Source organism: Methanofollis liminatans DSM 4140 (assembly GCF_000275865.1).
Lineage (GTDB): Archaea > Halobacteriota > Methanomicrobia > Methanomicrobiales > Methanofollaceae > Methanofollis > Methanofollis liminatans.
Genome location: NZ_CM001555.1, coordinates 1,395,730 through 1,452,998 on the forward strand (window position 1 = coordinate 1,395,730; position 57,269 = coordinate 1,452,998).

Genomic DNA, 57,269 nt, shown 5'->3' on the forward strand with positions numbered 1-57,269 from the left:
CCCCGGTACCGGCGTACCCTGATATCCCGTACGCTCACACAACGCCCACCCCGCGCCAGGGGTTCTTACCCCCGGACCCCCGCGCGAGGATTGCCCCTGACATGAGGGAACGGAAGGGGCGGAGCATCTGTCGATGAAAAATAATGGATGGACGTGCGGCGTGGTTTGCCCGTCCCTGCCCCTATCTCAGTTTTGCGGGGCAACAGGCCCCCCGGGAGAGGCTGCTCGATTTTCCAGAACCCGCACGTTCTCGATGTGAAGAGACGATAGAACGAATAGCAAAGGTCGCCTCTGCCCGGGGGTTGCACCCCCGGACCCCCGCACACGATTGCCCTGGACATGAGGGAGCGGGAGAGCGGAGCATCTCTCGATGAAAAATGATGGGTGGTCAGATGGCGGGGGCTGACCGTCCCCACCCCTATCGCATCCGCGCGCGGACCGGGGGCAGCAGGCCCCCTGGCAGGGGCAGAACCAGATTTCCCGTACACGCACACAACGCCTGCCCCGCGCCAGGGGTTCTTACCCCCGGACCCCCGCGCGAGGATTGCCCCGAATGTGCGGGGTAAGGACCAGGCAGCGCATCCGTCGATGAAAAATAATGGATGGACGTGCCGGCGCGGTTTGCCCGTCCCCGCCCCAATCGCAGGTCTATGGGGCCAGCAGGCCCCCGGCAGAGATAGACCTCCTGAGGACTCTATAGATCCATTTACTCCTGTTTTATCGCCGAAATATACGCGATCCCGATCTTTGCCCTGCGGATCCGCGTCGTATCCAGGAGGTGGCGCATATCCACGAACTCCCCCTCTGCAAGACACCGCTCGATCCCCCTCACGAGGTCGGTCTCCGCGTCCCACGGGACGCCCCTGAAGACGACGCCGTGGTTGTGGAGGGAGAGGCCGGACGGTCCCGCGTGCCCGGCGTCGATGGCGTCGAGCGCCGCAGGATCGTAGCCCGAGAGGTCGGCCGAGAGGTCGATGCCGATGCCGAAGGTGACGATGCTGTATCCGTCGTACTTCATCTCGGTGCAGACGTCCATCCAGTCGTCGTAGTTCTCCGGGTCCAGGATCGAACCGCCGTTTGCGGGTGCGTCCCGTGCGATCGGCGACCGCTTGATCCCGGTGCTCTGGACGCCGGCAACCACGCCCCAGATCGCCGTCGCCAGAACGCCGCGGCACTCCTTCCTCCTCTCCTTCGCCAGGGCGAAGATGGCGCGGTACAGGGCGTCGAGGGCGATCCCCTCCTCGCCGGCCGCCTCCACGACGGCGACCTCGTTGAACGACCCTTCCAGCGAGAGGTTGAACGCCGTATAGGCCCTGACCGCCCCGGTGTCTCCGGCCGGCACGAAAAAGTCGGGCGTATCGTGGCCGTCGGTCGGGAGCCAGATCATCGAGCCGTGCAGGGTCATCATCTCGCCGAGATAGGGCATCGTGTCTTCGACCCCGCTCCCGAGGGCGCCGAGGCCGAGCGAATACGTGATCCCGGAGAGGCGCTCGGCGCTGAGGTCCTCCTCCCTGATGCGGGCGTGGAGGAGGGTGGCGAGGCTCCCCTTCACCCGCAGGGAGGCGGGGGCGCGGGACGCAGGCTCGAACGCGAAGCGCGCCCCTTCCCGCTCGACCGTCGGATTTTTGAGGTCGGCGATCAGGGAGAGGGAACCCTCGCGCTTCTGCACCTCCCTCAGGGCGTCATCCCGGGACGAAAAGATCGGGAGGACCCGGTCGAACCCGGCCATCGAGAGCACGTTTTGCGGGTACTCTCCCACGTTGCAGAGGGCGATCCCGCCGTTTCTCGCCTTCACCTTCTTATGGAGCGCCAGCAGGATCCTGATCCCGGCGCTGCTCATATAGGTGAGCCCGTCCAGATCGAAGACGACCGACCGGTCGTCGTCCCGCAGGCTCCGCTCGATCTCGGGCGCCGCCTGCGTCGCCGCGTAGCCGTCGAGCCGCCCTTTCAACCCGATGACGAGGACGCCATCAATTCGTTCTGTCGTAATCTCCATCTCTATTACCTCAGTTCAGAGAATTTTTCCAAGGACCAGGATGTTCCGTCCGTCTCTGCGCTCGTAACGCAGTTCGTCGGTCATCTCCCTGATTAGGTGGATGCCGAGGCCGCCGATGGGCCGTTCATCGGCGTCCCCCTCAAGGTCGGGTTCCGCTGCCTCTGTGGGATCGAAGGGCACCCCCTCGTCCTCGATCTGCACCCTGACCATCCCCCCCTCGACCAGGCAGGAGATCCAGATCCGGCCGTTTGAAGAGGGGTAGCCGTACAGGATGATGTTGGTCACCGCCTCGTCCACCGAGAGTTCAAGCGCCCGGACGGCTCCCTCCGGCACACCGAGGCGTTCGAGGGCCCCGGTCACCGAGGCAAGCGCACCCGGCAGGGACGAGATGACCGCATCGAAGGAGATCTCTTCCATCGTCACACTCCTTTGAGCACCATCAGGGTGATATCGTCGAACTGGGGCTCTTCTCCCGCGTGCTCGCGGATCCCGTCCCTTATCTCCCTGATGATCTCCTGCGACGGGCGGCCGCGCACCCTCAGGATCGTCTCCATCAACTTCGCCTCACTGAACTCTTCGTCTTTGCTGTTGATCGCCTCGGTCACGCCGTCGGTGTACAGGACGAGCAGGTCGCCCGGCAGGATGGTGACCTGCGCCTCCCCGTACGCCTGGTCGCTGGCGGCGCCGAGCGCCACGCCCGTCGGCATCAGGCGGACAAAATCGTTCGATCCCGCCCGAAGGAGGAGGGGCGGGTTGTGACCGGCATTCGCGTAGGTGAGCGTCCGGTTCTTTTCACTGAGCACCCCATAGAAGAGGGTGACGAACATCCCCGAATCCGACTGCTCCTCGATCATCGTGTTCGCATCGGCAAGGGCGAGCGAGACCTCGGGGTGCCAGCTTGCCATCGCCCTGATGATCGTCCGGGAGAGCGCCATGTACAGGGCCGCAGAGACGCTCTTGCCCGAGACATCCGCGATGACAAGCCCGGTATGGTCAGGCCTCAGGCGGATCGCATCGTAGAAATCGCCGCCGACCTCCCGTGCCGGACAGCTGACGGCGAAGAGGTCGAACCCCTTCAGCGGGGGGATGGACTTCGGCAGGAATGTCTGCTGGATATCTGCTGCAATCTGGAGTTCGGCCTTTTTCCGCTGGAGTTCGTCGTGGTAAGAGTCGCGTTCGGCCTTTGTCCGTCTTTCGGCAAGGAGGTTGGCGATCAGCTGCGCAAAGATGAACATCCCGGCGGCGTTGGCAAGGATCATCGGCAGGGCCACCTGGTTCACGAGGGAGAGGGCCTGGTCGAAGGGCTGCGCCAGGAGGAGGACGATCCCCATGTGCAGCACCTCCATGCCGGCGGCAAACCCGACGGCGGTTTTGACGGCGACCGGGCGCCCCCGGTGGGCGTAATAGATCGCCCCGCCGAGAAGGCCGGCAAGGACCGTCGAGAGCGAGCAGGAAGCGGCGGTGAAACCACCCATTCCCATCCTGAAAGCGCCGCCGATGAGCCCGGCGCCGAGACCGACCACAGGCCCGCAGAAGATCCCGGCGACCATCGGGCCGAGGTCACGCACATTGATCGGTGCGCCGAGCACTTCGACGCCGCTCAGGGTCCCGTATATCGAGAGGATACCGAAAAACAGGATCAGGTACACCCGGTTCCTGATCGAAAGCCGGCGTTCAAGTACTTCGGTGAAGATCCCGGTCCTGGTGATGAAATAGGCTGCGACGATGATGACGCAGATCATCTGCAGGAGAACGAGCAGATCCTGTATTTCGGCGTTCATCCTGTCTGTCCCTTTCTGCGAGCGGCCTCCTCGACAGTGTCATGGACGGAAAAGATCCTCAGAAAACCTGATATTTCAAAGACTTCCCGCACAAACGGCTTCAGCGCGGCGATCGAGAGATCCCCGCCCACCTTTTTCAGGTTCTTCTTTGCCGCGAGGAGCACCCGGAGACCTGAACTGCTGATATACTCAAGCCCCCCCATGTCGACGATGATCGTGCGTTCGCCGCCTTCGATGAGCCCGGAAAGTTCCGTATCAAGGAGACCGGCCGAAGCGGCGTCGATCCTTCCTGTTACCGATACGACGGCACCATCCTCGCCCGTATGCACTGATATGCCGATGGCATTCGTCATTGGTATTCGCGTGTCATGTACGACCATAAGTAGATTGTTTTTCTGCGCACGGCGTATGCTCACCGAACCGCCGGCTGTTTCCGGAAGATCCCCTCGATCTCGGCGCGCAGGTGCGCCGTCCCCCTGACCCTGAGGGGCCACGTCCGGGTCAGGAGGCGCACCGGGGCGAGGGAGGGGAAGAGGTCGGCGACCTCTTCCTCGGTAAAATAGTGCGTGAGTATGCCGTCGCCCCGCCGGTACGAGGCGGGCTCCGTCTCCACCCCCTTACCATAGCGCATGTCCGCGGTGGAAAAACCCCGGAAAAAAAGGCTTCCCCCCTCGCGGAGCACGCTGCTCAACGCCCCTGCCGCCAGCATCCGATCGCCTTCCTCCATGTGGCCCAGCACATGGAAGGCGCAAACGGCGTCGTAACTCCCGCCCCTGAACGGGAGGGCACGCACGTCGGCGACGAGCAGGTGGGCGGCGTCGCGGACCGATCTGCGGGCAAGGGCGATCGCCGCGGCAGAACAATCTATCCCGACAACACCGGCATTGTTTGCGGCGATCGCGGCGAGCGTCTTTCCATTGCCGCACCCGACTTCAAGAACGCGCCCGCACCCCGCAATCGCGGGAAGATCGTGGACCGCCCCGCCCCAGCGCTCTCCCCTGGCCAGGTAATCCTGCTCCCATTCTTCCCCGGCCATAAAAAAAAGAGGTTACTGGTGTTTCTCGATCGAGAGCAGTTTGATCGTAAACTTCAGATCCTGCCCGGCGAGAGGCGAGTTTGCGTCCAGGGTGACGGTCGTCTCGTTCACCGCCACCACCCGAAACTGCGCCGAGTTCTGCAGGAAGATCTGCCCGACCGCCGTATCGGCCGGCAGGTCGGTGCGGTTGATGTAAAAGACCAGGTCGTCCCGGTGCTGTCCATATGCCTCGTCGACCGGGATGGTCACCTCTTTCGTCTCGTCCACGGCCATGCCGATGACCGCATCGTTAAACCCGGGGATCACCCGGCCCCCGCCGATCATGAAGGTGAGAGGGGCCCTGCCGACCGAGGTGTCGAAGACCGTCCCGTTCAGGTACATTCCGGTATATTCAACCGTGACATTGTCCCCGGGCGCCGCCGTCTGCCGCTCGGGGGTTCCCGTGCACCCCGCGGCAAGGATCAGTGCCACCAGTATGGCGCATCCCGCCAGTACGATCCTGGATCTCATCTCCACCTGTTTGGGACTGAGGGGGATAAAAGAGTTGGTGGTTGTCAGGGCCGCGGGCGTACCGGCCTATCCCTCCTCCCGCCGCACCCGGCCCCGTGCCAGGGAGAAGTAGATGCCGGCAACACAGAGGGCGGCAAAGAGTGCGAATGCGATCTGTACGCTTGATAGAAGTTGTGCGTGATACGCCGGGGTGATCTGGACGCGTCCGATGATCACCGAGAAGATCATCATGGCGATCCCGAGAGAGAGCATCATCCCGACCTGGCGGGTGGTTCCAAGGGTGGCCGATGCAACGCCGAGGAAATGCCGGTCCACCGAACTCATGATCGCGTTGGTGTTCGGCGAGGAGAAGAGGGCAAAACCAAGGCCGAGAACGGCGAGCGCCCCCACGATAAAGACCAGCGGGGTCTCCTCGGTGAGAAGGGCGAGCATGACAAGGCCGATCACCGTCACGCCCATCCCGGCCGAAGCGACGATGCCCGGCTCGATCCGGTCTGAGATCCGCCCGGCCGCCGGCGAGAGCACTGCCTGGACAAAGGGCTGGGCGACCAGGATGAGCCCGGCGGTCTGGGGGTCCAGCCCCTTGTTGTACTGGAGATAGAGCGAGAGGAGGAAACTGACCGCGAAGGTGGCGCTGTAATTGATGAGGGCGGCGAGGTTCGAGAAGGCGAAGACATGGTTCTCCAGGAAAAGCCTCACCCGCAGGACCGGGCTCTCCACGCGCATCTCCCGGCGGATGAAGAGGGCGAGCATGAAGATGCCGAAGAGGATATAGGCCCATCCAGCCGCCTGCGGGAGGACCGAGAGGCCGTACATCAGGGAGAGGAGCATCAGGCCGTAGACGATCGATCCGGTGAGGTCGAAGTGATCAGGGTGGGTCTCGGTCCACTCGTCCCTGTTCTTGAGGAGCAGAAGGATGACGATGGCGCCGAGCGGGATCACCGAGAGAAAAATGCTCCGCCAGCCGAAGGCATGGGTCAGCACCCCGCCCAGCACCGGCCCCATGGCGAGGCCGATATAGACCGATGCGACATTGATCCCGAGCACCCGGCCGCGTTCGCCCGGCGGGTACACGGCCGTGAGGGCGGCGACCGCCGTCGAGAAGATCATGGCGCTCCCGATCCCCTGGACCAGGCGGAAAGCGATGAGCATGGAGGTGGAATCGGAGAGGGCGCAGAGCAGCGTCGCTATCGTGAAGATGACAAAGCCGGGGAAGAAGATCCGCCGCATGCCATGGATGTCGGCAAGCCTGCCCATCGGTATCATGAACATCGCCGAGGCGAGGATGAAGGAGGTCGGGATCCAGCCGAGAAGAACGGCATCTGCCCCGAACTCTGACCCGATAGCAGGAAGAGCGATGTTGATGGACGAACTCATAAAGGGGGTGAGGAACGAGGCGAGTGTTGCGATCACCAGGATGCATCGCCGGTCGATAGAGGTGCTTCGGGAACTGAGTGGGACGCTCATATATGGTCTGAGCAGATTTGAGCGGGAGAATATTTAGCCCTCTGCACGGGCCCGCATCCCCACCGCCGCAGCGTAGATGACGAAGATATCCCTGCCGTCCAGGCCCAGGAGGGCGTTGAGGGCGTCGTCGTCGAAGGCCCCGATCGCACAGACGCCGCAATCGACCGCTTCGGCGGCGAGGTAGAGGTTCTGGCAGGCGTGACCGGCGTCGATGAAGATATAGCGGTAGCCGCGCTCGCCGTAGCGCCAGGTCATCCGGTAGCGATCGGCCGCCCAGATGAAGAAGGCGGCTGAGTCGGTGACCATCGGCTGGTTCAGGCAGGCGTCCCTGATCCGCCCGGCCACATTCGCGTGGGCCTGGAGCCGGAAGAGGCGATTGGACAGGGCCGCATAATGGTACAGGCCGGGCTCGACGCCATCGACCCGGTTCACGAGGAGATAGGTCTCAAGGGCGTGGCGGGCGCCGGCCGACGGCACCGACCTGATCGTCCAGTCGTTGCCCACGACCGACTGCACGCCCTGCGAGCACCAGAGCAGATAGGAGAGCGTGGCGAGCGGCATCTTTGTGGTGGCATAGGTCCGCACACTCCGCCGCCGTGCGATCGCATCGGTGAGGTCGATTGCTCCGGGGCAGGCCTCGCCCGGGAGCGGGAGCGGAAGGCCCGCGCCGCTGTCTTCTCTCTCCAGCGGGGGCTGTGCTTTGCCGAGGTACTGGTCAGAGGGGCCGAGGTACGGGAACCTCGTCTTCTCGATGAAATCCTGTCCTGTTCCCATGGATCACCTCCTGCCATATCACCGGCATTAAAGATTGTGCGTACCCCTGAAGAAGACTCATCTGCCGCGGGGTCAAGAGATAGAGGAAGACAACCGTGACGCACTACGATCTGATCATCATCGGGGGCGGGCCGGCCGGGCTGTTCGCCGCCGCACGCGCCGGCGCAGGGGGGGCGCGGGTGCTCGTCCTCGAAAAAATGGCAGAGCCCGGGAGAAAACTGCTCATCACCGGGTCGGGCCAGTGCAACCTCACCCATGCCGGAGATATGCCCGGATTTTTCGGCCATTACGGGAAAGGGGGATCGTTCCTGAAGCCGGCGCTCAGGCATTTCACCAATACCGATCTCGTCTCCTCTTTCACCGCTCTGGGCGTCCCGCTCAAGAGCGGGGAGGACGAAAAGATCTTCCCGGTCTCACGGAAGGCCCAGGATATTCTCGACGCCCTCCTCGCCGATTGCAGGAAGCACGGCGTCGCCATCAGGTGCGGGGAGGCGGTCAGGGGGGTCGAACGATCCGGCGACGGCTTCTGCGTGACGACGGCCGCGGGCGAGTATCGTTCGACGTTCCTCCTCATCGCCACCGGCGGGGCGTCGTATCCGTCCACCGGGTCCGCGGGCGACGGCTACGCCTTTGCACGGGCTCTCGGCCACACGATCGCCGCCACCGCCCCGGCCCTCACCCCGGTGACGATCCGGGACTACCCCTTTTCCGACCTCGCCGGGATCTCGCTCCAGAACTGCACCGTCTCGCTCTTTCGTGAGGGGAAAAAAGTAGACGGGTTTTGCGGGGACCTGCTCCTCACCCACAACGGGCTCTCCGGACCGGTGATCCTGAACGCTTCCCGCTTTATCCTCCCGGGCGACGAGGTGCGGGTATCGTTCCTGCCCGAAGAACAGAGAGACGACCTTGTACAGACGCTGACCGGGTGCGGGGCGACGCGGGTCAACACCGCCCTCTCGACCTTTCACCTCCCTGAAAGGCTCCAGAAGCGCCTGGTCGATCGTGCCGGGATCCCGCCCGAGGCGACCTGCGCCCACCTCACCAGGGCGTCGCGGAACCGGCTTGTCCAGATCTTCACCGGCCACCAGATGACGGTCGAGGCCCTGGGGGGCTACCGCATCGCCATGGTCACCAGGGGCGGGGTGGCGCTCGACGAGGTCAACGGGAAGACGATGGGCTCCAGGATCGCGGACGGGCTGTTCTTTGCCGGCGAGGTCCTGGACATCGACGGCGACACCGGGGGCTACAACCTCCAGGCGGCCTTCTCCACGGCGGCACTGGCAGCCGACGCCGTCCTCAAGCGGCTGAAGAGCGCCGGCTCTTCCTGACCAGTCGGTATTATGTATCTTCTCTTCCAATTGCCGTAGTATCAGCCCTCCCGGTCCCGTTTGCAGAGGCGGGCAGGACTTCCCGGTGAGTCGAAGATGTTTGAGAGAGTTCTTTGTGCAACTGATTTTTCCCGGTCTTCAGAGGTGACGGCGGCGCTCATCCCCCAGATCCCGACGGTAAAGGAGGTGGTCCTCACCCATGTGATCGATCCCGCCGACACCTCGTATCTTGGATGGATCGCCGGTCGATCCCCGGTATTGCCGAAAGAGGCCGCAGAGGCTGCATTCACGCAGGAAAAGAGGGTGCTGCTCGGTGCCGGTCTCGCCGTGACCGAGCGCATCGCCGTTGCAGAGGAGGGGAACATCACCGGGGCCATTCTGGCCGTTGCGCAGGAGGTCAGGCCTTCCCTGATCGTGATGGGGGCGCGTGGCCGCAATATCATCAGCGATTTTTTCCTCGGCAGCGTCTCGTCAGGGGTGCTGGAGCGGGCGCGGACCCACATGCTCATCACCCATGCCAGGGTTTCCGGCGATACGAAGGAGAGGACACTCTTCTCCCGGGTGCTCTGCCCGGTCGATTTCTCAAAGCCCTCCCTCCAGGTCGTATCGATGCTGCGCCGCCTCAGGGTCCCTGAGGTGATCCTCGTCCACGTGGTCACCGGCGACGGGGAGACCGACATAAAAATCCAGGATGCAAAAACCCGGCTCTCGGCACTCCAGAAGAAACTCGAGGGCCCGGGGGTGCGTGTCGAGACCCTGGTCGCCGGGGGAGCGGCGGTCGACGAGATCTGCACGGCTGCGGAAGAGACCGGGGCCACCCTGATCATGCTGCCGCGCCTTGGCCGGACCGACTACATCACAAACACCCCCATCGGGAGCACGGCCGCAGGGGTGGCGAAACAAGCGCGCCGCCCGGTCTGCATCATCTTCCCGGCCCTGGACCTGGAGATCGCGGTGCGGGAACTCAGAAAAGAGGAGTTCACCCTCGCGGAGGAGGTCTGGGTCCACTACCACCAGCAGACGGCCGACCCGGCGACCGACCGGATCTTCGGCGTCTTCGTGGAGGGCAGCCTGGTCTCGGTGGCGCGCTGCCGGGCCCACCCCGACGGCCTGGAGGTGGACGGTGTCTTCACCCCGACCGAGTACCGCGGCCGGGGCTATGCGAAGCGGACGGTCGACGCCCTCGTCGCGGCCTGCGGGAACGAGACCCTCTACATGCACTCCACCCTCGAACTGGTGGGGTTCTACGGTTCGTTCGGTTTCGTCTCGATCCCCGAGAACGACCTCCCGCCGACGATCCGGGCGCGTTTCAACTTTGCGATGGGCGACATGGAGAGCGCAAACGTGCAGCCGATGATGCGGCCGGGGAAGACTCCATAAAGGATCAGGTGCAGGGAGGGTATGGTGATCCAGAATGGCGGTTGACGTGGGCGATCAGGCCCCGGAGATCTGTCTCCCTGACATGGACGGAAACGAGGTCTGCCTCGCGGATGCGCGGGGATCGTTTGTCGTCCTCTATTTCTACCCGAAGGACAATTCGAGCAGTTGCACGATCGAGGCGAAGGATTTCACCGCGGAGGCGGCGGCGTTCGCCGGGGAAGGGGCGCGGGTGATCGGGATCAGCCCGGACTCGACCGAGAGTCACCGGCGGTTTTCCGAGAAGCAGGCGCTCGACCTGACCCTGCTCTCCGACCCCGATCGCCTGAGCATGGAGGCCTTCGGGGTCTGGGTAAAAAAACGGATGTACGGGAAGGAGTACATGGGGGTCGAGCGGAGCACTTTCATCATCGATCCCGAGGGACGGATCGCCGCCGCCTGGCGTGCGGTGAAGGTGAAGGGGCATGCGGCGGCGGTGCTCGACCGCCTGCGGGAGTTGAAGGGGGCGGCGTAGCCCCCGTTCAGCCGTGGTAGTCCCGGCGCGATCTCTCGATGGTGCCGAGGCGCTCGATCCGCCGGTCGGCGTCCCTTCCGTGGAGGGAACGGGCGCCGGTGTCCTGCCGGGCCGGGCAGAAGGGGCAGAGCGAGAAGGGGATGTCGTCGCTTTTGTCCCTGACCGGGCAGTAATAAGAATCTCCTTCCCGGTAGACCGCGAGGCCGCCGGGGAAAGGGGTGCCCACCGGGTGGGCCGGTTCTTCCAGGACGTACATCGTGAAGGCCGCAAGGAGGTACTTCAGGAAATAGAGTTCGAGGGGGTTTTCGGCCTGCGCACGCCTCCGGCAGGCCTCCTGCACCATGGCGGCGTATGCCCCGAGGGAGGGGCGGACCGGGCCGTCTTCGAGGGCGGGATCGTCCGTGCAGAGGAGCATGAGGGCGTGATACGACCCGAAGATGGAGGCGTGGATCCGCGGGAGAAGGAGGCGGCGGTAGGCCGGGTCGAGGTCCCGCGTCTTCTCCTCGAAGTTCTTCATCATCGCTTCAAGGTCGGTGACCGAGAACCGGGCCGCTGCATCTGAGATCGCACCGAGGAGTTCGAGTTTTGTCTGCGCCTTCCCGATGGCGGCGGAGATCTCCTCCGCCTCCGCAAGAGAGAGGCGGGCGCCCCCGCGCTGGCGGCCCGCGGGCGCCAGGATCTCCTCCCACATCGCCGGCCCCGGTGAGGCGATGGGAGCGTGCGAGGAGGGTATTCGTTTCTTTCCTGTGCGGTCAGAGAACCATGCAGAGAGCCTGAAGGTCACGAAAAAGAGGTCGGCGCCGGAGCGGATAATGGTGGTGTCACTCCCCGGATGACACCGCACCCTCGCCGGCGTCCCGAAACGCCCTGGTCACCCCGCCGGGGCCGAGTTTTATCCCGCCGAAGATCCGGGAGACGACGAGGGCGTGGCGGTCGAGGGCGTGTTTATCAAGGACGGCGAGGAGCGCCCGCCCCGGGGTGCCGACCTCGCCGTCGTTCCGGGAGAGTTCGACCGTCCCCGACGGGGCGCCGAACCTGAGGGCGGTGCAGTGGTGCGCCGCCTTCCGGTAGCGCTCCCGGTGGAGGGCGAGGATCCCGGCGAGGTCGTCCGGGGAGTCGATCGCATACAGGTGGGCATAAAACCTGGACTTCTTCACCTCCAGTTTGACGGCGGCGAGTTCCTGCATGCGATCCTCTTCGGTGCCCGGAGAGAAAGAACCCCCGGCGCACCGCGGGGATAGGGTTAAGTCTCGAAACGCTCTCAGGGCATCATGCACGCACACCAGAGCACACTCATCATCCTTATCGCCCTGCTCGCCTGCATCGCCGGATGCACGGGCGATCAGGAGACGCCGGCGCCGACAGAGACCGTGACCCTGCCGACAGAAACCGTGACCATGCCGACAGAGACCACGACCATGCCGACAGAGACCACGACCATGCCGACAGAGACCATGACCCTGCCGCCCGATGCCGTCGAGATCACCGCCGAGAACTTCGCCTTCGACCGCCAGGAGATCGCGGTCCCGGCAGGTTCGACGGTCGTGATCCGGTTCGAGAACCGCGACGCCGGGATCGGCCACAACGTCGCCGTCTACGAGACCGATGCCGCCGAAAACGCCATCTTCAGGGGCGACATCATCACCGGACCGGCCGAGACCGTCTACACCTTCACCGCCCCGGAGACGCCGGGCACCTACGTCTTTCTCTGCGACCCGCACCCGGTCCAGATGAGAGGGGCGTTCGTCGTGACCTGACGATGACCCGCCCGTCCTATCTCGGTCTGCTGGAGAGCGGCGACCTCACCCGGCGGGCCGACGAGGCCCGGGCCGTTCTTTCGGCCTGCACCCTCTGCCCGCGCCGGTGCGGCGTCGACCGGCTTGCCGGGGAGAGCGGGTGGTGCCAGAGCGGACGGCTTCCGCGGGTCGCCAGCTCCGGCCCGCACTTCGGCGAGGAGCCCGAACTCGTCGGGAGAGGCGGGTCCGGGACGATCTTTTTTTCAAACTGCACGATGCGGTGCGAGTTCTGCCAGAATTATTCCATCAGCCAGTGCGGCGAGGGCGAGGAGATCGCGTGCGCCGACCTCGCCCTGATCATGCTCGGCCTCCAGGAGGCGGGGTGCCACAACATCAACCTGGTCTCGCCCACGCACTATGTCCCCCAGATCCTCCGCGCCCTCGTCACCGCCGCCGCATGGGGCCTCACCATCCCGCTCGTCTACAACACCGGCGGCTACGACCGGGCCGAGACGATCGCCCTCCTGGACGGGATCGTGGACATCTACATGCCGGACGCGAAGTACGGCGACGATGCGACGGCGCTGGCCCTCTCCCACGCCCCGGAGTACACGCGGTACATGAAAGAGTCGATCCGGGAGATGCACCGGCAGGTCGGCGACCTCGCGGTGGAGGACGGCGTCGCCGTCCGGGGGCTGATCGTCAGGCACCTCGTCCTCCCCTGCGGCCTCGCCGGAAGCCGGGAGGTCTTCGGGTTCATCGCCGACGAGATCTCCCGCGACACCTACGTGAACGTCATGGACCAGTATTATCCGGCCTGGCACGCCGCCGGGCGAACGGCAGAACTCCCGTCCTGCCTGCACCGCCGGCTTTCCCCGGCGGAATACGCCGGAGCCCTGGAGGAGGCCGCTGCCGCCGGGCTGCACCGCGGCTTCACGCCGCCGCCAGGCCGACGGGCAGGTTTATGAGGGGAGGGGGATATTCAGGTGTGCCCTATGACCGAAACCGATCTGTTTAAGACGATCAGGGCGCATGTCTGCCAGTGCGCCTATGACCTGCACCTGGCGCCGGACGTCGAGGCGATGGCGGCGCGGGGGTGGGTCTGAATGGAGACCGATGTGGTGGTCGTGCTCTGTACCGCCCCGCCCGGCGACGCCGAACGGATCGCCGATCTCGTCATCGGGAAGAGGCAGGCGGCGTGCGTGAACATCATGGGCGTGGGATCGGTGTACAGGTGGGAAGGAAAGATCCAGCGGGAGCGCGAGGAGTTGATGATCATCAAGACCGACCGGGAGCACCTCGACGCCCTGATGGAGACGATCGCCGGGGCGCACCCCTACGAGGTGCCCGAGATCCTCGCCCTCCCGGTCGCCGCCGGCAACCCGGACTACCTCGCCTGGGTCAAAGAGTCGGTGCAGGGGCACCCCTCGCCCTGACCGGAGGGTTTTCCACCTCCGCGGGCGAACGATCTCTCGATGGCGACGGTGATCAGGCCGTACCGGGACGATGACTTTGAAACGGTCATGGCGATCGAGCGCGGCGAAGACGGGTCCGACTACCAGTCGGCGGTCTTTGTCAGGCAGGCGGGAGTGCTCTTCCCGCAGACCTTTTTTGTCCTGGAGCACGAGGGGACGGCCGCGGGGTTCACCGTCGGCGGGGGCGTGCAGGGGGACGGGGGGCGTGCGTGGGTGCTCCGCCTGAAGGTGAGGGCGGACCTGCGCGGGCGGGGTTTCGGCCGGCTCCTCCTCTCCTGCCTCCTCGACGCCCTGCATGACCGCGGGGTCGCAGAGGTTCTCCTGAGCGTCTCGCCGCAGAATCTCCCGGCGGTCAGGCTCTACGAGAGCAGCGGGTTTGGTGTGGCCGTAAAAGAGGAGGGCTATTTCGGCGAGGGTGAGGACCGCCTGCTCATGCGCCTTCCCCCGGGCTAGACGACACCCTCAGTAACGCGGCCCGGCGAGCGCCTCCAGTTCCTCCCTGATCACGCGCCTGAGGGTCTCCTCGAGATCATGCTGTTTCTCCTTTTTTTTCGCCGCCTCAAGAGCGGCATGCATGGCCCTGATCCCCTGCGAAAGGTTCGGACCATATTCAAGGGCCAGAGCATACGCTTCTTCGTCAATGCGGACGACTTTCGAGGGCATGTTACAGTATGCAACAGGCGTGCGGATAAACGTTACATTTTGTTACACCGGGCGGGGGCGGGCGTTACATCCCGTAACATGGGGGGGGGGTCGGCACCGGGAGATCTCACAGGATCAGCGACTCTGTCAAACCCCGGATAATACAACGATCTCCATAACCTCACGAAGGCGACCGGGGCGATCCGCCGCGAGTGCATCGATCCGTTTTTCAAGGCCTTCCAGAGAAATGAGGAGTGCACAGACTGAACCGAGAATATCTGGTGTAATTCAGCCAGAAGAATACGCGTTCGGCTCCGTTGAAATTGTATTCTGGCGTGCTTGCGCCGGAGGACTGCTGCCCCCGGACCCCCGCCCGGGATAGGTGGTGATACGGCACGCTCCCTCCCCGGATGTCCTGGTCGCTCTTCCCGGGGCATGCGCCCGCCACCCGACATTACTCATGCGCATAATAGCCCATTCCAATTCTTGTTTCATGATAGAGTGACTTAATCATTATTGTTATTAAAGAAAAATTCTTATAGTTCCTTTTTGGTCAAGGTTACCTCATATAGGAGAAACGCCCACCTGCTCCTGTAAGGTGTATGAGCGTGGCAAAAACGAGAAACCTGAAAAACACACGAGCGCAGATGACGATATGGCCGGAGGGGCGGGGGTGATGGCGGAGAAACCGGCGACCTCGCTCGGCCCGGTCCCCCTCCTCGAGGGGATCGCCCTGTCGGTCGCGGCCGGGCCTGAGGGGTGGGTCACGTCGTTCACCCGCGGCGGGGAGACGATCGCCGAAGACCGGGCGGCCGCCCTGCCCTGGATCGACCCCCGCGCCCCCGGGCGGCTTACAAACCGGCTGCACGAGGCGGTCCCCCTCGACCGGAAGGCGATCCGGGCCGCCCTGCTGGAGGTCTTCGAGACGGTCAGGTCCTCGCCCGACGCCGGCGCCCTGGTCTCCGGGCCGGTTGCCCGGGTGATCGGCGAGACGGCGGCGGTCTCGATCGAGGAGAGCGACCCGCCGGTCTACATCGTCGACCTGGCGGACGGGGGGCGCCTGATCTTCCAGAACCGCGAACTCGCCGACCCGCGGCCGGCGACCCTGAACGAACGCTGGCTTGCCGCCCACCCGGGAGACGCCCTCGACGCGAACGGCCGGGATTTTAAGACGGTCCGGGACTACTGGTTCGGGATCGCCGAGCGGGCCGAACCCTCCGGGGCCGGGTCGCAGTGGGAACCAATCGCCGAGGCCCTGCAACGGACGCTCTCCACGCTGCCGGCGAGCACGGAGCGGGAAGGGCTCCTCAGGTACGGCCTGTACCTCGAAGAGCGGCCCGGCGGTTCGGCGGTCCTCTGGGTGGCGAGCGGGATCATCGAGAACGTGCTCAGGGACCGCGGCCGGTCCATCATGGACCGGACCTTCCCCGAGTTCCTCAGGCGGGACGGCGCCCTGGTATCGGGGTCGCGCCGGTTCCGCATTGGAGGCGTATTGTGCCGCGCCTGGGGGTTTGATCCGGGGTTCAGGCCGGAGAACGCCGGGATCACGGTCTTTGAGAACCTCATCGAGGAGGCCCGCCCATGATCCGGGATGCCCCCTCTGTACCGCACGCGAGGGAGATGCCTGCACAAAAATGTGCGAGCATGTTTTTACCCGGTACAGGTGGAACAGGCGGATCAACCCGGAGCAGATTCGATATTATACGAATCGGATACCCATATGCAGGGTTTTTCCGATCCACCGTCGGATCGTGCATCCCGGTACACCCGGATCTGATCGTCTCCTGTACGGGACCGCGACCCTATACGATGCAGAAAAGAGAGGAGCGTTCGACCCTCGCGTGCGATCGATGGAGGCGGTCAGGATGACGGCCGACCTGATCCGGTGGCGGGGCGGACCGGGCGCCGGGAAGTCTTCGACCCTGATCGCGTACTGCCGGGCCGAAGCGGACGCCGGGGCAGGGACCTCAGACCTGGCGGTGATGACCTTCTCCCGCTCGCAGGCCGCCGACCTGGCCGCACGCCTCCACGCCGCGGTCTTTCCCGACGCCGAGGCGAGGGCGATGGCGGCGATGTGCACGACGATCCACGGTGCGGCCCTCAGGCAGTGCCTGGCCGCCGGCCTGATCGAGAGCCCGCGGGAGCAGGTGATCCAGCCCGGCGACCGGAAGAAGGCCGCGGTCTACCAGACGTTCATGGATGTGCACGGCCTCGCCTTCGACCAGGCGATCGGGGCCGACGACGAGGAGGACCGCACCCGCTCCGACCTCCCGGTCGGCAACCAGGTGATCGCCCTCGCCGCCTACCTCTCGGCGACCCTGCGCCCGCCCGGAGACTGGCGGGAGGCGGCGGCCGCCCTGGGGCTTTCGGTCCCGGGGTATGCCTGGCCTATCGAAGACCTCCTCGACGCATGGTCGGCATATAAAACCGAACGCGGCCTCTTCGAGCACGAGGACTACGTGCGCCTGGCCCTCGAACGGACGCTCCCGCCGCCGGCCCGGGTCCTGGTCGTGGACGAGTACCAGGACGTATCCCCGGCGCAGGACGCCCTGATCAGGCAGTGGGCCGCCTGCCCGGAGACCTGCCGGGTCTACGTGGCCGGGGACGAGGACCAGTCGATCTACGGGTTCCGCGGCTCTGACCCCGCCCTCTTCCTCACCATCGACGCCGAGGATAGGGGTGCGACCGGCCCGGCGTCCCGCCCGGTCTCGCACCGCTGCCCATCCAGGATCATGGCGGCGGCCGAGACGATCCTCGGCCACCCGGCGAACGTCTCCCCGTGCGACCGGGAGGGGCAGGTGCACCACGTCTGCCCGGGGACGGCCGAAGGGCTTGCCCGGCAGGTGGAGAACGCGATCGCCTACGCCCGGACCCTGCCGGGAGAGCGCCATCCGGTCTTCGTCCTCTCGCGCTACCGGAAGGGGGCCGGCAGCCTCGCCCACGCCCTCTCTGCCGCGGGCGTCCCGTGCAGCGGGATCCGGGCCGGCCGGGTGCGGTTCTGGACCCGGGTGCGGATCGGCAGGGACCGGGGCGCCCTCGAAACCGCGACCGTCAGCCCGTGGACCCTGAAGCGGGCGATCGCCCGCTCCCTCGCCGGGTGCGAGATCGATCCGGTGCCGACCGTCGAGGCCGAGGCCCTGGTCCTCTCGACCCTCGACGGGCGGGAGCGGACCGCCGCCCTCACCGCCCTGCGGATCAGGGCAAAGCGGGGGCCGGTCCGCCTGGGCGATCTCTACGCCCTGACCGGCGGGCGGCAGGGGATGCGGATCTTCGACGCCCTGAACCTGCGCCCCTGGATCGTCTCGCAGATCCACGCATGTCTCGCCCGGGAGCGGCAGCGGGGCTCAGAGATCCCGCCCGATATGGTGCGGGTGGACACGGTCCACGCTGCAAAAGGGCTCGAGGCGGCGGTGGTGCTCCTCCACACCGGCTACCTGAGGAACCGCCTGGACGACCTCGCCGACCCGGAACGGCGGGCCGAGGAGCGGCGGGTCTATTATGTCGGGGCGACCCGGGCCTCCCACGCCCTCCTCCTCCTGGACTTCGGGGAGGGGCCGGTCTGCCCGGTGCTCGCGGGGGTGGCGGCGTGAAGGCGATCATGGAAGAGGCGTGCCGGTTCTTCGAGCGGCACCTGACCGGCGAACACCTGGCCTTTCTCCTCTCCCGATACGGGTTTTGGCCGGCGTTTGCAGAGAGGGCGCGGATCGGCTACGCCCCGGCCCAGGGGGCGGCCCTCCTCCTGCACCTGATGGACCGGGGATTTCGCGGCGATGAGATCGTCGGCTCAGGCCTTGCCGTGCGGTGGGAGCGGGACGGGCGGATAGGAGTCACCGATCACTTCAGGGGGCGGATCGTCTTTCCGTACCTGGACGGCGAGGGACGGCCTGAATATTTCATCGCCCGGGCGACCGGCGAGACCCCGGCGCACGGCGACCGGGCGCCGGCGAAGTACAAGAAGCAGATCGTCACGGAGACCGGGCCGAGAGAGCCGATCTTCGGCGCCTGGTCGGTGATCGACGGCGCCCCCCTGGTCGTCACCGAGGGGATCGCCGACGCCCTCGCCGTAGTGCAGGACTGCCGGCCGTGCATCTCGCCGGTGACGACGCGGTTCAAGCGGGAGCGGATCGAGGAGGCGGCGGCATGCTGCCGGCGGGCCGGGGCGGTCTACGTGGTCATGGACAGCGAGGAGAGCGGGGCCGGGATGGCGGGGGCGGTGAAGACGGCGCACGCCCTCCTGGCGCACGGGATCGAGCGGGTGTATATCGGGACGCTGCCGCGGCCCGATGGGATCGATAAGGTGGACGTGAACGATTATCTCAGGGAGGGCGGCGACCTTGCACCGGTCCTCGCGGCGGCGGTGCCGGCCGCCGAGCACCCGGGCGTGCGGGAGGAGCGGCGGCAGGCGATCCTGGCCGGGGTGGCGAACCTCAGGTCGGCCGTCCCGCGGCGGGGGAAGAAGGGCGGCGGCGATCTCGAGGACCTGAAGCGGTGCATGCCCTCCCTCTCCGCCTACACCGGGATCGCCCCGGGAAGGAGGGGGGCGCACCCGGTGTACGGGTCGACGCACGGCGACAACTTCGCCGTCTCGGCGGACGGCGAGACCTGGACCTCGTTTCACGGCGGGAACGAGACGGGGAAATCAGGGAACCTGCTCAAGCTGATCGCCCTGGAGCAGGGGTTTCTCGGTGACGAGGGGATACCCCTGCGGGGGGAGGCGTTTTTGCGGACGGTGGGGTATTGTCGGGGGAGGTGGGGGTGAGGGGGGGTGTCGAGTGGTTGGAGAGTGATGATGGATGGGGGCGCGAGAGGCGGGATGGTTAGGGGCGAGCCCGGCCCTGAGAGGGGTGCTATGCCCGCCCGGTGCCAGTACTTCACTCATTTTGATATCCGACATCGAGTGATATGGCCTCGCGCGACGACGCAAAACGGCGTTAGTAGCACCCGGACACCGGACTTCGCGGCTTCGCGTCCTTCGCGTGAGGCTCTCTCTCTCCGGGTGCTGAAAACTCACGCGAAGTCGCGAAGATACGCGAAGGGAAGTCGATGGTTTGATCTCCTGGTCGCCGTCTCAAACATTTTAGCGAAGTACTGGGTGCGGGCGTGCGGGTTTTGTGCCCGGGTGATTCCGGCTGTTGGAGGCATGGAATCCAGCATCATGGGCATAATAAATTGTTGAATTTCGATAACGGTGCAATATATAAATAATATGAAATTCTAACTTCTCAAAGACCCCCATGTCGTGCGGACTTACCGAAGAAACCCTCTTTATTCTTAATATACTCTATAAAAACAGAAATCTGAGATCCGATAGAGGATATCATTCTGAGAAACTAAACAAACTATACACGAAAAAATTTTCTGGCCGGGACCATCCCTCATTTAAAGATGCCATAAAAGTACTGCTGAAAAAGGGATACATTACAACAATTAAGAAAAAAGAGGACAAATACTATATTTCTGACATCAATAAAGCACAATTGGCCCTGTATACCCATGGATTTACCACCCTTCAGGGCCTGTAACAGTGACCATGGGAACAATGCAAAATATTTTTATCACATGTGATAATATGATTTATCACCACGCAGTATGTATGCGTCTGTCTGCATCGTCACCATTGCAGGGTGACTGAATGGACTGGTTGATTAAAATCCAACATTGAGATAGATATGACTCGTCCCTTTGAAGGGGTGTTCGGGAACACCTGTGAATTAAGACTTCTCGAATTCCTGTTGCCACTTGATGGCATGGAGTTCAACATCACCGAACTCTCAGAAGAAGCAGGCGTAAGCCGGGTCACGGTCGGGAGGGTGGTGAAGAAGTTTGTCGAATGGGGCATCCTCACCGCCACCAACGACCGTATCCCCCAATACTCCATTAACCCGGCGTCGCCGATCGTCCGGTCACTTGAGATCATGAACAATTCGTTGATCGGTCGGATGCTTGGTGACGAAAAGGTTCAGGAAATTCAGGACTATATCCGTGAGCACACCCCTGCGGCCAGCGCTCTGGAAATGGATACCTCAAACGACCCTGCATGGCCGTACTTCCCGGAGATGCCTGAGTCCGGTATCGGGTGGGGAGCGGGAGATCCCTGCGGGGCCAGCGGTTCCGGCCCTCTCTACCCCATCTCTCCACCTGCAACGGCAGATGACTACAATAACGAATTTCCAGGATATATCCAATAGGCGGTTAAATGATGTCACGGGATGATTTCTTCAGAAAAGAACTGGTCGCAGAGTTGCGGCGTGTAGAATTATCTATGAGAAGGGAGGAGAAGGTCGAGAAGAAGATCTACTATCTTTCCGCAGCATACGGAATTACGAGCCGCACACTCAGGTATTCCTTTACGGAAGATTATCTGCTGGCGGATTTTGTTCTGAACACCACGTATAACGGACTGATGGAACGCTACAAACGCATCCGCTCGGGAGATGCAACGGTCGAACTTCAGCCGATTCATTTCGAACGCATCCAGGACGGACTGAAGATGCTTGCAGATGCGTTTGAATCCGGCGATTCAATCCTCCTTTCTCTGGAGCAGATCCTGGCGGCGATGTATGCAACGACCGGGCCGGGGAATTACCTGCGTGAGAAAGGGCTTTTGAAACTGTAATTCCTTTTTTTGTTCCACCGCGGAATTTCAATCCACGTGCCTGCGTGAGGCACGACCGGGGTCGACGTGGCCACCGTCAACAACGTCCTATTTCAATCCACGTGCCTGCGTGAGGCACGACAATCCGTCGGCACCATCCAGCTCGCCTTCTTCATTTCAATCCACGTGCCTGCGTGAGGCACGACCGGGTGCTCGTAGGGATTGTAGTAATCCGTGAGATTTCAATCCACGTGCCTGCGTGAGGCACGACTCGGGCAAAAACACCGGATTAAACAGCCAAGATATTTCAATCCACGTGCCTGCGTGAGGCACGACTTAACAAGGTCGTCCCCGGGAAAGGCTGCGCCCTATTTCAATCCACGTGCCTGCGTGAGGCACGACGATTTCCAGGAGATGTTGCCCGGGTTTCTTCAGATTTCAATCCACGTGCCTGCGTGAGGCACGACGATTTGAGGCCAGGAACTGCGATACTGTGGGGTCAATTTCAATCCACGTGCCTGCGTGAGGCACGACACGGCGTCCAGGATGCTGCCGAAGATGCCGGTATTTCAATCCACGTGCCTGCGTGAGGCACGACCGGCGTCGAGGTACAGTTCCTCGGTGGTCTCCGGATTTCAATCCACGTGCCTGCGTGAGGCACGACAGTGGTCTGACCCGGACGGCGGCGGGGTGCGTATTTCAATCCACGTGCCTGCGTGAGGCACGACGACGCCTCGGCGAGGTCGTCCAGATACGCGAATTTCAATCCACGTGCCTGCGTGAGGCACGACATACCTATGAGTTGGAACCCTTTTTCCTACCTATTTCAATCCACGTGCCTGCGTGAGGCACGACGGCCGGGACCTCGATCAACTGTGGGCATATTATATTTCAATCCACGTGCCTGCGTGAGGCACGACCATCGGGCTGACGTTCTACGACGCCGACACTATCATTTCAATCCACGTGCCTGCGTGAGGCACGACAGTTTGGACTGTTCAGGTCTTATAAAAGTGTGGATTTCAATCCACGTGCCTGCGTGAGGCACGACGTTCGATATAGCCGCCTGACCCCTGCACCTCCGAATTTCAATCCACGTGCCTGCGTGAGGCACGACGTGGGTGGTCGGCGTCCGGGCGTTCGTGAGGCGAATTTCAATCCACGTGCCTGCGTGAGGCACGACTCCGGAAGGTTCGAGAGGTCTGCATCATGTATCTATTTCAATCCACGTGCCTGCGTGAGGCACGACCGTCTCCCACCAACCAACCCTGCAAAAGCACTATTTCAATCCACGTGCCTGCGTGAGGCACGACGATCCACCTTTGCGTCAAACGCCGCCTGCGTTAAATTTCAATCCACGTGCCTGCGTGAGGCACGACGGTCTGCTCATGCAGCCTCGCCGGGGAATGCTATTTCAATCCACGTGCCTGCGTGAGGCACGACCGCCAGCGCTGATCACTTGGTGGGGCGCCACATCATTTCAATCCACGTGCCTGCGTGAGGCACGACCAGATGCCCTGGTGATCGGGGATGGGTTCGCTGAATTTCAATCCACGTGCCTGCGTGAGGCACGACCATCTACCGTCGGGGATGCCTCTGAGACCCGGCCGCGATTTCAATCCACGTGCCTGCGTGAGGCACGACCCGGGCAGGTAAAACTGTGCCCGTACTGGTCGGATTTCAATCCACGTGCCTGCGTGAGGCACGACGAGGCGACTCCAGATACCCCCCCGACACCTCCCGATTTCAATCCACGTGCCTGCGTGAGGCACGACCCGGACAGAGGCGGCGGCGAACGCCGCATCGAAATTTCAATCCACGTGCCTGCGTGAGGCACGACGGGCCGACCTGGTCCGGGCCCTCGGCATCGCTATTTCAATCCACGTGCCTGCGTGAGGCACGACCTGGTGGATTTGCCTTTCTTACGGAGATCGACAATTTCAATCCACGTGCCTGCGTGAGGCACGACCCTCGTCGCCGGGGCTGGGCTCTGGGCGATTGCATTTCAATCCACGTGCCTGCGTGAGGCACGACCCGCCGATACCCCCGCTGCCGTCGCGTGGCGTCGATTTCAATCCACGTGCCTGCGTGAGGCACGACCTGGCAAAGGGCATTGTGGATCTGGCGAGTGATTTCAATCCACGTGCCTGCGTGAGGCACGACGGCCTCGAAAACGGCAACGGCGATCGCAAAATCATTTCAATCCACGTGCCTGCGTGAGGCACGACCGCCCGCATCGAGTATTACCCGGAGGCGGTCTATTTCAATCCACGTGCCTGCGTGAGGCACGACCACTGGCAAAGGGCATTGTGGATCTGGCGAGTGATTTCAATCCACGTGCCTGCGTGAGGCACGACAACAGTGGTAGCCCTCTCCATGTTTTTGGGGAGGATTTCAATCCACGTGCCTGCGTGAGGCACGACTAGGATATGTGCTCGACCAGATCATCATAGGCAAATTTCAATCCACGTGCCTGCGTGAGGCACGACCGAACCGACACGATCAAGCAACGCCAACCACTTATTTCAATCCACGTGCCTGCGTGAGGCACGACCTTCGAGGGCGAGACGACGATCACGCTGGCCGAATTTCAATCCACGTGCCTGCGTGAGGCACGACGGGGCAAGGACATCGGCGACTCCCGCGCAATCATTTCAATCCACGTGCCTGCGTGAGGCACGACCTTCATGTCGGCAGGATTCTCGCAGGAAAACCTATTTCAATCCACGTGCCTGCGTGAGGCACGACCCGCTGGTCCTGGTTGCAGACCCGCAGGCCGTAATTTCAATCCACGTGCCTGCGTGAGGCACGACATGACCTCGGTCCCGGTCCGCATCTCCGGGACATTTCAATCCACGTGCCTGCGTGAGGCACGACACCAGTTGGTCGCGGTCTCAGCGGAGGCGTCGGTATTTCAATCCACGTGCCTGCGTGAGGCACGACTTTGCCGGTGTTCACTCTCGCACGGTTCGCTTTATTTCAATCCACGTGCCTGCGTGAGGCACGACGTGCTATTACGGGGCGATTGCCGAGCTGCGGATATTTCAATCCACGTGCCTGCGTGAGGCACGACTTGACCAGACGGTATCCCCGCCGACCATTACATTATTTCAATCCACGTGCCTGCGTGAGGCACGACAGGCGGTCAAAATAACCGTGTACGTGCCTGGAATTTCAATCCACGTGCCTGCGTGAGGCACGACCGTCGAGGTCGTCGCCGACGGATACATCACTGAATTTCAATCCACGTGCCTGCGTGAGGCACGACACGACCCCGCCGCCGATCCCTCATTTGTCGGCATTTCAATCCACGTGCCTGCGTGAGGCACGACTCACCCCGGACGCCGACGCCCCGCGATACTCGATTTCAATCCACGTGCCTGCGTGAGGCACGACGTGATTGTTCTGTGCTTGGTTTTGCATTAACATTATTTCAATCCACGTGCCTGCGTGAGGCACGACATGCAGCAGGTATCGCACACGGCGACGCCCACATTTCAATCCACGTGCCTGCGTGAGGCACGACAGTTGAAATCCACATTTCCGACACCGGAACGAAATTTCAATCCACGTGCCTGCGTGAGGCACGACCACCAACACCTACGGCTCAGGCACGCCTGAAGTATTTCAATCCACGTGCCTGCGTGAGGCACGACCACCGTCCTCGGCAACACCTCCGGCACCGCCGGATTTCAATCCACGTGCCTGCGTGAGGCACGACCGCCCTGGCGGACCTCAACCGGCACCTGAACATTTCAATCCACGTGCCTGCGTGAGGCACGACATGGCTATGTGTCTGGGTACTGGACCTCTCTGATTTCAATCCACGTGCCTGCGTGAGGCACGACTGCCCCCATACTCAGGCCGCTCAGAACACTCATATTTCAATCCACGTGCCTGCGTGAGGCACGACAGACAACGTCGCCAGACACATGGTCGTAACGGATTTCAATCCACGTGCCTGCGTGAGGCACGACCCGGCCTTGAAAGAAGAACATCCGTGGCTTAAGATTTCAATCCACGTGCCTGCGTGAGGCACGACGATGACCCACTGGAAAAATATCGCCACCTCTACATTTCAATCCACGTGCCTGCGTGAGGCACGACCTCGACCACGGATGCCTTCATCCCGGATGGGACATTTCAATCCACGTGCCTGCGTGAGGCACGACCCGCCTGCTCATGGATGACCACGACACCCTTCTATTTCAATCCACGTGCCTGCGTGAGGCACGACCCCGGTTTGCGGGCACGTTGATCATGCCGATGTATTTCAATCCACGTGCCTGCGTGAGGCACGACCCTTCTGCATCACATATTCGACATCGGCCTCCGTATTTCAATCCACGTGCCTGCGTGAGGCACGACCAGGTAGCACCGGCCTTCAACCGGCATCTGCGGATTTCAATCCACGTGCCTGCGTGAGGCACGACCCATAGGCCCTCCGCAGTTTGTCAGAGAGTTCGGTATTTCAATCCACGTGCCTGCGTGAGGCACGACCGACTACTCGAGTTTCAATGGTGTCGTCGTTGTAATTTCAATCCACGTGCCTGCGTGAGGCACGACCACCGGCTTACCCATCGCCATGCACTCCTGCTCATTTCAATCCACGTGCCTGCGTGAGGCACGACCATCCGATCCTCCGTGACCATGCGGAACCACTCAATTTCAATCCACGTGCCTGCGTGAGGCACGACCGGGTGCCTCGGCTACCTTAGAACCGTCAAAGACATTTCAATCCACGTGCCTGCGTGAGGCACGACCCGGATCGGGTGTATCATGTGCCCCATGCAGGGCACATTTCAATCCACGTGCCTGCGTGAGGCACGACCGCCCGCCCTCATCATCTCCCCTGCCGCCCGTGATATTTCAATCCACGTGCCTGCGTGAGGCACGACCGAGGTCGTGCAGTTCATCCGGGCGCATTATCCTATTTCAATCCACGTGCCTGCGTGAGGCACGACCATCGTCCTTATGCGCATGTGGAAACGCCCCGATATTTCAATCCACGTGCCTGCGTGAGGCACGACCACTCTGCCCCGCACACCTCGCACGTGAAGATCATATTTCAATCCACGTGCCTGCGTGAGGCACGACCGGGAGAGGTCCCACACGGTGAGGGCGACCCCTGAATTTCAATCCACGTGCCTGCGTGAGGCACGACCGAGATCACAGCATGACACACATCGAGATCAGCATTTCAATCCACGTGCCTGCGTGAGGCACGACCGTCAAGGGCGTTCGGGTCAAGACGTTCGACGTATTTCAATCCACGTGCCTGCGTGAGGCACGACCCGACCTGGGTCGTTGTGTGATCTTTACAGCCGACATTTCAATCCACGTGCCTGCGTGAGGCACGACCCCTGTCCTCGATCGGCAACCGCCGGGGCGACATATTTCAATCCACGTGCCTGCGTGAGGCACGACCCTGATGCCCCCTTCTGCGTCTCCCACCACACCTTATTTCAATCCACGTGCCTGCGTGAGGCACGACCGCATTCATCCCCGCCATCACGGCACCTCGATATAATTTCAATCCACGTGCCTGCGTGAGGCACGACCGGCGAACCCGGCGAGAGTGGCAATACATCCCATATTTCAATCCACGTGCCTGCGTGAGGCACGACCGGCGAGGTCAAGCCGGTATCGGAGTTCTACCGATTTCAATCCACGTGCCTGCGTGAGGCACGACGCCTTCGTTGCCGAAGCCGATCAGACGATCTTCATTTCAATCCACGTGCCTGCGTGAGGCACGACCGCGCGCTCTTGTGGTTCGTCGTATCCGGTATGATTTCAATCCACGTGCCTGCGTGAGGCACGACCTTTCAGTTCCCGCCGAGGAAGCCCAAGCACGACCCATTTCAATCCACGTGCCTGCGTGAGGCACGACCACGCCCGGAACGTTTTATGACTGTATCACCGGATTTCAATCCACGTGCCTGCGTGAGGCACGACCTCTACACTATATATTGGAGGACAAATATCTTTCTTGCCCCAACGTCGCAGTATTGTCACCATATCCGATAACAAGCATAAACAACATAGAACGGCAGCCTGAAACACGAAAACAGCGCATCACACCACCAGCCGCCTCTGCCATGCCGCGGTACACTTCAGAAATGCCAGAAAAATACTCCGTGTTGAAAAACATCCAAGATCTGCCCGATCGCGAACCTCCCCGGGAAAACATGGGCACTACACCTTCGCAACACCCCAAAAGACATCACTACAGGATCAGCACATCCTCGACATTCAGCCCCGGCTTTGCCCCCACATGTTCCACATGATCCCGACCATGCTTCCCAAGATTATAATATCGTATGCTATCAATCACGGGATCAATGGTCTCACCGATTCTCACCTTCATCTCCATCAATTGAACCGAATCCACTACGCACTCAAAGACCGAGTTCTGCACGCGTGTCCCATAATTCGTGCAGATCCTCGCGACCGTGCGCAATCTGCGCCGCCCTTCCGGGGTCTCGGTATTTACATCGTATGTCACCAGAACAAACACCACGCTCACCTCACCACGAACGGCGGATACCCATCGATATCCCCACGCAGGTACCGGGCCAGCAACATTGCCTGTGCATACGGCAGAAGGCCAACTGGAATCCGCTCGTCCAGATATCCGTGCATAACCTCTTCTGTCTTCCGTCGCTGCCATGCTGCAAGAACCGTCTTCCGCGCTGCATCCGTCAGGAGCACCGCCCCGTTCTCCTTCACCAGGAAATCATCCGCCGCAACAACCCGGTTATTGATCAGACTCAACACAAACCGGTCTCCGAGATACGGCCGGAATTCCTCCATCAGATCCAGCGCAAGGCTCATCCGTCCCGGTCGGGCGCGGTGGAGAAAACCCACCTGCGGATCAAGCCCCACGGATTCGAGAGCCGAAGCGCAATCCACCGCGATCAGCGTATAGATAAACGACAATAGAGCATTCACCCGGTTCAGCGGAGGCCTTCTGCTCCTGAACTCGAACGCAAACGCAGGATCTTGCGACAGAATCAGATCGTCGAAACAATCAAAGTAATACTTCGACAGAATCCCTTCACGGCCCCGGAGTTCGTTCAGTGTATCGGATGGCGACTCTCTCAACTGGTGAACACCCTCCGTCAGCCATTGAAGACGCTCTGAAAATGCAGGCGATGTCTTCTCAGGATGGTCACGGCCAAACCGGAGGAGGACGCTCCGACAGTTCAGCATCTTTCCGAGCACGCAGTTCATCGCAATCTGCGCCGCGGCCCCCTCATCGTCCGAAAGGAGATACTGCCGCTTACGGAGCAGCACGTTCCCGGACACACGGCCTGAGACCCGTCCGAGAAACTTCCCGTACGGCGACACAAAGGCAAGCCCCACATTGCGTGATGCGCACAACTCCATAACGCCCGGACTTGCCCCCATAAACCCAAAACAGATGACCCCCTCCAAGTTGTGAATGGGGATCCGTCCCACCTCATTCCGCTCAACGGAAACGACGATATTCTCTCCGTCTTTCTTGAGGTAAGATTCTGGATTGGTGATGTACAGGGTGTTCAGGAGTTTTCTCATGCATCATCCCTTCCAACACAGGCAGTAAGGTAGCGATCAACCGACCTTCTGCGGGATGAAACGGCCGGCATACAGAGTTCGATAAGCGAACAGTTCTTGCAGTGCGGCAGTAGAACCGCCGGGGGAGTGATGCCCGCGTCGTAGAGTGCATACATCCCGGCGACTAACTCCGCCACCCGGTTGCGAAGTTCATCATCGAAAAACACCTCTACCCGCCGTCGGGTCTTGCCATAATATAAATACCCGCGCTCAATACGCGTCCGGTACATCTCTTCAAGGCAGATCGCCTGGGCGCACAGCTGGACCTCGTCGCGATCGTCCGGCTTCTTCCTCCCCGCCTTGTACTCCACCGGCACGACGGTCCAGCGTCCTTCCCGTCCGGGGATCATAACTCCTTCATCCGACCGATGATACTCCACCACGTCCGCAACACCGTATATCTTCAGCGCGTGGGAGACCAAGGGCACACTCCGCGAGATTAGCACATCCCCCCGGCTCTCCGTGAAGAAGGGGTCGTCCGCATTCCTGTGCATCTGCCTCCCGCCGAAGGTGAGCACGTTCTCCTTCCACACTTGCTCGATGTGGATGAGCGCCCACTGACGTCTACAGAATGCAAAATGCTGGATGCCGCTGAGCATGAGGTAGTCGTCAGGGTCCATGGAAGTTCTGATCCCGATATGGCATTATTATAAGTTGTATCATAAAAATCTATCAATGGACGTGACCGCCCATGGAGAAAGGGATGATCAGGATGCCAGAGCAGGTACGGGAGATCGCCAGGATGATCTACCTCGACGTATTCCCTAATACAGGAGGAGTTCGGGCTCAGATTTTTGAATAATTCCCGCCATATATCCCAGAAAATCGTCGTATGCGAGATTCCAGTGGTAAATGTCTTCTGCGATTTGTGGTATACGCAGTTCTTGCAGTTTATAGTTGGCTATTTGCAGCGAATGCTTCTGTAATTCACGCCAGTCACAATGCCCATTGCGTATTCTATCGACGATTTTTATGTCTGCCACCGCAATACGTGTATCCGAGTTGATTACCTTGAAATTCTTTTCTACAAACGGGAAATCCTTGTTACATTCTTTTTTAAGCAACACCCTGTGTATCGGCTTGCTGCCATATTCCTTAAGTTCCTGCTCGATAGCCCCGGTCACGAGGGATGGGGAAATGTCGATTCCTGTTTCTATGAGCTTACGTAGGACTGTGGCGGAATTTTTTATGTCGGGATTTGATTTTAACATATTGCTCTCTGAAAGACAAAATGTGTGCATTTTAGAAACTCCGTATTCACCATTTCGGTTGACACGCCCCGCCGCCTGCAACAGCGAGGTCAACGATGCAAGCTCCCGGAAACCGGTCCTAAACGAGAAATCAACGCCTGCCTCCACGCAGGATGTAGCAACAAGCACCCAGTCGTCATCATCGGACCCGTTAAGCCGCGCCTTCACCCGCTCAAGTGTTTTCTCCCTGTCGCTCGGCGTAAGCGAGGTTGACAGATGCTCTACACGCCCGCGCCCGTACTTCTCGCAAATATACTTTGCAACTACCGCCGCGCTTTGCACTGTATTGAGTATAACAAGCCTCGGTCCTTGTGATTGCGCCACAACTTCAACAAACGTCTCCAGCGGCTGCGGCGTCAGGTTAGCCCGATACTCGATGCGCTTGCCTTCGAATGCGTTGAGCGAAGCCCTTAAAGATGGATCTGCTATATTTGGCACTTCCAACTTTTGTCCGGAGATCTCTTTTATTTCCCAGAATTGATTCAGCGAACCTGAAGCCAGAATCCAATAACAGGACCATTCTTTGGCGTAAATATTAATCCACCGCCATGCTAACGGCAATAAGTGCGCAGGCAGCGCACCGTGCGCTTCGTCCACGAATACTGCGCTGCCCGCCAACTCATGCAACCGCCTAAGCGCGGACGGAGTTTTCGCCGCAAGGGTTTCAAAGAACGCAACCGCTGTGGTGACGATGATCGGCGCGCGCCATAGCGCTGTGAGATGCCGTGTATCCTCGCTTTCAAATTCGGCGCGATGGTGCAGTTCAGCCACAACCTCTTCGCCATTTTCATCCGGGAAAACCAGTGCTTCACGGTATTTCTCGACCGACTGCTGGATGATATTTGTAAACGGCAACACCACAAATATCCGGCGCAATCCATGCTTACTCGCTTGAGCCAAAAGATGCGCCATTACCGCAGTTGTCTTGCCTGAACCGACGGGAGCGTCACAGGAAGCAATGTTTTCGCATACTGGGGAGTTCCTACACGCCGTATACATTTCAGAGCGCAGTCTATTTCGTTCGTCATCTTCGCCCGATTTTCTAAGCGTTTCGACATAGTGGTCTAATAGCACGAGACGCTCTGCCGGGCGAAGCGGAATAATATCCACCGACTCAGGATACTTACCGTAATGTGAAGCGGTATCGGTGTGGTCGGCATCAACCAGGCAAGACAGCAGCATACGCAGGAATATCGATAAATCCCCAGATGGCATAGCGTTCTCTATTGGCGGTCTTGCGGTTACACTGCTGCTGTGTATTTGCGAATACTCCAATAACGCCGCATCAACCCGAGCCTTTACATTATCATCGCGGAACGCGGAACCTTCGCGGATGCTTTCCTTGCAAAAATCCGGAAGTCCAATATGGTGCGCCGCGACAGAAACAGCCGCAAGAAGGGCCGGGGATGCATCGTCCAGCAAAAAAGCCGCACCCGCATCTGCATGATTAAGTGGCAGACGTTTTGCCGTTTTCTGGCCGGACAAAATAAGTTGATTTTCCTCATCAAGTTTACCCAGATCGTGGTAAACTGCCGCAATTTCCGCTGTATTTAAAAGCAATGCGCCATCAGCAAGAGAGTATCGGGCGGCGTCAGACGCATGACGCCGGGTTCGTTCCAATACTCCATTGATATGCTGCACATATGTCTGGGCGGGATACCCATCCTTCGGACTATGAGCGAAATATTCTATCATAATTCCATCAAATCGACCACACCACCAACCCGAGATTTGAGAGTATCTGGCAAAGAAGTCTTGTCCTTGTAGTCAGACCACTCATTGGAGGGATCAGACACATTGCCTATGCGAGTAGGCGTCAACGCCTCAAGCAACAGATAGTCCGGACAGCTTCCAAGCGCGTTTATATGCTCGATATACCAGGCATGGCGGATTCGCACATCCGGACGTATAGCCGAGCGATTCAAATCATATGCCTTCGGGATCAACAGTTTGAGCAACTCTATATCGTCCGGGGTGCAGCCGCTCTTTCCCGCGTAGTTTGGATTGACAAAGAAAGGCATACAGTACACGCCATGCTGTACGATACGGAACGCAAGCGGTGCCATGCCGGCATTTTTACCCTCTTGCACACCGGCTTTATTTGTGTTGGTATGGCGCACAATGGCTATCGGTGATATGGAAACTCCAACACCAAACTGCACCACACCGGTCTTGATGAAGCCTTTTGCCCCACCTTCTTCAAGGAACGTGTTGCCGAATACGCGGGCATCCCAATATTTTTTTACGAAGGTGCTTTCGAGGAAGGACTGTTGGTTAAATTTCTCGTTATCGCCCATTTCCTTTTTAATTTCATCACGGTTGCGCCCACGCGATTCGAGTATGCGGTATTGGTCTGATTTTTTACTAAACTTCTCCGGCAGACTTTTAAAGAATGGGCTATCCGAATCCTCCAGCAAATCGCGTAGCTTACGTTTGAAGGATACAGGTGATATTTCGCCACGGCCATTCGGGCGCTGGCGAGGTTCGCTCTCCCGATCGGGGTCGCCATTAGGATTTGAGTTCACGGCTTCTATTATCAGAAGCCCTGTTGCGCGTTTCATTTCATTTGTCATCTGTTCATACCTCCTCAGTAGATTATTTGTTCGTCAATTTGGGAAGATCCGCAAGGTAACCAATAAACAACTGTGCTTTTTCCAGGTCGCCGAACCGGATATTCTCTGTCAGGCTTTGATGCAGTTGTGGCATGAGTGCACCATACTGCCGCATGTACCACACCGCTAAACCGCTTTTCTCCTTGCCCTGCCGCCTGTACTGATCTGCCCACGCTATGTACGGAATCATTCGCGTACAGAGCAGAGCCACGGCCTGGGCCGGCGTTTCTGACGCCGTTACGAACACAGAGTTTCCCGCCAGTTGTGGCGGCACTTCACCGTCGCGCTTGATCTCACAATACAGCGCGTGCAGCTCGTCGGATATTTTCAGTAGCTGCCCGATTGAATATGCCGTGTCTTGCATATAATCCTCCTTTGTTATGCCGCTCTTGTACAGGAGCAGCCCGAGTAAGGGAAATAAATCGCCTATTTCCGCTCTAATTGCATCTTTAACGACATTTCTGCCTCTTGGCAGGTTATCGCCGACAAACAATACCAAACCCAATGAGTTCGCGGTCACGCCCCGGGTAATGCGCATTATTCTCGACGGCATGGGCTTATCCAAAAGCAGTTCCATGCCTTGATAATATCGTATTAATTTAACCTCGCTCTTGCCGTCCGCCCGTGTGCCATCCCGTTTCCAAACCTTATTTGCGATTTTGGAGATATTCAAAGGGAACGGCGTGATAGATTCAATTCGCGCGATCGGTGGCAGATTGTGGCATCCTTGCTGCCACTCGTTAGCTGCGTTTATCAGCCCGCTTGGGCTCAGATTGCGCGAAAACACCACCCTTGCACGCTTAGACACGGCCGGCGACATTTGCTGTAATGCAAACACATGGATATTTTCCGGCTTCTGCTTTGTTTCAAACCCGTTGAGTGTCGCAATAAAATCCTCTGCAACCTTTTCAAATCTGGTTATACTGTCCTTATGGTTCTCCGTATTACCGAAAAGCGCAGCAAATTTAGGCAGAATTTTTGGAACCCTGTTGGGATAGACAAACAGCATTGCATCCTTGTCAATTCTGCGCCACGTAACATTCTCGTTGTCGGGTTCCACAATCCATTCAAGCGAGGTTTTCAGGGTATCGCGATTCGCTTTGTTAATCGGGAAAGAACCGCCATCAGCCTTCCCATAGCGGAATTGGCACATTTGCTCATGGAACATGGAACGCAACGCCACTTCAAACCCTGGCACAAGCCGCACAGATGGCATGATATCCTTAAACTCTGCATACGGAGATCCAAAAGCGTCAAGTTGATCGCTTGTTTCGGGCTGAAGATCGTCTTCGTTGGCGAAAAGCCAATCGTTCACTTGTCTTGTGGTGTTCTCGTTGGCTATTGGATATTCGAATTTCCGCCAATTTATCAAATCAAGTATAATTGATATCGAACCACTATCATCTTCCGGCTGCCTCTTTTCGTTGCCTTTATGGATCAGCAGCGGGAGGTGCGTTTTTATATCGCCGGGTAATTTTTTCCAAACTTGCTGCTCAAGGGTGCTGCGCAGCACGCCGATGTCAAGCGATGCTGTGATCTTCATCAGCGCGGCGATTGCGCTTTCTTCAGGCGTATTCGGTATTTGCGTGCGCAGGCAGCGCGGTATCTTGTTGCGAAGTTTGACGCTCCAATTATCGGCAGTGCATATTGATTGCAAATAGTTTACATCAAGTTCCTGTTCACCTTTGTAAAGCGCGTCGTAATAACGCTTATCCTCATCCGATGTGACGCGGTACAGCGGTGCAATGTTGAAAGCGGGGAATGTTCCCTGATTATTCCCAAATTTTCGGCAATCCTTCACCAGATCCTTGCTCATCAGCTCAACGTCCGCCACCGCGCCATCATCGCCAAGCCATATACGATAGCAAGCTCCGTTCGGCAACGGCTTATACTGATGGTGCCACCCTTGCTGCTTGATGTTGTGGCTTGCAAGGGTTACAGACAGCTGATGCAGTTCGTTCAGCATGGCTTTTCTCCTTTCCAGTAGGTCAGCACGCCCCCTGTAATCTCAACATCCGTGTCATACAGATAGGCGACTTCGGATTGATAGCCTTTTGAAAATACCTGCCGCAGCATGGAGGGAATAACCGTAGTCTCCATATCTGACATGACATGTGTACCATCGCGAAACTCCCCGAAATAGGATGGCGTGAACTCCCGCCACCCCAGGCACGGCACAGAGAAACACTGCCCGCGTTTCAGCCTTCTGGTGAATATTTCTTGATATGCGTGCCCCGGCGACGTGGTCGCGTTATCCCAGATCTTCGCCGCTAGAGGAAGTTTATCTTTTATCTTATACGGAACAATTTCGGCGTACAAGCGATAGCAGACATCAATAAGAACGGTGGCGCAAAGCTGATAACTGTCTCCGCCTTTAATGGTTGTAGTTTTTCGCAGCGGACCACCATAATTTGTGTAATAATTGTGGAACTGCACCGGCGCACAAATTTCCGCCTTAAGTGGAATAATTTCAATCGCAGGTCCCCACAGCACGGACTCAAAAATGGCTTTAACCGCCGAGTATGTTGGTGCCGGATAGCTAACGGGGCTATCACCGGTATCCGGTCTTGTCCACATAGCGGTGTCGCCGGCAATTTCCATCTGAACGATATATGCTATAGCTTTCACCTCTTAGCTGTTTAAACAGGCAGATTTCTGAGATCTTCGAACAACCCTGACCAGAGCTCCCACTTCCACACTCCATGACTCCTGAATCAAGGATCCCCGATACCCATCTTTCTACACCCCAGCAACCACCAGAACTGCCAACGGCGGCAATGGTGCTCTCCGATTTTCTGTAATATATCTGAGCCCTGTCCCTTTATCTGATAATTCCTTCTCCATGGTCAAATACCTTCTGCCGGCGACACACTCGGCTCTTCGCTACTTTGTGTGGGTCGAAACAGTAACCTTGGCTACTTTGTCCCCCCACCTCTATCCGAAGACCCTTGATCGAGAAAGACCTCTTCCAGCTTGCGTTGAACATTTAAGGTGCGCCGCCGGTATCGTCAGAACGCTGATGACGCCCTCGACGCCCGCATCGCCGAGCAGGAGGAGACCGGCACCAAACGGATCGAGGCGGTCGTCGCCGGGGCATCCCGCCCCCGATCCAAAAAAAAGATTATAATTCAGGCTTCGTCTTCAGCGCCTGGAGGAGCAGGGCGACCCCGCCCTCAAGGTCGGCGAGGTCCAGCACCTCGACCGGCGAGTGGATATAGCGGGTGGCGATGCTCAGCGTCGTGCTGGGGATCCCGCCGCGTTCGAGGTGGATCGAGGTGGCGTCGGTCGTCCCGCCCTTGCCGACCTCGAGCTGCACCTTGATGTTGCCCTCCGCGGCCGCCTTCTTCAGCCAGGCAATCATCTTCCTGCTGGCGATCAGGCCGCGGCCGTTGTTGTCGATGATCGTGATCACCGGCCCCTCGCCCATCAGGAGAGAGACGTCCTTGCGCTCGATGCCCGGGTGGTCGCCCGGAATCGTCGTATCGGTGGCGATGGCGCAGTCCGGGTTGAGGTTATAGGCGGCGGTCTTCGCCCCCTTGAGCCCGACCTCCTCCTGGACGGTGAAGACGCCGTAGATGGTGTGCGGGGAGTCGACCAGCTGGAGGGCCTTGATCAGCATCGCGCACCCGGCGCGGTTGTCAAAGCACTTCCCGGTCACCCGGTTGTTCGCCAGTTCCCGGAACTCCCGGTCCAGGGTGACCGGCGTCCCGACCTCGATGCCGAGCTCGGCCGCCTCCTCGGCCGAGGTCGCCCCGACGTCGATGAACATATCGTCCACCTTCAGCGGCTTTTTCCGGTCCTCCTCGGTCATCACGTGCGGGGGCTTCCCGCCGATGACGCCAGAGACCTGGCCCTTCGTCCCGTGGAGGACGACGCGCTGGGCATACAGGGTGGCGTCGAACCATCCGCCGACGGTGACGAAACGGACAAAGCCGCGCTCGTCGATGAACTTCACCATCAGCCCGATCTCGTCCATGTGGGCCGCGAGCAGGATCGTGAAATCGTCGCCTTTCTTCACCGTGATCAGGTTGCCCATCGTGTCTTCCCTGATCTCGTCGACATACGCCGCAACCTCGCCGCGGATGACCTCCGCGACGCTTCCCTCGCTGCCCGAGATGCCGTGGGCGTTGGAGAGTTTTTTGAGCAGTTCTTTAACCATGTGATCACCCTGTTAATTCTTTCCGGATTCTTCCACGGCGGCGGCGATCCGGTCCAGCGCCCGCTTCAGGTCGGCCTGCGACGCCGCATAACTGATCCGGGCGTATCCGGGCGTGCGCGTCCCGAACGCCGAGCCCGGGACGATGATGACGCCTTTCTGAATAATGGTATTGAAGAGGTTCTCCTCGACCGGCAGGTAGACGTAGAACGCACCCTCGGGCGTGGCAAACGAGAACCCGAGGTCGCGCAGGCCCCCGCAGATGAGGTCGCGCCGTTTCCGGTATTCGTCGCGCATCGCGGCGACCGGCGCCTGGTCGCCGGCGATGGCGGCCACGGCGGCGTACTGGGAGATCGAGGTGGCGCAGGCCTGGCAGTACTGGTGCACCTTCAGGCACGCCTCGACGGTCTCCTCAGGGGCCGCAAGATAGCCCAGGCGCCACCCGGTCATCGAGTAGGTCTTCGAGGTGGCGTTGATCGTCACCACGTCCTCGCCGAAACGGGCGGCGCTGAAATGGGGCTTTCCATAGGTGAAGTGCTCGTAGACCTCGTCCGAAACGACGGTCACGCCGCTATCTGCGGCATACTCCACCAGGGCCCGGATCGACTCCTCGCTCTCCACCATGCCGGTCGGGTTGGCCGGGGTGTTCAGCACGAAGAGGCGCGCCCCGTCCATCTGCTCCTTCGCCGCCTCCACGTCGATATGGAGGGTGGCATCGAGGGGCAGGCCCTCGGCCCGCCCGCCGGCAAGGGCGGCGAGAGCGGCGTACGAGACAAAACCCGGATCGGCCATCAGGACGCGGTCGCCCTGGTCGACCAGCGCCTGCATCACGATATGCAGGGCCTCGCTCGCCCCGGCCGTGACGATCACATTGGAGGGGTCGTACCTGAGGGCGTTCTCGCGCAGCAACTTCTCCGCGATCGCCTCACGCAGTTCGGGTATCCCGGCGTTCACCGTATAGCCGGTCTTCCCCTCGTGGATCGCCCGGATCGCCGCCTCGCCGATATGCGCCGGCGTCGGGAAGTCGGGCTGGCCGAGGCCGAGGTTGATCGCATCTTTCCCGGCCCCCTCGAACATCCGCCGGATCCCGGAGAGTTCGATGCCGCGCACCCGCTCTGCAAATCGTTCTGCTGCCATAAAACCGCCTTCACTCGATATTGGCGTGCCTGCACTTGAGGTCTTCGACGTCGGTCTCGGTGATCTCCATCAGGCGGGAGACGATCGCGTCGGCGAGCACCATGCACGCCGTCTCAAAGATCGTCCCCAGGGGAGCGAACGACTTGTGCTCGCCCATCATCTGCCTGATCTCGAACTCCACCGATTCGTCCTTGACCTCGTCCCGGTGCGACTCGATCACGAGGATGCCGTCGGCGATCCGCCCAATCCGCGAGTCCTTGTTCGAGGTGATCAGGCAGACGCGCCCGCCGATCTCCTTGGCGGTCTCGGCGAGTTCCGCCACCGTCTTCGTCTTGCCCGACCCGGAGAAGACGACCAGCACATCGCCCTCTGCCATCGCCGGCGTCACGGTCTCCCCGACGACAAAGCACTGCAGCCCCAGGTGCATCAACCGCATCGCAAAGGCCTTCGCCACAAGCCCCGAGCGGCCCGCCCCGAGGACATAGATCCGCTTTCCGCAGAGGATCTCGTGCAAAAAGAGATCCACCTCCTCTTTTGAGATGCCGTCGGCGATCGAGGCGATCTTCGACGCCATCAGCCGCATCATATCCTGTACTTCATGACCAGTCATAATCGTCAGGAATGGTGGTCGTGCCAGCTACATTAGAATATCGTGCACCCGGCCGGCGCCCCCGAGCCCCTTTAGATGAACCGCTCGAAACGGTCGGCCTTCGCCTTGCAGACCGGGCAAACCTCCGGCGGGCTGTCCCGGGCGCAGAGGTAGCCGCAGACCCGGCACCGCCAGACCGGGAAGGGGAGAGCGCCGAGCCCTGCCGCAGGCGTCTCTTTCTTCTTCGGCCCGCCGGGCGGACGCCGCTCGGGCACCGCGCCCGCCTTCGCGTTCCCGGCCGCGATCTCCCCGGAGACATAGAGGGCGCAGTAGCAGGCGCCGTGCTCGGTGAGATCAGGGTCGCGGTAGTCGCAGGGGCAGACGATATCGAGGTCCCGCTCCCTGATCCCGGCGGCGAGGCGGCAGGGACAGGAGGGGTAGCCGTAACGCTCGGTGTTTGCGAGCAGGCCGGCGACAAGCCCGTTCACGAACGCCCGGTCCGGGCTGAGGTGATACCCCCCGGCCTCAGCCTCCTTTTTCAGGCGGAGGTACTCCCGCTCGATCTCCGCGTCCGACGGCGGGGGCATCAGATAAGCGCCTCCCTGATATCCTCCTCCTTGAAGCCGACGATCACCCGTCCGTTGATCACGACGGTGGGAAACGACCCCAGGGGGTTGTAGCGCTTCATCATATCGGCGTACACCCGCTCCATCTCCTCCCTCGGGAGCTGGTCCACAAAGACGTAGTCGTAGGCCACGCCGAGATCGTTGAGGAGGGCTTTGGTCTTTGCGCACCAGCCGCAGGTGCTCAGGGCGAAGAGCATGACCCTGCCCTTATCGGTTCCGGCGACGTGTATCGGGTCCATATGTGATGGGGATTGCCGGGATCCGGTTTAAGGCTATCCCCTATCAGGAGATCCCGATGATCGAGATCAGGTCGCGGATGTTCCCGAGCACGTAGTCGGGCCTGGACCCGAGGGAGACCGGGCCGTCGCTCTGGTCGCCGTACAGGGCATATGCCGTCCGCATGCCGAGGGCCCGGCCCGGTTCGATCTCCCGCCTGATGCTGTCGCCGACCACCATCGCATCCGACGGTGAGGCCGAGAGGGTGGAAAGGGCGTGGAGAAACGACGCCGGGTCGGGCTTTCTCTGCCCCGAGATATCGGGCGTGACGACGCAGGAGAAGAGATCGTCGAGACCGGCCTTTCGCAGCCGCGAGCGCGCCTGGGAGGAGTGGGCGTCGGTGACGACCGCAAGGGAGAGGTCTGCAGAGGCGAGGGCGTCGAGGGTCTCCCGCACGCCCGGGTACGGGCGGATCGAGGCGATCTTCGCCTTCTCGTAGACCGTGCAGCACGGCATCACGCAGGAGCGGTCGGCGCCGATATCGAGGAGGTACTCGATCACGTTGGACGGGTCCTCGAACCCGACGCCCGGACGCCTGAAATAGGCGTACAACGCCTCTACATCCCCGGCGCCCGCGTGCTCCACCACCGCCCGGCACGCCGCCTTCTTCGCCGCAACAAAATCCCAGAGGGTGTTGTCCATGTCGAAGAGCACGGCCTTCACCGCACGATCCCCAGCGCCAGAAGTTTCCTGCATACCCCCACGTCCCTCGTAAACTCTGTATGCAGGTCTTCATCCATGAAGGTTAGCCTGAAGGCAGAGGAATCGTTCCCTTTGCCCCCGTACTCGCTGAATACCAGGACGGAGCCGAGATCGATCACCCCGAAGACCACGGCGAGATAGGCGAGGAGCCTGAAGAAGGCGGCGGCACCGGTCGTTGCAGGGCGTTCATGGTAGGGCGAGCGGAAGAGGAAGTACTCCACACCTTCGGCATCGCAGAGATCGGCCATGGCGGTGTCGGCGGTGAGCAGGACCGGCAGGCTGAACCGCTCCTCCTCGAACCTCCTGAGCGCCCGGACGATCAGCCCGTCGTTCTCCCGCGAGGTATGGGCGGCGTCGGCGCCGGTATCGAGGAGGAGGGCGCGGTCCCGCAGGTCCCGGTATTCGGCCATCGCGAGGTAGGCCGCTTTTCTGGACTTTTTCTTCTTCCGGTTCTCGAACTCGCCGATCACATCGGCGTGGGCGGGTGCGGACGCCTGGAGTTCGGCGATGAACCGGGAGGAGTATTTGTGGTTGAGGGCGTATTCGACCTCCTGCCTGACGATGTCAGGGAGGATCGTCTCTTCCGGGGCGATCACCCCGGTGACCGTGACGAAACGGTGGTATAGGAGGTTGGTGTCGATGCCGAAGCGGACCTCCTTTTTCAACTCCCGGTAGATCCCGAGGCGCCCGACAAACTCCGCCAGGTTCTCGTACGAGGTCACGCCGCTGGCGAGCAGGCACTCGTCGTAATCGGTAAATGCAGGCATTTCGGTTGCATGGCTCTTATATGCTCCCGCCCCCCTGTCGAAATCTTCTTTTTCGGCGATGAACCTGATGCGGTATCCAGCACCCTCAGGTTCGACGGAGAAAAGGGCGAGATCATAGAGGGGAGACGAGACAGTGAAGCGCCCGGAGAAGAGGTTTGCCAGGATTGGAAGTTCCCGGCCCTCGATCTCGACGGAGAGGCTCATGCCTGTCCCCCGGCAAGGTCATGGAGAGGTTGGAGGTGGAGGGGGATCATCGGGTAGGGTAGCGCCATCCCCTCCTCGACCAGGAGGCCGAGATAGTAGATATGGGCGGGAGCGATCCCGGCCGATGCAAGGGCGGTGCATGCCGAGACGATCGCCGCCTTTCTCCCGGGCGTGATATCGAGGGCGATAGCAGATCCCTCCCGGCAAAGCCGCTCCGCGAGCCTTAATACCGCCTCTCCTGCGGCGGCATAGTCCCCGCACGGCAGATCGACGGTCGAGATCCGGGGATTGGTCCCGTATCGTTCCGAGATGATCCCGATACCCTCGACGATCCCGGCGGGGCTGGAGCGGCACGCCGCATCCATGAGGATAAAGACATCGGTGGGGGCGTACACGCCCTCACGGAGGACGGCGTGGTAGGTGTTGAGGAGCGCCCAGATCGACCGCCCGGCGAAGGTGATATAGGCCCGCCGTTCCTGCATGGCTGAGGGTATCCGGGAGAGAAGGTAAAAAAATTGTGATCCTCGCTCACGCCACCGGGACGACGAGCGGGAGACCTTTGTGAGTCACCACATCGACAGATACGCCGTAGACATCCTGGATCACCGCGGGGGTGACGATGTCGCGGTCGCCGTGGGCATAGACCCGCCCGTCTTTTAAGAAGATGAACCGGTCGGCGTACCTGAGCGCCTGGTTGAGGTCGTGCATCGTCATCACCGCCGCAATCGTGTGCTGGCGGACGATCTGCACGATGGTGGAGAGGATCTCGACCTGGTTTTTGAGGTCCAGGCTGCTCGTCGGTTCGTCGAGGAGGAGGATCTTGGGCTCCTGCACGAGCGCCCGGGCGATCGCCACCTTCTGGAGTTCGCCGCCGCTCATCTCGTCGATGTACGAGAGGCGGAGGTTGTCCATCGAGAGGCGGTGGAAGACGGCGTCGACGATCCTGAGGTCGCGCTCGGTGATGTCCCAGCCGATATGGGGGCGCCGACCCAGGAGGACGGCGTCGAAGGCGGTCAACCGCCCGGTTTCGACCCGCTGAGGGACGTAGCCCACCCGCCTGGCGATGTCCATCAGGTTCAAACGGGAGAGGTCTTCCCCGTCGAGGTTGACGACGCCGCCTTTCGGCCTGAGGATCCGGTTGAGGCACTTGAGGAGCGTCGTCTTCCCGACACCGTTCGGCCCCAGGATCGCCACCACCTCGCCGGCGTCGATCGTGAAGGCGATCTCGCTGAGGACGTCGTGGTTCCGGTACAGGAACGTGAGTTCGTCGACCGAGAGGATCATCGCCGGTACCCCCTGAGGAGGAGATAGATGAAGACCGGCGCCCCCATGAACGCCGTCAGGACGGCGACCGGGAGGATGTACGGCGCCACGATCACCCGGGCGACGGTGTCGGAGGCGAGGAGGAGGACGCCGCCCATCACGCAGGAGCCCGGGATCAGGTAGCGCTGGTCGTCGCCGATCAGGCGTCTGACCATGTGCGGGCAGACGAGCCCGACAAACCCGATCACACCGAGGAACGAGACGATCACGGCGGAGACGAGGGCGGCGACGATCATCCCGATGTTCCGCACCCCCTCGACATTGACGCCGAGCCCTTTTGCGGCCTCGTCGCCGGCGTCGATGGAGTTGTAGTTCCAGCGGTTCGCAATAAAGAAGATGGTCGCCGCCACGACGACGAAGGACATGATCCCGAGTTCTGGCCAGTTGATCCGGCCGACGTCGCCGAAGGTCCAGAAGACGACGGCGGCGAGCTGGGCGTCAGAGGCGAAGTACTGCAGGAACATCGTCCCGGCGGTGAAGAGCGAGGAGAGCGCCACGCCCGCGAGCACCATCACCTCAGGGGACGCCCCCCGCACCCGGGAGATGAGCAGGATCACCCCGGTGGCGAGGAGGCAGAAGATGAAGGCGACGATCGTCGTCAGGTAGGGGTTGTTGAGGGTGACGGCGTCGGCGACCGTCGAGTGCATCTGCCCGGTGCCCAGGACGATGACCGAGACCGCCGCCCCGAAGGCGCCGGCGTTGGAGATGCCGAGGGTGAACGGCGATCCGAGCGGGTTTCTGAGGATCGACTGCATGGCGACGCCGGCCACCGAGAGCCCGACGCCGGCGACGATCGCCGCGAGCGCCTGCGGGAGGCGGATGTTCCAGATGATCAGGTCCCATTTGCCTGGCACGGTGGCGGCGGCGCCGGGGTGGAGGAACGCAGTGATCCGGTCGACTATCCCGTTCGCCAGGGAGAGCAGGACGTCGTATGCGGGGATATTGACCGCACCGATCGAGATGGAGAAGATGAAAAGGACAAAAAGGAGGGCTGCCCCTCCGAGGATCCAGAGGTACTTGCGCCGCGTGTACGCCTGGTAGTCCGCGGGGACCGTCCCGTCTGCAAAGTGCACGCCTTTACATCCTCCTTTGACATCTCGTGACGCTGATCATGCATCACACCGAAATCTGCGTGAATCCGAGGTCGCTGTACTGGCTGTTCAGGTCGCCGAAGTTCGGTTTCCCGATGAAGAAGGCAAATATTTCGTCGGCTTTCCGGACCGGATCGACGTCCTCGAACCGCTCGGGATAGAGGGTCTTGCCGATGAAGTAGGCGTCGGCGAGCACGGTCTCGTAGTTTACGTTATAGAAGTTGTACGGGAGGACGCCGTAGACCCTGCCGTTCTTCGCTGCCGAAAGGCCCTGCAGTGCCGGGTCGGTCTTCAACTCGCCGATGGCGCCGTCGCTCTCCATCTGGATGGTGCCGGCGTCGATGAAGATATAGTCGGGGTTCCAGTCGACGAGCGCCTCTTTGGCGATATCGGCGTGCGCCGTCCCCATGCCGGCGGCGACGTTCTTCGCGTGCACCCAGAGGAAGGGCGGGTAGGCGGGTTCGGTGGAGATGATCCCATGCGCCCCGGCCGAGGAGACGCCGCCGACGTAGACGCTCTTCTGTTCGGCTTCGGGGATGTCGCCGGTCCGCTTCTCGAGGTCGGCGATCGTCGCCTCGATGTAGGCGATCACCTCTTCGGCCCGGTCCTGCTCCCCGAGGACCTGGCCCATCACCCGCAGACCGCCGTACATCTCGGCCTTCTCGGCGTCATTGCGCAGGGAGCCGTACGGGAAGGCGACGACCGGGATGCCGGTCTTCTCCTGGAGGGTGTCGGCCTCGGCGGCGCTGGTGCCGTAGGCCGTCCCGGTCGAACCGGTCTTGAAGACGACCTCAGGCCCGATCCCCAGGATCTTCTCGGGATCGTCCTTGCCTCTCATCTCGCCGATCAGGGGGAGGCCTTTGAACTGCGACCCGTATGCAAGGGCATAGGGACGGCCTTCGATCACCTGCTCTTTCTTCTCGTTGCTGTCCACGCCGACGACCAGGTCCTGCCCGCCGAGATAGACCAGGTAGCGGAGGCCGCCTGAGCCCGAGCAGATGACGCTCTCCGGGGGCGAGGGAACAGTGACCGTCCGGCCGAAGCCGTCGGTCACGGTGAGTTCTGACGGTCCGGACGGCGCGGCTGGCGTTACGTCGGTGCCGGTGCACCCGGCACTTAAAGCGAGGGCCAGAACGACACCTATCAATCCAAGAATAAGTACAATATTTTTAATCATATTTCTTCACCACGTGGATTATTATATGACCATATAACGTATTTAGATTAATTAATCTTACTAAATTTAAAAATTATATGAATTTATCCGGGCTCGCCTGAACCATGCATTCTGCAGCAAGGCGCCGGAGGGATCAGGAAAAGATGCCGGGAACACGATGGTGCTGAAAAAAAGCGGGCAGAAGAGGGAAGGGATCAGGATCCCGATCAGGCCGTCTCGATGGAGACGACCTCCGCCGGCGTCCCCCACTGCTGGATGGTGGCGACGTCCACCGGTCGGAGCGTGAACCTTACCCGAAGTCCGTCCTGTGCGAATGCGGGGTCGAGGTCCAGGGGCAGGTAATGCGTGCCGTCGTCGGCGACGATGCCGTAGAACCCGCCCTCGAGATCGATGTAGGTGACCGTGCCGGTGCCGGTGACGGTCCCCTCCTCACCCCCGGTGCACCCGCAGACGAATGCCAGGGCGGCGACGACGATCAGAAGGGCCATGCCCGGATGTGATCTCATTCTCATATCTTTCACCACCGTCCAGATACACCGGGAGGAGGCATATATATTGTCATAACTGCGGGACCGTTCGCAGTCATCCGCCCGGGTCACCTATAAATATCCGGCCAGAGAATCGGGGTAATAATCGCCCACCAGGGGCGATTGGACCGGTGGTCTGGATGATCCTTGAAAAAATCGTATCCGAGGGACTCGCCCACAACTCGTACCTGGTCGGGGCCGACGGCGCCGCCGCCGTCATCGACCCGAGACGGGACTGCGGCGTGTACGTTGAGATCGCGGAACGCCACGGCCTTGCGATCACCCATATCTTCGAGACGCATAGAAACGAGGACTATTGCATCGGGTCGCTCGAACTGGCGAAACAGACCGGGGCCGCGATCCTGCACGGGGCGGCGATGGACTTCGCCTACGGGACGCCGGTCCATGACGGGGACGAGTTCGCCGTCGGGTCCCTCCAGATCAGGGTGCTGGAGACGCCCGGCCATACCGACGAGAGCATATCGCTTGTCCTGACCGATACGGGCGTCTCGCCCGACCCCTACCTGGTCTTCACCGGCGACGCCCTCTTCGCGGGCGATGTCGGCCGGACCGATTTTTTCAAGGACCGCCTCGAGGAGATGGCCGGGAAACTCCACGACGCCCTCTGGCAGAAGATCCTCCCGCTCGGCGACGGGGTGATCGTCTGCCCGGCCCATGGCGCGGGGTCGGTCTGCGGCGGGGGGATCGGCGACCTCCCCCTCACCACCATCGGCTACGAGAAAGGGACGAACCTGCTCCTGCACCTTGACCGGGAGACCTTCATCAGGGAAAAATCCACCGAGCACCATTATATCCCGCCCTATTTCGCGATGATGGAGCGCTACAACCGCTCCGGCGTCCCCCCGCTTGCGGGGAGGCAGGTGATGCGCCCCCTCGCCCCGGCGGAGGTCGAGGGCGCCGCAGACAAAGGAGCGCTCATCGTCGATATCAGGGGCCCTGCGGCTTTCGCCGGCGGGCATGTGCCCGGGAGCCTGAACATCTGGTCAGGCGGGCTTTCGTCGTTTCTCGGGTATTTCGCCTCGTACGACCGGCCGATCGTCTTCGTCGACGAGTTCAACCTCGCCCTGCAATCGGCAGAGGCCCAGGCGCTGCGGATCGGCTTCGACCGGATCGCCGGCTACCTCGGCGGCGGGATGGGAGCGTGGAACAAAAGCGGGCGCCCCATCGGGCGGTGCGGGACCTGCGCAGTGGGAGAGGTCGATCTCCACGCCGAGGGCCAGTTCATCCTGGATGTCAGGGACATCCGCAACCGGACCGCCGCCGGCGCGATCCCCGGGTCCTATCACGTGTATGCAGGAGAGATCGAAGGGGGCCTCGCCGCCATCCCGAAGGACCGGCACGTCCTGGTCTACTGCGACGCCGGGTTCAAGGGAAGTCTTGCCGCCTCGGTGCTCCTGAGAAACGGCTACGGACGGGTGACCAACATCCTCGGCGGGATGGCCGCCTGGAAAAAGGCCGGGCTCCCGGTGGAATGGACCGGGGCGTGAGGGGCGGCAGGCCCCCCGGCATGGGACTCTTCGATTTTCCAGAGCCCTCATGATCTCGGTGCGAAGAGACGAGAGAACGAACAGCGAAGGTCGCCTCTGCCGGGGGTTGCACCCCCGGACCCCTGCATACGATTGCCCTGGAGATGAGGGAACGGGAGGGGCAGCGCATCTGTCGATGAAAAATAATGGATGGACGTGCGGCGTGGTTTGCCCGTCCCCACCCCTATCGCATGTGCGGGGGGGACCGGGGGGCGGCAGGCCCCCCGGCATGGGCAGAACCAGATTTCGCGTACAAGCACACAACACCCGCCTCTGCCCGGGGGTTGCCACCCCCGGACCCCCGCACACGATTGCTCCTGACATGCGGGGAAGGGCCAGGCGGAGCATCTGGCGATGAAAAATTGATGGATGGGCGTGCTGGCGTATCTTGTCCATCCCTGCCCCAATCGCAGGTCTATGGGGCAGCCAGCCCCCCGGCATGGGCTGCTCGGTTTTCCAGAACTCTTACTCTCCATGTGCGAAGATGTGATAATTACTCAGGATGACGAGGACACCGCGCCGGGGGTTGCCCCAGCCATGCGGGATCGGTCGGGCCGGAGAGGCGATCATCCATCATCCCCCGATCGCACCGGCGGATGGATCAATCAATGTTCGTCCAGAAACACTTCACCCCATCTCATTGTGGCCTATCGTCCCGGATCGCCTGAGCGGCATCAGATAAAGGTGTCATGGCGACCCGCACACAGGAGTGAAGGGCCAGAAAAAATAAGGAGGTCAGGGGAAGCCGCGACCCGGCGTCACGGCGGCAGCATCACGGCGTCGATCACGTGAATGACGCCATTGCTGCATTCGATGTCGGCGGTCGTGACGTTCGCACCGTCCACTTTCACCCCTCCGTCCGTCGTGATGGCGAGATCAGACCCCTCGAGGCTCGTGAGGCTGCTCATCCCCGCGATCTCCGTGGACATGTATTTCCCTGCGACCACATGGTAGGTGAGCACGCGGCTCAGTTCGGTCGTGTTCGCAAGAAGGCCGTCGAGCGCTCCCGCGGGAAGCGCTTCAAACGCTGCATCGGTCGGCGCAAACACCGTGAACGGGCCGTCCCCCTTCATTGTTTCGGTCAGGTTCGCCGCATCGAGGGCGGTGAGCAGGGTCGTAAAGGTCCCGGCCTCGGTCGCCGTTTCGACGATGTCCTTCTCCGCCGGGGGCGCAGTCGTCTGTTCGGTGGTCTGTTCGGTCGTAGGTTCGGCAGTCGGTTCGGTGGTCGCCACCGTCGTCGGGGGTGTCGTAGAATCGCCGGTACACCCGCATATCAGGATGGCCGCGACAACAAGCGCAGCCATAAAAATCGTTAGCATTTTTTTCATTATTCATCCCCCCCAGGGACAGTGCATATCTGGAGTTAATGACATTATATTATTTGTGGAATAATTCTTCATCTCCGAGTATTTTATCCAGATCCTCAGGAGAGGTCACCGGCTGCTCGCAGGCGGTTCCCCGGCAGAGATATGCCGTCGCCTTTCCGCCCTGCGCAGACATGAGGGCGGTGTGCGGAGCCACCTCTGCAAGAACATCGGCGCTCCTCCGATCTTTCAGGAGGACGGTGAGGTTGGGGCGGTAGGATGAGGCGACCAGGTCGAGCATCTTTCGGGTCGCCGGGTCGTCTCCTTCGCCCGCGATCACGAGTTCGTCCGATTTCGTCGAAGCGGCAAGGAGCGCCGCCATGTACCAGGCATGGGCAGAGGGGTTTCTCCCGGCATCCCCTGCAAACGCATCGAACGAGGAGGAGGAGGCTTCCCAGTAGCGGCTCAATCCGGTCAGGCGAAAGAGCGTGACCAGGGCAAAGAGGGCCATGGAATTCCCCGAGGGGAGTGCGCCGTCGTGGATCTCCTTCTGCCTGAGGATCAGCTGCTCGCCGTCGGCGGAGACGGTATAAAATCCGCCTCCCGAAGGATCCCCGAACCGCTCGATCATCGCGTCGGCAAGGCGGCAGGCCTCCCTGAGGATCTCCGGGTCGAACGACGCCTCATAGACCTCTGCAAGCGCCCAGACGAGGTACGCATAGTCGGCGAGCATCCCGGAAACCGCCGCCTCCCCGTCCATATACCGGTGGAGAAGCCCCCCGTCTGGCCGGCGCAGGCGGTCGAGGAGAACGCCTGCCGCCCCCTGTGCTGCCGCCACGTACCCCGTCCTGCCGGAGTACCGGCCTGCACGGGCAAGCGCCGCGACCATCAGGGCGTTCCAGTCGAGAAGGATCTTCTCGTCCCGGTGCGGCCGTGCCCTCCCCTTCCTGACCGAGAGGAGTTTTTCCCGCACCGCCTCAAGCCTGCGCCTGATCTCGTCCTCGGGGATGCCGGTGGTGCGGGAGAGGACCTGCGGCGATACGGCCCGGTGGGGGATATCCCCTGATCCCTCCCCGATCCCGTATGCCTCGATGAAGAGGGCCGCATCTTCGCCGCCGACGGCAGACCGCACCTCCTCTGCAGTCCAGAGATAGAACTTCCCCTCGACCCCCTCGCTGTCCGCATCCTCCGCGGTGTAAAACGCCCCTTCAGGAGAGGCGAGGTCCCTCTGGACATAGGTGAAGATCTCGTCGGCGGCGCTCAGGTAGAAGGCGTCGCCGGTCGCCATATGGGCCTCGGTGAAGGCGAGGGCGAGCATCGCCTGGTCGTAGAGCATCTTCTCGAAGTGAGGGACGAGCCATTTGCGGTCGGTCGCATACCGGTGGACACCGAAGCCGATCTGGTCGAAGATCCCGCCGCCCCGCACCTCCCTGAGGGTCTGTTCGGCCATCGCGAGGGCCATGGGATCGCCGGTCCAGTGCCAGTACCGGATCAGGAAGATGATCATATGGGGCGAAGGAAACTTCGGCGACCGGTCGAAACCGCCATACGAGGGATCGTAGCGCCGCTTCATCTCCGCATACCCCTCCCGGAGAAGAGCGGTCTCGGCCTTCCCCCGCAGGGAGGCCCCGGCCCCGAGGTCGTCGACGATCTCCCGCGCCGACCCGACGAGGTCGTCGCGCCTCGTCTCCCAGAGATGGCGGATCTTTTTGAGGACGTCGATCAGCCCGGTCACCCCGAGCCTCGTCTCTTTCGGGAGATAGGTGGCGGCGAAAAACGGGAGGCGATCCGGGGTCATGACGATCGTCAGCGGCCACCCGCCGCGGCCGGTGAGGGCGAGGCAGACCTGCATGTAGACGGCGTCGATGTCCGGCCGCTCCTCCCGGTCGACCTTGACGGCGACGAAACCCTCGTTGAGAACCTCCGCGACCCCTGCGTCTTCGAAGGACTCTTCGGCCATCACATGGCACCAGTGGCAGGTGGAATAGCCGATCGAAAGAAAAACCGGTTTATCTTCATCCCGCGCCTTTTTGAAGGCCTCCTCGCCCCAGGGATACCAGTCCACCGGGTTGTGCGCGTGCTGCCTGAGGTACGGGCTTTTCTCCCCGACGAGACGGTTGGCTCGCCCCTCTGATCCCCCCATCATCACAAACGATCAGCACAGCGCCGGCACATATAACTCTTTGGCAGAGGGCGAGAGAGGCCGGAGGCCTCACCGCCCGTAGAGCACGTATGTCTCCCCGTACTGGACCACGTGCCCTTCCATCGCCTGGAGAAGCGCTTTTTTCTCGGCACCGGCCTGGAGATCGAGGACGGCATCGAGGCCGAAGACCTTGAACTCATAGCGGTGATCGCGCCCCTTCGGCGGGCACGGGCCGCTGTAGCCGATCCGGCCGAAGGAGTTTTTGCCCTGCCGCGCCGCGAAGGGAAAAGAGACCTCGGGCTCCTTTGCGATCGCTTCCGGGATGATCCGGACCGGTTCGATGTTCCAGATCAGCCAGTGCGTGAAGTCGCCCCCGCCGGGCTCATCGGGATCGTTGACGATGACCGCAAGGCTTTTTGTCACCGAGGCGTCGACGCCGCCGAGCGTGATCGCAGGCGAGATGTCGTCGCCGTCACAGGTGTAGTTGTACGGCAGTTTCAGGACCGCAATTTCAACGGATATTTTTCCGACCATAATGGTGAGTCTCCCACCCCCCTGTGGAGAGCCCCGGAGATATACCTTGCGGAGTGCGGTGCCGGGCGACACTTCCGCCACGCATGGAAAGGTTATATCCTGTCCTCCAGAAGATCCAGTGAATAACCGATTGCATGGAGACCAGATCCCCGCCGCGCCTGACGCACGCAGGTGTCCATGCACACAGGAGACCAGATGACGAACATTACCGAACTCCTCCAGAGATACTGGGGATACACCTCATTTTTGCCCTATCAAAAAGAAATTATCACGTCGGTCCTGGACGGCCACGACACCCTGGCCGTCATGGCAACGGGCGGGGGGAAATCGCTCTGCTACCAGCTCCCGGCCCTTGTTCTCGGCGGTCTTACGATTGTCATATCCCCGCTCATCGCCCTCATGAAAAATCAGGTCGACGACCTGAACGAACGGGGGATCAGGGCGGTGGCCTACAACAGCACCCTGGACTATCGTGAACGGGTAGAGGTCGAACGCGGTCTCCAGAACAATACGGTACGAATGCTCTTCATCTCCCCGGAAAAATGCATGCAGCCCAGTTTTCTCAGTTTTATCAACCGGTTCCCGGTCAGGCTCATCGCCATCGACGAGGCGCACTGCATCTCAGAATGGGGCCATAATTTCAGGCCGGAATACCGGCAGCTCTCCGCGCTGAGAGAGCACTTCCCCCCGGTACCGATCGTCGCCCTGACCGCCACCGCCATCCCCGCGGTCAGGGAGGACATCTGCACGCAGCTGCAGTTGTCAGACGTCCGCGAGTATATCGGGAGTTTCAACAGGCCAAACCTCTCCTACCGGGTTGTCCCCAAGAACAAACCCGTAGAGTTTATTCTCGACTACATCGGGCAGCACCCAAACGACTCCGGGATCATCTATTGTCTCAGCCGAAAAGCGACAGAAGACCTGGCGGAAACCCTGGTGGAGCACGGACACATGGCCTCTGCCTACCATGCCGGCCTCCTCCCCGAGGTCAGGAAAAAGGTGCAGGAGGCCTTCATCAAGGATGACATTTCCATCATCTGCGCCACCGTTGCCTTCGGCATGGGCATCGACAAGCCCGATGTCAGGTACGTCATTCACCATGACCTGCCAAAGTCGGTGGAGGCCTATTACCAGGAGTCAGGGCGGGCGGGACGGGACGGCCAGCCCGGGGAATGCATCCTCCTCTATAGCAGAGGGGACCTGGCGAAAGTCCGTTACCTGCTCGAACACGACGATCAGGACGAAGAGCAGAGCGGGATCGCCTTCAAAAAAATGCAGGAGGTGGTGGACTACTGCGAGACGAACTCATGCAGGCGGAAATATCTGCTCGCATATTTCGGGGAGGAGTATCCCGGAGAGACCTGCGACGCGTGCGATAACTGCACCCATCCTCAAGAATTGTTTGACGGGACCGGGGTCGCACAGAACATCATCAGGTGCGTGCGCCAGCTGCCGACGAAGTACGGGGCGGGCATGATCACCGACATCCTGCTGGGCTCGAAAAAAGCGGAGATCGGCAGGTTACGCTTTGACGCCCTCCCGGCGTACGCCACCGGGAAAGGCTACGACCGGAACACCTACCTGACCTGGATCGGCGATCTGGTCAGGCAGGGCTACCTTTCACGGACCGGGGACAAATACCCGGTCATTGCCCTGACCGCGAAGAGCGAGGAGATACTGAGGGGAGGCGTGCCGGTGATGCTCCCCCTCCTGCAGAAAACGAGGCAGAGACGGTCAGAGGTTCCCGGTCCCGATGCGATGACCCCGGAAGAGGGAGAACTGTTCCTCGCATTGAAAAGGGTGAGAAAGGATCTTGCGGACCGGGAAAATGTTCCGCCCTACATCATCTTTTCCGATCGGACCCTCATGCAGATGGCCCGTCTCCGCCCGTGCGATCAGGAGAGTATTCTGGCGATCGGCGGTGTGGGGGAGTATAAATCAAAGAAGTTCGGCCCGGCGTTCATTGCAGAGATCAAACGCGTCGTGCAGGAGGATCGCGGGATGACGCCGCCTGGCGAGGGCCAGAGTGAATGCGAGGGGCATCTTCTGGAGGGGATCTTTCTGATCGACAGAGAGATCAAACGCCTGAACGAGGAGATCGACGAACTGAAAAAGGAGAAGAGTGCCCTCCTTGATCAGGCGATGCAATCCGGGATCGAGGAGCAGGGGCATTATGTGCTCAGGTGCTCTCTGTCAAAGGTCAGGGAGTTGAATCTTGAAGCGTTCAAAAACCGTTATCCCGAGATATTTATGGAGGTCGGGATCGTCAGGCTCAAGGACGTCGATGAGATCCTTGGAAAGGATGTTGTTACGGAACTCTGTACGATAACAGAGTCGAAGACGTTCAAGGTCGCGGAGAGAGAGGTTTAGGGTGGGGGATCGCCCCTCTCTTCCACCTTTTCTTCGCAAAAAAGAGATGCGGGCTACACCCGGATCCGGATCGTGTCCTCGCCGGAAAACGGCGTGCCGTCGTTCATCTCGCCGCTGACCGTCACGGCGACGTCCACAAACATCCTGCCAACCTTCACCGTCCGGAACAGCGACAGGATCGCCTGCCGGTCGAGCGCTCCAGGCACAGCCGTGCAGAGGTCGAACGTCACCATCAGGTCAGGAACACCGTCGCCGTCGTCGTCGCCAACCTCAGAGGGCTCGCCGCCCACAATGGGCAGGGAATCGAGGCGGCAGGAGGAGGCGTCGATCTCTGCCGGGTCTGCCCCCGCGGGCAGTTCGATGAAGGCCGTGATGGTGTGGTCTTTGTTCCTGAGGCGCAGGGTGTCGGGTTTGAGGTCGACGGTTGCGTCGAGTTCGGTGGGGGCGGCGATCTCGAAGAGGTAGATGTCCGGCATACCATTGCGATAATCCACCCAGACGATGCGGTTACCCCAGATCGCAGGATAGGCTTGGTACGCCGCATCGCCGGTCACCTGCGCCTCAACACCTGTGCCGAGATCATACAGGTAGATATCATAATTGCCGTTGCGATCGTCCATCCAGACAATGCGATCCCCCCAGATCGCAGTCCACCACTGTTCTGCCGGATCAGTGCAGATCGCCGTCTCCGTCCTGGTGTTTATGTCATACAGGTAGACGTCCGCCTTGCCGTTGCGATAATCCGTCCATACGATGTGATCATCCCAGATCGCAGGCTCAGTCTGACGAGCAGTATTCGTGGTAATCTGCATTTCCGTCCTGGTGCCGAGATCGTACAGGTAAATATCGCCGTTGCCGTTGCGATGGTCTTCCCAGACGATGCTATCCTCCCAGATCGCTGGATAACTCTGTTCCGCCGCATCAGTACAGATTGCCGTCTCCGTTCCGGTGCCAATAGTGTATAGGTAGATATCCCCCTCGTTGCGAGAATCCACCCAGACGATGCTATCCCCCCAGATCGCAGGGTTGTAATGATACTGCTGAGCAGTGCAGACCGGCGTCTCCGCCCCGGTGTTGATATCGTACAGATAGACCGCCCCGTCACCGTTGCGGTTGTCCCTCCAGACAATGCGGTGCCCCCAGATCGCAGGGAGCATCTGACGCGCCGGATTGGTACAGACCGGCGTTTCTACACCTCTACCGAGGTCGTACAGGTAGATGTCCGTTTTTATGTCGTTGCGGTTGTCCTCATAGACGATGTAGTCACCGTAGACCGCAGGAAAGTATTGACTCGATGTACTCGTCGTCACCTGCGTCTCCGTGCCGACAAGCACGCCAGCCGCCGGCACCGCCATGAGGGCGGCGAGCAGGAGCAGGGCCAGCCCGGACCATGTATGTTTCTTCATTTTTTCTTTCGCCCCTCTGCGTTCTCCCCCTGCGAGAGAGGGAACGGCTCGACTTCCTGGTGGGGGGAGGCGAGGACTGCGGCCGCTCGCGGGATGACCGCAGTATCGGGGCGGGATTATATAGAGATATTGTATGAAAAATATGAACGCCCTGATGCCCGGAACGCCCTCCTTCTCGGATCGAATATACTGGATGTTGTGAACCTTTCCGGGCATTATGTGCGTAAAAATCTCCACTTTCAGTCCATGTGCTGCACTATCTGCACTGGAGGATTTCATTGGTTTTTGCCGGCTGACAGACCGCAAGATGGAGGGGCTCCCCACCACATGGGTAAAATAGAGATGCGTTCTACACCTCTTATTCAAACCAATGAGGGAAGGTAGAGTCGTGGCAGCATTGGACAATTTTCTCGGACCCCTGCACAACGGCGTCTGGGAGGTGGAGGTGCCGAAGGCGTCGGTCACCGAACCCCTCGATCCCGGGTGGAAACGATCGGCGATCAACGTCCCGACGCCCGGGACGGTCGCCAGTTACCGCAAGGGGCGCTACCACGTGCACGAGACCGCCACCGAATGGAAGGTCCACCTGGACCGCTACGACCCCGCGGTCCACCCAGTAATGCACCTGGTGGACGACGCCCCCCTCGTCTTCATGATCGCCGCCACCTTCGTGGCGCTCGTCGACGATGTCTGGAGAACGAATCCGGAAAACACCCGGGCGGTGCTGGAGGAGCAGACGACCGCCTGGCAGATGCTCGTACTCTTCGGTTGTGCCGGGATGGCGACCGGGGCGTTTGTCGTGCTCAACCCGCTCCTGTCGTTTTCGTCGATCGTCCATCTCCTGATGCCCCTGGTATTCATCGCCCTGGGCATCCTGATCGTCGGGGAGGGCGTACAGATCAGGCCCTTTCAGATGGTTTCGGCCAGACGGATCCTCTCCGGCATCATGGTGATCTTCATCGGCGTCATCTCTTACGACCTCCCTGTGGAGGACTGGGGCGCGATCATCTTCGTCCTCATCGGGGTCTGGGGGTTCGGGAGTGCGGCAATGACGTTCAGGCGCCTCTCGAGGGGGCGAGAGGCAGTTCCCGAAGGGTTTTACACCTGGTGCGCCATCGGCTGCCTCTCCCTTCTGCTCGCTCTCCTGATCTTCATGACGCCGGTGGCCCTGGTCGCCCTCATGACGATCGTCCTCGGGGCGATCGCCCTCCTTGCAGGGCTCACGCTGGTGGTGAACGGCCTGCGGTTGCGGGGCCGGATGATCCGCCGGTGATCAGGGCGCCCCTCTCTTTTCCGTAAGGATTATCGTGACACGCCCGATAAAAGAGGTGCGGAGGTGACCGGTGCCGGAAGAGAAAGAAGGGGCTGACCGGGAGGCGGCCGATACCGCCATCAGGCGGGTGGCCTGGATCTCCCTGGCCGTGAATGCCGGGCTCGTCCTGGTAAAACTCGTCCTTGCCGGGATCACCGGGAGCCTGGCACTCGAAGCCGATGCCGTCCACTCGTTTCTGGACGTGCTCGCCTCCGTCGCCCTCCTCGCCGGGATATGGCTCTCGTCCCGCCGGAGCAGGGAGTTCCCCTACGGGCTGTACAAGGTGGAGAACATCGTCTCGGTGGCGATCGCCCTCCTGGTCTTTCTCACCGCATGGGAGATCGCCGTGGAGGCCCTCACCGGGGAGGGCATCGCCCTGCCCTTCAGTGGGTGGGTGCTCGTCGCCGTCGCCGCCCTGGTCCCGGTCCCCTATCTGCTTGGCACCTGGGAGGTGCGGGTGGGAACGGCCTACCATTCTCCCAGCCTGATTGCCGACGGGAGACAGCACCGGGTGGACGTGCTCTCGACCTCGGTGGTCTTCTTCGCCCTCCTCGCCCGGTATGTCGGCATCCCGATCGATCACATCGCGGCCGTGATCATCGCCGTCTTCATTGCGTACGCGGGCTGGGGCATCCTGAAAGACAGCATGCGCACGCTCCTCGACGCCTCGATCGATCACGGGACGCGTGACGCCATCAGGTCGGCGATCCTTGCAGAGCCGATGGTGATCGGGATAAAAGACCTGACCGGCCGGAACTCTGGAAGGTATATCTTTGTCGAGGCCGGTGTCGTGATGAAGCAGACCGATCTTGCCGAGGCGGCGCTGGTGAGCGAGCGCATCCAGGCCCGTATCCGAGAACAGGTCCAGAACGTGGAGCGGGCGGTCATCCACGCCGAAGCGGGGGAACGCTCGCACCTGCGCTATGCCGTCCCGCTCAGCGACCTCGAGGGTGCGATCAGCCCCCACTTCGGCGAAGCGCCCTATTTCGCCCTGCTCGATTTTGGCGTGAAGGAGAGGAGGCTGGAGCGCAAGGAGGTGATCGCCAACCCGGTCAGGGACCTTGAAAAACAGAAAGGGCTCCGTGCGGCAGAGCTGCTCCTGCGGCAGAAACCCGACGTCGTCGTTTCGCGCCAGCCCCTTGCCGGAAAGTCGCCTGAATATGTCTTCGAGTCGGCCAGGATCATGGTGAGGATAACCGATGCGGAGAGGCTCGCCGACCTCATCGGGGAGATCGAGGGGGAGGTGCGGGAGGAGCGGGCCGCGGGCGGATGAAAATATCATTCCCTGTGTGCGGCGCCGTGGTGATCCCCTCGCATCCCACAATATATAATTGATAAGATATCTCCTTTAGGGCACGTTATTGCGGCGGGGGGCCTGCCGCCCCCCGG

General features: G+C 61.1%; 51 protein-coding genes and 1 CRISPR repeat array. Of the genes, 17 read left to right on the forward strand and 34 right to left on the reverse strand.

Features of this window, described 5'->3' with window-relative positions; translation table 11 throughout:
- Positions 1-706 precede the first annotated feature (706 nt).
- The 8 genes from METLI_RS06900 to METLI_RS06935 all read right to left on the reverse strand — a co-directional run bounded on the left by METLI_RS06900 (position 707) and on the right by METLI_RS06935 (position 7,564).
- Positions 707-1,996, reverse strand: a complete 1,290-nt coding sequence (locus METLI_RS06900; protein ID WP_004039111.1) for an STAS domain-containing protein — start codon at positions 1,994-1,996, stop codon at positions 707-709.
- Positions 1,997-2,011: 15 nt separating this feature from the next.
- Positions 2,012-2,413, reverse strand: a complete 402-nt coding sequence (locus METLI_RS06905; RefSeq protein ID WP_004039112.1) for an ATP-binding protein — start codon at positions 2,411-2,413, stop codon at positions 2,012-2,014.
- Positions 2,414-2,415: 2 nt separating this feature from the next.
- Positions 2,416-3,777: a PP2C family protein-serine/threonine phosphatase gene (locus METLI_RS06910; RefSeq protein WP_004039113.1), complete on the reverse strand. Its 1,362-nt coding sequence runs from the start codon at positions 3,775-3,777 to the stop codon at positions 2,416-2,418.
- Complete coding sequence (locus METLI_RS06915; protein ID WP_004039114.1) at positions 3,774-4,130, reverse strand: STAS domain-containing protein; 357 nt, start codon at positions 4,128-4,130, stop codon at positions 3,774-3,776. Before METLI_RS06915 ends, METLI_RS06910 begins: the two co-directional genes overlap by 4 nt.
- Positions 4,131-4,189: 59 nt before the next feature.
- Entirely contained in the window at positions 4,190-4,813 is a 624-nt protein-coding gene (locus METLI_RS06920; protein ID WP_004039115.1) for a class I SAM-dependent methyltransferase, read from the reverse strand.
- A gap of 12 nt (positions 4,814-4,825) precedes the next feature.
- The gene (locus METLI_RS06925) at positions 4,826-5,323 is read right to left on the reverse strand and encodes an FKBP-type peptidyl-prolyl cis-trans isomerase (protein WP_004039116.1); all 498 of its coding nucleotides are present in this window, start codon (positions 5,321-5,323) and stop codon (positions 4,826-4,828) included.
- Positions 5,324-5,389: 66 nt separating this feature from the next.
- On the reverse strand, positions 5,390-6,790 hold the full coding sequence (locus METLI_RS06930) for an MFS transporter (protein WP_004039117.1): 1,401 nt from the start codon (positions 6,788-6,790) through the stop codon (positions 5,390-5,392).
- Between the two features lie 33 nt (positions 6,791-6,823).
- Positions 6,824-7,564 (reverse strand): SagB/ThcOx family dehydrogenase, encoded by a 741-nt coding sequence (locus METLI_RS06935; protein WP_004039118.1) that lies wholly within the window; start codon positions 7,562-7,564, stop codon positions 6,824-6,826.
- Between the two features lie 95 nt (positions 7,565-7,659).
- On the opposite strand from METLI_RS06935, the gene METLI_RS06940 reads away from it, so the two are divergent.
- The 3 genes from METLI_RS06940 (at position 7,660) to METLI_RS06950 (ending at position 10,783) form a co-directional block, all read left to right on the forward strand.
- Positions 7,660-8,892 (forward strand): BaiN/RdsA family NAD(P)/FAD-dependent oxidoreductase, encoded by a 1,233-nt coding sequence (locus METLI_RS06940; RefSeq protein ID WP_004039119.1) that lies wholly within the window; start codon positions 7,660-7,662, stop codon positions 8,890-8,892.
- 96 nt (positions 8,893-8,988) lie between these two features.
- Positions 8,989-10,272, forward strand: coding sequence for a GNAT family N-acetyltransferase (locus METLI_RS13610; RefSeq protein WP_004039120.1), 1,284 nt, complete (start codon positions 8,989-8,991; stop codon positions 10,270-10,272).
- Positions 10,273-10,306: 34 nt separating this feature from the next.
- The gene (locus tag METLI_RS06950) at positions 10,307-10,783 is read left to right on the forward strand and encodes a peroxiredoxin (protein WP_004039121.1); all 477 of its coding nucleotides are present in this window, start codon (positions 10,307-10,309) and stop codon (positions 10,781-10,783) included.
- Positions 10,784-10,790: 7 nt separating this feature from the next.
- On the opposite strand, the gene METLI_RS06955 is transcribed toward METLI_RS06950, so the two are convergent.
- Entirely contained in the window at positions 10,791-11,627 is an 837-nt protein-coding gene (locus METLI_RS06955) for a DUF2115 domain-containing protein (RefSeq protein ID WP_217178660.1), read from the reverse strand.
- Complete coding sequence (locus METLI_RS06960) at positions 11,605-11,970, reverse strand: YigZ family protein (RefSeq protein WP_004039123.1); 366 nt, start codon at positions 11,968-11,970, stop codon at positions 11,605-11,607. The genes METLI_RS06955 and METLI_RS06960 overlap by 23 nt, the downstream gene beginning before the upstream one ends.
- Positions 11,971-12,054: 84 nt before the next feature.
- Here METLI_RS06960 and METLI_RS12430 point away from each other — a divergent pair, with 84 nt between their 5' ends.
- From METLI_RS12430 to METLI_RS06980, 4 genes are all read left to right on the forward strand, one after another.
- Positions 12,055-12,540: a plastocyanin/azurin family copper-binding protein gene (locus METLI_RS12430; protein ID WP_004039124.1), complete on the forward strand. Its 486-nt coding sequence runs from the start codon at positions 12,055-12,057 to the stop codon at positions 12,538-12,540.
- Between the two features lie 2 nt (positions 12,541-12,542).
- Positions 12,543-13,487, forward strand: coding sequence for a radical SAM protein (locus tag METLI_RS06970; protein ID WP_004039125.1), 945 nt, complete (start codon positions 12,543-12,545; stop codon positions 13,485-13,487).
- Between the two features lie 138 nt (positions 13,488-13,625).
- Entirely contained in the window at positions 13,626-13,955 is a 330-nt protein-coding gene (cutA, locus tag METLI_RS06975; protein ID WP_004039127.1) for a divalent-cation tolerance protein CutA, read from the forward strand.
- Between the two features lie 39 nt (positions 13,956-13,994).
- Positions 13,995-14,447, forward strand: a complete 453-nt coding sequence (locus tag METLI_RS06980) for a GNAT family N-acetyltransferase (RefSeq protein ID WP_004039128.1) — start codon at positions 13,995-13,997, stop codon at positions 14,445-14,447.
- A 9-nt stretch (positions 14,448-14,456) separates the two neighbouring features.
- Here METLI_RS06980 and METLI_RS06985 read toward each other — a convergent pair whose 3' ends face one another.
- Positions 14,457-14,657, reverse strand: a complete 201-nt coding sequence (locus METLI_RS06985; protein ID WP_004039129.1) for a hypothetical protein — start codon at positions 14,655-14,657, stop codon at positions 14,457-14,459.
- Positions 14,658-15,312: 655 nt separating this feature from the next.
- Here METLI_RS06985 and METLI_RS06990 point away from each other — a divergent pair.
- The 6 genes from METLI_RS06990 to METLI_RS12785 all read left to right on the forward strand — a co-directional run bounded on the left by METLI_RS06990 (position 15,313) and on the right by METLI_RS12785 (position 21,252).
- Entirely contained in the window at positions 15,313-16,221 is a 909-nt protein-coding gene (locus METLI_RS06990; protein ID WP_083838696.1) for a hypothetical protein, read from the forward strand.
- 265 nt (positions 16,222-16,486) lie between these two features.
- Positions 16,487-18,226: a UvrD-helicase domain-containing protein gene (locus METLI_RS06995; RefSeq protein WP_048103689.1), complete on the forward strand. Its 1,740-nt coding sequence runs from the start codon at positions 16,487-16,489 to the stop codon at positions 18,224-18,226.
- A complete protein-coding gene (locus METLI_RS07000) occupies positions 18,223-19,395 on the forward strand; it encodes a toprim domain-containing protein (RefSeq protein WP_048103691.1) in 1,173 nt (390 codons plus the stop codon). Before METLI_RS06995 ends, METLI_RS07000 begins: the two co-directional genes overlap by 4 nt.
- Positions 19,396-19,870: 475 nt before the next feature.
- Entirely contained in the window at positions 19,871-20,158 is a 288-nt protein-coding gene (locus tag METLI_RS07005; RefSeq protein WP_004039132.1) for a hypothetical protein, read from the forward strand.
- A 147-nt stretch (positions 20,159-20,305) separates the two neighbouring features.
- Positions 20,306-20,824 (forward strand): winged helix-turn-helix domain-containing protein, encoded by a 519-nt coding sequence (locus tag METLI_RS07010; protein WP_004039133.1) that lies wholly within the window; start codon positions 20,306-20,308, stop codon positions 20,822-20,824.
- An 8-nt stretch (positions 20,825-20,832) separates the two neighbouring features.
- Positions 20,833-21,252 (forward strand): hypothetical protein, encoded by a 420-nt coding sequence (locus tag METLI_RS12785; RefSeq protein ID WP_004039134.1) that lies wholly within the window; start codon positions 20,833-20,835, stop codon positions 21,250-21,252.
- Between the two features lie 24 nt (positions 21,253-21,276).
- Positions 21,277-27,186: a CRISPR direct-repeat array (repeat unit 32 nt; unit sequence ATTTCAATCCACGTGCCTGCGTGAGGCACGAC).
- Between the two features lie 271 nt (positions 27,187-27,457).
- On the opposite strand, the gene cas2 is transcribed toward METLI_RS12785, so the two are convergent.
- The 19 genes from cas2 to METLI_RS12435 form a co-directional block, all read right to left on the reverse strand.
- Complete coding sequence (gene cas2 / locus METLI_RS07015) at positions 27,458-27,757, reverse strand: CRISPR-associated endonuclease Cas2 (protein WP_245529340.1); 300 nt, start codon at positions 27,755-27,757, stop codon at positions 27,458-27,460.
- Entirely contained in the window at positions 27,754-28,788 is a 1,035-nt protein-coding gene (cas1c, locus tag METLI_RS07020) for a type I-C CRISPR-associated endonuclease Cas1c (protein WP_004039136.1), read from the reverse strand. The genes cas2 and cas1c overlap by 4 nt, the downstream gene beginning before the upstream one ends.
- Positions 28,785-29,447, reverse strand: a complete 663-nt coding sequence (gene cas4, locus METLI_RS07025) for a CRISPR-associated protein Cas4 (RefSeq protein ID WP_004039137.1) — start codon at positions 29,445-29,447, stop codon at positions 28,785-28,787. Before cas4 ends, cas1c begins: the two co-directional genes overlap by 4 nt.
- 144 nt (positions 29,448-29,591) lie before the next feature.
- Positions 29,592-31,772: a CRISPR-associated endonuclease Cas3'' gene (locus tag METLI_RS07030; RefSeq protein ID WP_004039138.1), complete on the reverse strand. Its 2,181-nt coding sequence runs from the start codon at positions 31,770-31,772 to the stop codon at positions 29,592-29,594.
- Positions 31,769-32,650, reverse strand: a complete 882-nt coding sequence (locus METLI_RS07035; RefSeq protein ID WP_004039139.1) for a type I CRISPR-associated protein Cas7 — start codon at positions 32,648-32,650, stop codon at positions 31,769-31,771. The genes METLI_RS07030 and METLI_RS07035 overlap by 4 nt, the downstream gene beginning before the upstream one ends.
- Positions 32,651-32,672: 22 nt before the next feature.
- Positions 32,673-34,655 (reverse strand): hypothetical protein, encoded by a 1,983-nt coding sequence (locus tag METLI_RS07040; RefSeq protein WP_004039140.1) that lies wholly within the window; start codon positions 34,653-34,655, stop codon positions 32,673-32,675.
- A complete protein-coding gene (gene cas5 / locus METLI_RS07045; RefSeq protein ID WP_004039141.1) occupies positions 34,649-35,317 on the reverse strand; it encodes a CRISPR-associated protein Cas5 in 669 nt (222 codons plus the stop codon). The genes METLI_RS07040 and cas5 overlap by 7 nt, the downstream gene beginning before the upstream one ends.
- A gap of 493 nt (positions 35,318-35,810) precedes the next feature.
- Entirely contained in the window at positions 35,811-36,848 is a 1,038-nt protein-coding gene (locus METLI_RS07050; protein WP_004039142.1) for a M42 family metallopeptidase, read from the reverse strand.
- Positions 36,849-36,860: 12 nt separating this feature from the next.
- A complete protein-coding gene (locus METLI_RS07055; protein WP_004039143.1) occupies positions 36,861-37,982 on the reverse strand; it encodes a pyridoxal phosphate-dependent aminotransferase in 1,122 nt (373 codons plus the stop codon).
- Between the two features lie 10 nt (positions 37,983-37,992).
- Positions 37,993-38,592 (reverse strand): 6-phospho-3-hexuloisomerase, encoded by a 600-nt coding sequence (gene hxlB / locus METLI_RS07060; RefSeq protein WP_004039144.1) that lies wholly within the window; start codon positions 38,590-38,592, stop codon positions 37,993-37,995.
- Between the two features lie 71 nt (positions 38,593-38,663).
- On the reverse strand, positions 38,664-39,158 hold the full coding sequence (locus METLI_RS07065; RefSeq protein WP_004039145.1) for a ferredoxin-thioredoxin reductase catalytic domain-containing protein: 495 nt from the start codon (positions 39,156-39,158) through the stop codon (positions 38,664-38,666).
- Positions 39,158-39,436 carry a glutaredoxin family protein gene (locus tag METLI_RS07070; protein WP_004039146.1) on the reverse strand — a complete coding sequence of 93 codons (279 nt, stop codon included), beginning with the start codon at positions 39,434-39,436 and terminating at the stop codon, positions 39,158-39,160. Before METLI_RS07070 ends, METLI_RS07065 begins: the two co-directional genes overlap by 1 nt.
- A gap of 43 nt (positions 39,437-39,479) precedes the next feature.
- Positions 39,480-40,136, reverse strand: a complete 657-nt coding sequence (locus METLI_RS07075; protein WP_217178662.1) for an HAD family hydrolase — start codon at positions 40,134-40,136, stop codon at positions 39,480-39,482.
- Complete coding sequence (locus METLI_RS07080; protein ID WP_004039148.1) at positions 40,133-41,146, reverse strand: PIN domain-containing protein; 1,014 nt, start codon at positions 41,144-41,146, stop codon at positions 40,133-40,135. Before METLI_RS07080 ends, METLI_RS07075 begins: the two co-directional genes overlap by 4 nt.
- On the reverse strand, positions 41,143-41,628 hold the full coding sequence (locus METLI_RS07085; RefSeq protein WP_004039149.1) for a hypothetical protein: 486 nt from the start codon (positions 41,626-41,628) through the stop codon (positions 41,143-41,145). Before METLI_RS07085 ends, METLI_RS07080 begins: the two co-directional genes overlap by 4 nt.
- A 46-nt stretch (positions 41,629-41,674) precedes the next feature.
- Entirely contained in the window at positions 41,675-42,430 is a 756-nt protein-coding gene (locus METLI_RS07090) for an ABC transporter ATP-binding protein (RefSeq protein WP_004039150.1), read from the reverse strand.
- A complete protein-coding gene (locus METLI_RS07095) occupies positions 42,427-43,542 on the reverse strand; it encodes a FecCD family ABC transporter permease (protein WP_004039151.1) in 1,116 nt (371 codons plus the stop codon). Before METLI_RS07095 ends, METLI_RS07090 begins: the two co-directional genes overlap by 4 nt.
- A 43-nt stretch (positions 43,543-43,585) precedes the next feature.
- Positions 43,586-44,737, reverse strand: coding sequence for an iron ABC transporter substrate-binding protein (locus METLI_RS07100; protein ID WP_004039152.1), 1,152 nt, complete (start codon positions 44,735-44,737; stop codon positions 43,586-43,588).
- Between the two features lie 206 nt (positions 44,738-44,943).
- The gene (locus METLI_RS12435) at positions 44,944-45,243 is read right to left on the reverse strand and encodes a hypothetical protein (protein ID WP_157203239.1); all 300 of its coding nucleotides are present in this window, start codon (positions 45,241-45,243) and stop codon (positions 44,944-44,946) included.
- Positions 45,244-45,404: 161 nt separating this feature from the next.
- Here METLI_RS12435 and METLI_RS07110 point away from each other — a divergent pair, with 161 nt between their 5' ends.
- Positions 45,405-46,772: an MBL fold metallo-hydrolase gene (locus tag METLI_RS07110; protein ID WP_004039154.1), complete on the forward strand. Its 1,368-nt coding sequence runs from the start codon at positions 45,405-45,407 to the stop codon at positions 46,770-46,772.
- A gap of 797 nt (positions 46,773-47,569) precedes the next feature.
- On the opposite strand, the gene METLI_RS07115 is transcribed toward METLI_RS07110, so the two are convergent.
- The 3 genes from METLI_RS07115 to METLI_RS07125 all read right to left on the reverse strand — a co-directional run bounded on the left by METLI_RS07115 (position 47,570) and on the right by METLI_RS07125 (position 50,792).
- Positions 47,570-48,115: a fasciclin domain-containing protein gene (locus tag METLI_RS07115; RefSeq protein WP_217178665.1), complete on the reverse strand. Its 546-nt coding sequence runs from the start codon at positions 48,113-48,115 to the stop codon at positions 47,570-47,572.
- A gap of 73 nt (positions 48,116-48,188) precedes the next feature.
- Entirely contained in the window at positions 48,189-50,261 is a 2,073-nt protein-coding gene (locus tag METLI_RS07120) for a thioredoxin domain-containing protein (RefSeq protein ID WP_004039156.1), read from the reverse strand.
- Positions 50,262-50,327: 66 nt separating this feature from the next.
- On the reverse strand, positions 50,328-50,792 hold the full coding sequence (locus METLI_RS07125) for a YbhB/YbcL family Raf kinase inhibitor-like protein (RefSeq protein ID WP_004039157.1): 465 nt from the start codon (positions 50,790-50,792) through the stop codon (positions 50,328-50,330).
- A 195-nt stretch (positions 50,793-50,987) separates the two neighbouring features.
- Between METLI_RS07125 and recQ the strand changes: the two genes are divergently transcribed.
- Entirely contained in the window at positions 50,988-53,162 is a 2,175-nt protein-coding gene (gene recQ / locus METLI_RS07130; protein ID WP_004039158.1) for a DNA helicase RecQ, read from the forward strand.
- A 53-nt stretch (positions 53,163-53,215) separates the two neighbouring features.
- Here recQ and METLI_RS07135 read toward each other — a convergent pair whose 3' ends face one another.
- Positions 53,216-54,568 (reverse strand): hypothetical protein, encoded by a 1,353-nt coding sequence (locus METLI_RS07135; RefSeq protein WP_004039159.1) that lies wholly within the window; start codon positions 54,566-54,568, stop codon positions 53,216-53,218.
- 388 nt (positions 54,569-54,956) lie between these two features.
- Between METLI_RS07135 and METLI_RS07140 the strand changes: the two genes are divergently transcribed.
- Together METLI_RS07140 and METLI_RS07145 are read left to right on the forward strand one after the other, a co-directional pair.
- The gene (locus METLI_RS07140) at positions 54,957-55,841 is read left to right on the forward strand and encodes a hypothetical protein (protein ID WP_157203240.1); all 885 of its coding nucleotides are present in this window, start codon (positions 54,957-54,959) and stop codon (positions 55,839-55,841) included.
- 70 nt (positions 55,842-55,911) lie between these two features.
- Positions 55,912-57,153: a cation diffusion facilitator family transporter gene (locus METLI_RS07145; RefSeq protein WP_004039161.1), complete on the forward strand. Its 1,242-nt coding sequence runs from the start codon at positions 55,912-55,914 to the stop codon at positions 57,151-57,153.
- Positions 57,154-57,269 lie beyond the last annotated feature (116 nt).

Bases quoted from the DNA above. Each gene is read 5' to 3' on its own strand.
- METLI_RS06900 (WP_004039111.1), bottom strand. From the start codon at position 1,996: ATGGAGATTACGACAGAACGAATTGATGGCGTCCTCGTCATCGGGTTG.
- METLI_RS06905 (WP_004039112.1), bottom strand. From the start codon at position 2,413: ATGGAAGAGATCTCCTTCGATGCGGTCATCTCGTCCCTGCCGGGTGCG.
- METLI_RS06910 (WP_004039113.1), bottom strand. From the start codon at position 3,777: ATGAACGCCGAAATACAGGATCTGCTCGTTCTCCTGCAGATGATCTGC.
- METLI_RS06915 (WP_004039114.1), bottom strand. From the start codon at position 4,130: ATGACGAATGCCATCGGCATATCAGTGCATACGGGCGAGGATGGTGCC.
- METLI_RS06920 (WP_004039115.1), bottom strand. From the start codon at position 4,813: ATGGCCGGGGAAGAATGGGAGCAGGATTACCTGGCCAGGGGAGAGCGC.
- METLI_RS06925 (WP_004039116.1), bottom strand. From the start codon at position 5,323: ATGAGATCCAGGATCGTACTGGCGGGATGCGCCATACTGGTGGCACTG.
- METLI_RS06930 (WP_004039117.1), bottom strand. From the start codon at position 6,790: ATGAGCGTCCCACTCAGTTCCCGAAGCACCTCTATCGACCGGCGATGC.
- METLI_RS06935 (WP_004039118.1), bottom strand. From the start codon at position 7,564: ATGGGAACAGGACAGGATTTCATCGAGAAGACGAGGTTCCCGTACCTC.
- METLI_RS13610 (WP_004039120.1), top strand. From the start codon at position 8,989: ATGTTTGAGAGAGTTCTTTGTGCAACTGATTTTTCCCGGTCTTCAGAG.
- METLI_RS06950 (WP_004039121.1), top strand. From the start codon at position 10,307: ATGGCGGTTGACGTGGGCGATCAGGCCCCGGAGATCTGTCTCCCTGAC.
- METLI_RS06960 (WP_004039123.1), bottom strand. From the start codon at position 11,970: ATGCAGGAACTCGCCGCCGTCAAACTGGAGGTGAAGAAGTCCAGGTTT.
- METLI_RS12430 (WP_004039124.1), top strand. From the start codon at position 12,055: ATGCACGCACACCAGAGCACACTCATCATCCTTATCGCCCTGCTCGCC.
- METLI_RS06970 (WP_004039125.1), top strand. From the start codon at position 12,543: ATGACCCGCCCGTCCTATCTCGGTCTGCTGGAGAGCGGCGACCTCACC.
- cutA (WP_004039127.1), top strand. From the start codon at position 13,626: ATGGAGACCGATGTGGTGGTCGTGCTCTGTACCGCCCCGCCCGGCGAC.
- METLI_RS06980 (WP_004039128.1), top strand. From the start codon at position 13,995: ATGGCGACGGTGATCAGGCCGTACCGGGACGATGACTTTGAAACGGTC.
- METLI_RS06985 (WP_004039129.1), bottom strand. From the start codon at position 14,657: ATGCCCTCGAAAGTCGTCCGCATTGACGAAGAAGCGTATGCTCTGGCC.
- METLI_RS06990 (WP_083838696.1), top strand. From the start codon at position 15,313: ATGGCGGAGAAACCGGCGACCTCGCTCGGCCCGGTCCCCCTCCTCGAG.
- METLI_RS06995 (WP_048103689.1), top strand. From the start codon at position 16,487: ATGGAGGCGGTCAGGATGACGGCCGACCTGATCCGGTGGCGGGGCGGA.
- METLI_RS07005 (WP_004039132.1), top strand. From the start codon at position 19,871: ATGTCGTGCGGACTTACCGAAGAAACCCTCTTTATTCTTAATATACTC.
- METLI_RS07010 (WP_004039133.1), top strand. From the start codon at position 20,306: ATGACTCGTCCCTTTGAAGGGGTGTTCGGGAACACCTGTGAATTAAGA.
- METLI_RS12785 (WP_004039134.1), top strand. From the start codon at position 20,833: ATGATGTCACGGGATGATTTCTTCAGAAAAGAACTGGTCGCAGAGTTG.
- cas1c (WP_004039136.1), bottom strand. From the start codon at position 28,788: ATGAGAAAACTCCTGAACACCCTGTACATCACCAATCCAGAATCTTAC.
- cas4 (WP_004039137.1), bottom strand. From the start codon at position 29,447: ATGGACCCTGACGACTACCTCATGCTCAGCGGCATCCAGCATTTTGCA.
- METLI_RS07030 (WP_004039138.1), bottom strand. From the start codon at position 31,772: ATGATAGAATATTTCGCTCATAGTCCGAAGGATGGGTATCCCGCCCAG.
- METLI_RS07035 (WP_004039139.1), bottom strand. From the start codon at position 32,650: ATGACAAATGAAATGAAACGCGCAACAGGGCTTCTGATAATAGAAGCC.
- METLI_RS07040 (WP_004039140.1), bottom strand. From the start codon at position 34,655: ATGCTGAACGAACTGCATCAGCTGTCTGTAACCCTTGCAAGCCACAAC.
- METLI_RS07050 (WP_004039142.1), bottom strand. From the start codon at position 36,848: ATGGTTAAAGAACTGCTCAAAAAACTCTCCAACGCCCACGGCATCTCG.
- METLI_RS07055 (WP_004039143.1), bottom strand. From the start codon at position 37,982: ATGGCAGCAGAACGATTTGCAGAGCGGGTGCGCGGCATCGAACTCTCC.
- hxlB (WP_004039144.1), bottom strand. From the start codon at position 38,592: ATGACTGGTCATGAAGTACAGGATATGATGCGGCTGATGGCGTCGAAG.
- METLI_RS07065 (WP_004039145.1), bottom strand. From the start codon at position 39,158: ATGCCCCCGCCGTCGGACGCGGAGATCGAGCGGGAGTACCTCCGCCTG.
- METLI_RS07070 (WP_004039146.1), bottom strand. From the start codon at position 39,436: ATGGACCCGATACACGTCGCCGGAACCGATAAGGGCAGGGTCATGCTC.
- METLI_RS07080 (WP_004039148.1), bottom strand. From the start codon at position 41,146: ATGAGCCTCTCCGTCGAGATCGAGGGCCGGGAACTTCCAATCCTGGCA.
- METLI_RS07085 (WP_004039149.1), bottom strand. From the start codon at position 41,628: ATGCAGGAACGGCGGGCCTATATCACCTTCGCCGGGCGGTCGATCTGG.
- METLI_RS07090 (WP_004039150.1), bottom strand. From the start codon at position 42,430: ATGATCCTCTCGGTCGACGAACTCACGTTCCTGTACCGGAACCACGAC.
- METLI_RS07100 (WP_004039152.1), bottom strand. From the start codon at position 44,737: ATGATTAAAAATATTGTACTTATTCTTGGATTGATAGGTGTCGTTCTG.
- METLI_RS12435 (WP_157203239.1), bottom strand. From the start codon at position 45,243: ATGAGATCACATCCGGGCATGGCCCTTCTGATCGTCGTCGCCGCCCTG.
- METLI_RS07110 (WP_004039154.1), top strand. From the start codon at position 45,405: ATGATCCTTGAAAAAATCGTATCCGAGGGACTCGCCCACAACTCGTAC.
- METLI_RS07115 (WP_217178665.1), bottom strand. From the start codon at position 48,115: ATGGCTGCGCTTGTTGTCGCGGCCATCCTGATATGCGGGTGTACCGGC.
- METLI_RS07120 (WP_004039156.1), bottom strand. From the start codon at position 50,261: ATGATGGGGGGATCAGAGGGGCGAGCCAACCGTCTCGTCGGGGAGAAA.
- METLI_RS07125 (WP_004039157.1), bottom strand. From the start codon at position 50,792: ATGGTCGGAAAAATATCCGTTGAAATTGCGGTCCTGAAACTGCCGTAC.
- recQ (WP_004039158.1), top strand. From the start codon at position 50,988: ATGACGAACATTACCGAACTCCTCCAGAGATACTGGGGATACACCTCA.
- METLI_RS07135 (WP_004039159.1), bottom strand. From the start codon at position 54,568: ATGAAGAAACATACATGGTCCGGGCTGGCCCTGCTCCTGCTCGCCGCC.